Genomic DNA, 57,165 nt, shown 5'->3' with positions numbered 1-57,165 from the left:
TGCAGCTGCACGGCGGCTACGGCTTCATGTGGGAGTACCCCATCACGCGTGCGTACGCCGATGCGCGGGTGCAGCGCATCTATGGCGGCACGAACGAGATCATGAAGGAAGTGATCACGCGCTCGATGGGGCTCGGCGGGCGCTGAAACAGGACCACTGGCGTCTGACTTGAGGCTGCGGGAGAATGGCCGCATGCCCATCCTCAACGCCTTCTACGCCCAGTCTGGCGGCGTCACCTCGGTCATCAACGCGTCGGCCTGCGGCGTGATCGAGACGGCACGAAAACACCCGGACCGCATCGGCCAGCTCTATGCCGGGCGCAACGGCATCATCGGCGCGCTGACCGAAGACCTGATCGACACCGGCGCCGAGCCGGCCGAGGCCATTGCGGCACTGCGGACCACGCCCGCGGGCGCCTTCGGCTCATGCCGCTACAAGCTCAAGTCGCTCGAAAAGAACCGGCGCGAATATGAGCGGCTCATCGAGGTGTTCAAGGCGCACGGCATCGGCTACTTCTTCTACAACGGCGGCGGCGATTCGGCCGATACCTGCTTCAAGGTGAGCCAGCTGTCACAGTCGCTCGGCTATCCGCTGCAAGCCATCCACGTGCCCAAGACCATCGACAACGACCTGCCGCTGACCGACTGCTGCCCCGGCTTCGGCTCGGTGGCCAAGTACGTGGCGGTGTCCACGCTCGAAGCCTCGTTCGACGTGCGCTCGATGGCGGCCACCTCCACCAAGGTGTTCGTGCTCGAGGTGATGGGGCGGCATGCGGGCTGGATCGCCGCGGCGGGCGGTCTGGCGGCGGACCACGGCATTCCGGTGGTGGTGCTGTTCCCCGAGATCGAATTCGACAAGGCGCGCTTTCTGGCGCGCGTGGATGAGCTGGTGAAGCAGCACGGCTACTGCTCGGTGGTGGTGTCCGAAGGCTGCCATTACCCCGATGGCACCTTCCTGGCCGAGCAGGGCACGCGCGACGCGTTCGGCCATGCGCAGCTTGGCGGCGCCGCGCCGGTGGTGGCGCAGATGGTCAAGGACGCGCTGGGCCACAAGTTCCACTGGGCCGTGGCCGACTACCTGCAGCGCGCGGCGCGGCACATTGCCTCGGCCACCGATGTGAAGCAGGCCTACGAGCTGGGCCAGCGCGCGGTCGAGCTCGCGCTGGAAGGCCGCAACGCCGTGATGCCGACCATCGAACGCACCTCCGATGTGCCATATGCCTACCGAATCGGCAGCGCGCCGCTCGATGCGGTCGCCAACGTCGAGAAGCCGATGCCGCGCGACTTCATCTCGGAGGACGGCTGGGGCATCACCGACAAGTGCAGGCTCTACCTGCTGCCGCTGATCGAGGGCGAGGACTACCCTGCCTACCGAAACGGGCTGCCGGTGTACGCCACCTTGCGCAATGTGGCGGTGGCAAAGAAGCTGCCGGCTTTCGAGCTCGCCTGATGGCTACTGCATCCGCCTTGGACACGATCGACGCCACGCGCTGTCCGCTGTGCGGCGAAGAGAACCGCTGCGCAATGGAGGTGGCGCGCGAAACCGGCGAGGCGCAACCGCCCTGCTGGTGCATGGCAACGGACTTTCGCAAAGCGCCGCTCGCGTCGCTGCCGGAGGCATCGCGCGGCAAGGCCTGCATCTGCAACCGCTGCGCCGCGGGAACGCCTGCAGCAGCGGCCGCGCCTCAGGACTGAGGACTGCTCTGCTGCTGGCACTGCGCCTGTGACTGCGCAGGCGCCGGTGCAGGTGCCGGCGCAGGAGCAGCCACGGAGGCCGGACCAGGCGCGGATGCGGCAGGTCCGGTTTGCGGCGGCAGCGGCACGTCCGGCGCAGCCGCGGCCGACAACGTGGTGTCGCGCTGCTGCGTGACCACGCAATGAATGAACTGGAGCTTGCCCACGGCCGCGCGCGGCAGCACGAAGGGGTAATAGTCGGGCTGCCCCATGCTGCGCGAGAGTTCGTTGAGCACGTTGGTGAGCAGCACCCAGCCGTTGAGAAAATCCAGGAACTTGGTCGCGCCCGGGTGCTCAGGCTGCCACAGGTCTTCGGTGGTGAACAAGTCGCTCGCAAGCTCCACGTTCGTAGCGTCCACGCCAAAGCTCATGGCCGTGTCGGTGGTGTCGGCCATGTGCAGGTAGTGGGCCCAGGTCTCGGCCCAGTCTTCCCACGGGTGCATGCTCGCGTAGCTGCTCACGAAACGGTTGGGCCAATCGGGCGGAGGGCCCTGTTCGTAGTGCCTCTGCAGCGCGGCGGTGTAATCGGCGCGCTCGTCGCCGAAGAGCGCGCGGAACTCATCGAGCCAGGGCGTGGGCTGCACCAGCAGATCCCAGTAGTAGTGGCCGATCTCGTGGCGAAAATGGCCGAGCAGTGTGCGGTAGGGCTCGCGCATTTCGGCCCGGATGCGTTCACGCACCGCATCCTCGGCCTCCTCGGCATTGAGGGTGATCACGCCGTGTTCATGTCCCGTCATCACGTGCGGGGCGCCCGGCATGTTGCCGAGAAAGTCGAAAGCCAGGCCATTTTCCGGATCGGCGCGGCGGCCGACGACGGGCAGCCCGAGCGCCAGCAGCTGGGAAATCAACCTGCGCTTGGCATGCTCGAGCTTGCGCCAGAGTTCGCCGTTCCTTTCCAACGACAGGTCCGGAATGGTGCGCGTGACGCTGCAGGACAGGCAGTAGCCGGGCACCAGGCCGTCGGTGTTGAACGACGGGTCGTCGCCTTCGCGCGGCGCCGGCACCATCCAGTTGCAGCTGGCGGCGGTCAGGAGGTTGGCACAGCGCCGGTACCGTTTGCCATCCGGGTTGCCGAACACGGTGAAGGTGTCAGGCTCCGCGTCTTGGCTCTCGCCCTCGCACTCGCCCTCGCTTGCGCCTGCGCCTTCTCCGTCGATCTTCGCTTCGGCGTCTCCTTCGCCTTCACCCTTGGATTCGGCCTCGCCGCGAACCGGCGCCAGCGGCACCACGCCAAGGCGGTCGATCACGTACCCGAGCGGCGTGCCGCAAGCCAGGCACTGGCTGTTGCGCAGAAACACCGGACGACCGCACTGGCAGCGGTAGGCGCGGCTGACGGTCGGCGCAGCGAGCTCGGACGCAAGATTGGGCGCCGCGACCGGACCGGCAGCGTCGGCTGGAGCGCCGGATTGAATGTTCATGTCGTTGTTCCGAGGGGCAGGGCGTGACAGCGCATGCATTGTGAGGCGCCCGGGCGCATGCCTCGCCGCGCAAAGACCGATATGCTTGTAGGACGACGGACCCGCATCCAGGCCGGGCCGCCGCTTCATGACCCCCAATCCCCCGCCCGAAGCCGCACCGCCGGCCCTGCCTACCCTTGGAACGATGCGCGAGCGCTACGGCCCGCGCTACCGCTGGTACCTGCTGCTCTCGGTGATGGTGGGGGTGATGGCGTCGATCATGTCCTCGACCATCGTCAACGTGGCGATCCCGGGCATGAGCCATCACTTTTCGCTGGGTCAGGAGCGCGCGCAATGGGTGAGCTCAGGCTTCATGGTGGCGATGACCGTCTCCATGCTGACCACGCCGTGGCTGCTGTCGCGCTACGGCTACCGGCGCACCTACGCGGGCACCATGGCGCTGCTGCTCGTGGGCGGCATTGCGGGTGGCGTGGCGAACGACTTCTCGCTGGTGCTGCTGGCGCGCGTGGCCGAAGGGCTGGCGGCCGGCGTGGTGCAGCCCATTCCGGCCATCATCATCCTGCGCGCCTTCGAGCCGCATGAGCAAGGGCGTGCCAGCGGCATCTTCGGCATGGGCGTAGTGCTGGCGCCGGCCCTCGGCCCGAGCATCGGCGGCGTGCTGGTCGACCTGTTCGGCTGGCGCTCGATCTTCTTCATGGTGGTGCCGTTCTGCCTGGCCTCGCTCTGGCTGGCCTACAAGTTCGTGCCCACCACGGCGCCCGGCGGCGTGGCCGCCACGCGGGGCAGCGGGCTGGACTGGCGCGGCCTGGCGCTGGGCACCGTTGGCACCCTTTGCCTGCTGAACGGCCTCGTGGAGCTGCGGGGCGATTCGCCGCTGCAGGCCGGACTGCTGCTTGCGGGCGCGGTGCTGGCGTTTGCCGGCTTCATCTGGTGGCAGCGCCGGATCGCGGCCGGCGGCGGCGAACCGCTGATGAACCTGGGGCTCTTCCAGTACCGCCAATTCGCCATGGGGAGCGTGGTCGCCTTCATCTACGGAACGGCGCTGTTCGGCTCGACCTACCTCTTGCCCGTGTACATGCAGGTCGGGCTGAAGCTGTCGGCCTCGCACGTGGGCACCATCCTGCTGCCGGCGGGCATTGTGCTGGCCGTGACCATCGCTGGCGTGGGCCGGCTGGCCGACCGGCAGCCGACCTGGGTGCTGGTGAGCATCGGCCTGGCGCTGCTGGCGGCCTCCTTCGCGCTGATGATGGTGCTCAGGCTCGACAGCGCGCTGTGGCTGCTGGTGGCATTTGCCATCATCGGCCGCATCGGACTGGGCTTCATCCTGCCTTCGCTCAACCTCGGCTCGATGCGGCCGCTGGCCAAGCCGCTGATTCCGCAGGGCGCCAGCGCGATCAACTTCCTGCGCATGCTGGGCGGCGCGGCCGGCGTGAGCCTGTGCGCCATCGTGCTCGAGTGGCGCCTGGCAGCGCATGGCGATTCCCTCGCGAATGCCGCGAGCAGCCCGGCGCGCCTGGCGGCTTTCGACGAGGTGTTCCTGATGCTGGCCGCGCTGTGCGCGCTCGCCATATGCGCGGCGTGGCAGTTGCGCCGACCAAACAGCTAGGGTAACTCCCAATGTAGTACCTAAGCATCCATCGTTTCTAATTGTTAATATTGTTAGTTAATGATGGGATGGGCTAGTCATGCAACGCAGAAGTTTCGTCGCCTCCACGGCGGTTTTCGCCGCGGGCCTGGCTCGTCTGTCATCCGCGCAGGCCGCCGAAGCGGGCGTGAGCGACAGCGAGATCCTGCTCGGTAGCTCGGCCGTCCTGAGCGGCCCGCTCGGCTCGCAGATCAAGGTGGTGCACAACGGCGCGGCGCTGGCTTTCGACGCCATCAACGAACAAGGCGGCGTGGGCGGACGCAAGATCAAGCTGATCGCGCTGGACGATGAGCTGAAGCCCGACAAGGCGCTGGAGAACTACGGCAAGCTGCTGAACGACCACAAGGTGTTCGCTTTCTTCGGCTGCGTGGGCTCGGGTACCACGGCCGCCGCATCCAAGCTGCTGCAGCAAAGCGGCGCGCCCAGCGTCGGCGGCTACGGCGTGGGCGACAGCGCACGTGCCAGCGTGAACGGCTCGGCCTACTTCGTGCGCGCAAGCAACGCACGCGAAGCGCAGGCGCTGGTCGAGCACCTGGTCACCATCGGCGTGACCAAGATCGCGATTGCCCATCTGGACAATCCCGGCGGCATCGAGGCGGTGAAGCTGATCGAGGCGGCCATGTCCACCCACAAGCTCGTGCCCACGGCCACAGTCTCGGTCAAGGGCGATGGCTCGACCTCCGCCGCCGGAGGCAAGGCCCTGGCGGAAGGCCGTCCGCAGGCCGTGCTGATGTACCTGGCCGGCACGGTGGCCGGCGAGGTGATCAAGGCCACCTACGAGGCCGGCAGCAAGCCGATGTTCTATGGCATGTCGGTCGTGCCGGGCGAGGTCACGGCCAAGGTGGTGCAACTGCAGGCCAGCGGGCTGGCCATCTCGCAGGTCATGCCCTATCCGTGGGGAGAAGTCGAAATGGTGACCCGCGACTACCGTCGCCTGGCCGAGCGCGCGCAGGTGCCGGTGGGCTACGGCAGCTTCGAGGGCTACCTGAACGGCCTGGTGATGATCGAGGCGCTCAAGCGCACCGGGCGCGACCTGACGCGCGCGCGCCTGCACGCAACGCTGCGTGCACTCAAGCTGCGCCTGGCCGGCATGGACATCGACTTTTCGACCGGCGCCTCCACCGGCTCACGCTTCATCGAAATGGTCCGCGTCACGCCCGAAGGCCGATTCGTGCGCTGAACGGGCGGGCGGGTTCGCCGGGCAGCTGGCACACGCGCTTTAATAGCGCCATGTGCCAACTGCTTGGAATGAACTGCAACACGCCCACGGACGTGACCTTCAGCTTTACGGGCTTCGCCCAGCGTGGGGGCCGCACCGACCACCACGCCGACGGCTGGGGCATCGCGTTCTTCGAGGACAGGGGGCTGCGCCACTTCGTGGACCACATGCCGGCGAGCGAGTCGCCGGTGGCCGAGCTGATCCGGCGCTACCCGATCCAGAGCCGCAACGTCATTGCGCACATCCGCAAGGCAACGCAGGGCGCCATCAACCTGCAGAACTGCCACCCTTTCGTGCGCGAGCTGTGGGGCCGCTACTGGGTGTTTGCCCACAATGGCGACCTGAAGGACTTCAGGCCACGACTGCACGGCAACTTCCACCCGGTGGGCAACACCGACAGCGAACACGCCTTCTGCTGGCTGATGCAGGAACTGGCCAAGTCGCACGCGGGCGTTCCGAGCATCGAGGAACTCACGCTCACGCTGCGTGAACTCGCGCCGCAGCTTGCGGGCCACGGCACCTTCAACTTCATGCTGTCGAACGGCCAGGCGCTCTGGGCCCACGCCTCGACGAACCTCTGGTACGTGGAGCGCCGCCACCCCTTCGTCACCGCGCAGCTGTCGGACGAAGACCTGGAGATCGACTTTGCCAAGCACACCACGCCCAACGACCGGGTGGCGGTGGTGGTGACCGCGCCGCTCACCACCAACGAGCACTGGACCGCGTTCGCGCCCGGCGAACTGCACGTGTTCGTGGACGGACAGCTGGCGCCGTTCTGAGCCGGGGCCCCCGGCCGGCCTCAGGCGCCGGCCAGCTGCGCCTCCAGCGCGTCGATGAACATCGCCGGTACGTCGAAGCCGGTCTGCTCGGTGATCTCCTGGAAGCAGGTCGGGCTGGTCACGTTGATCTCGGTCACCGAGTCGCCGATCACATCGAGGCCGATCAGGAGCAGGCCGCGGGGCGCGAGGGTCCGTCCCACGATTTCGGCAATTTCGCGGTTGCGCGGCGTGAGCGGCTGCGCCACGCCCTTGCCGCCGGCCGCCAGGTTGCCGCGCACCTCCGAGCCCTGCGGAATGCGCGCCAGAACGAAGGGCGCCGGCTCGCCCGCGATGATGAGAATGCGCTTGTCGCCCTGAACGATGTCCGGCACGAAGCGCTGCACCATGATGGTTTCGGCGCCGTTCTTGTTGAGCGTTTCGACGATGGAGCCGAGGTTCAGCCCGTCCTGCCGGACGCGGAAGATGCCCATGCCGCCCATGCCGTCGAGCGGCTTCAGAATGATGTCGCCGTGTTCGGCATGGAAGTCGCGCACGGCCTGCGCGCTGCGCGTGACCAGCGTGGGCGTGGTGAACTGCGGAAACTCCATGATCGCGAGCTTCTCGGGGTGGTCGCGCAATGCGCGCGGCTTGTTGATCACGCGCGCGCCTTCGCGCTCGGCCTGCTCGAGCAGGTGGGTGGCGTAGATGTACTCGGCGTCGAACGGTGGGTCCTTGCGCATCAGCACCGCGTCAAAGTCTTTCAGCGCCTTCGATTCGCGGATGTCCTCGCGATACCAGACCTTGCTGTCTCCGGTGAGCGTGATCTGCTGCACGTTGGCCGTCACCATGCCGCCCGACACCCACTGCAGGTCTTCCGGCAGGCAGGCCGCGATGCGGTGGCCGCGGCGCTGCGCCTCGCGCATCATCGAGAACGTGGTGTCCTTGTAGATCTTGAAGTGGTCGAGCGGATCGGCGACGAAGAGAATGTTTTTCATCTGGGAGTCTTTCCGGCGCCGGGTGTGGCCGCCATGTTGCTGTCTGGCGCGATGTTGCCGGAAGCGGCGATGCCCTTGCCGGCGGAGGCCTTTGCGCGCCATCGGCCATTGTGCCGGGGACGCCGGGACCGGACCGCCGAAGCGATTCGGCGCAAGATTTGCTTTGGCACCCTCATCCTTTTGCCATGCGCTGCGTGGCCATCTCCGGAGAACCCATGGACACGCCCGCTTCGCCTGATGCGCCCGCATCGCCCCTCCCTGCCACGCCGGCCGAGGTGGTCGACGAATTCCTTCGCCTGGTGATGATTCCGGATCCCCAGTCGGCCTCGCGATTTACCGCGCCCGGCATCCGCATCCGCTTCACGGGCAACCGCGAAATGCATGCACCGGGCGACACCTCGGCCTTCAACGCGAAGCGCTACGCCTGGGTGAAGAAGAAGATCGAGCGCACCGAGGTGGTGGCGGGCGGCACGCCCGACGAAACGGTGGTCTACAGCCTTGGCACGCTGTACGGCGCGTGGCCCGACGGCACCGCCTTCGAGGGCAACCGCTATGTAGACCGCTACGTGGTGCGGCACGGACTCATCGTGCAGATGGACGTATGGAACGACAGCGCCGAATGGCTGCTGGTGCGCGCCGGACTCGCTGTCCTGTGAGGCGCGGCGCATGACGGAACTCTGGCCCGACCTGCTTCCCACGCACGGCCGCTTCGGCTACAGCGCCATCACGCGGCGGCCCGACTACGCGTGGCCCAATGGCGCACGGCTGGCCGTGTACCTGGGCTTCAACATCGAGCATTTCGCGTTCGGCGACGGGCTGGGCGCCCGCATCGGTCCGTCCTCGCCGGAGCCCGACGTACTGAACCACGCCTGGCGCGAATATGGCAACCGCGTCGGCGCGTGGCGCTGCCTCGAGTTGTTCGATGCGCTGGCACTGCCTACCGGCGCTCTCGTCAACACCGCGCTGTACGACCACTGCCCGGAGCTGGTGCAAGCTTGCGTGGCTCGCGGCGACGAACTGATCGGCCATGGGCACAGCAACGCCGAACGCCAGGGCACGTTGGATGAGGAGCACGAACGCGCGCTGCTGCTGCGCTGCCGCGAGCGCATGCAGCGGGAGAGCGGCCAGGCACCCGCCGGATGGCTGTCGCCGTGGATCTCCGAAAGCGCGGTCACGCCCGACCTGCTGGCCGAGACCGGCTACGGCTACACGCTCAACTGGTGCCACGACGATCAGCCGGTGCGCATGCGCACGCGGGGCGGCGGCTCGATATGGTCGGTGCCGTATCCGCAGGAGCTCAACGACATTCCGATGATCGTGGGCCGCCTGATGGATGCAAAGGATTTCAGCGCGATGATCGTCGACAACTTCGACGAGATGCGGGAGCAGTCGCGCGCGCAGCCGCTGGTGATGGGGCTTGCGCTGCATCCCTACATCGTGGGCCAGCCCTATCGGCTGCGCCATTTGCGCACGGCGCTCGCGCACATCGCACGTGCCCGCGACCGGGGCGAGATCTGGGTCACCACGCCGGGCGCGATTGCATTGCACATGCAGCAGCTGGCGGCGGATCGGCCCGCGGACTTCGGCTGAGCGGACGCGGCGCGGCCGTCAGATCTCGATCTTCGACCCGAGCTCGACCACCGCGTTGTTCGGCAGCCCGAGGAAGGCCGCGGCGCCGCTCGCGTTGTGGTGCATCTGGGCGAACAGCTTTTCGCGCCACGGCGCCATGCCGCTGCCCAGCGTGGGAATGACGACGTCGCGCGAGAGAAAGTAGCTGGTCGTCATCGGCTCCAGCTGGCAGCCGCGCATTCGCGCGTTGTCCAGCGCTCGCGGCAGGTCGATGTCGTTCTTGAAACCGTAGTGCACGATGACCTGCCAGCAATGGTGGCCGAGGGCGTCGATCTCGATGCGCTTGTTCATCGGGATCCAGGGCACTTCGTGGTTGCGCACCGTGACGAACAGGTTCTGCTCGTGCAGCACCTTGTTGTGCTTCAGGTTGTGCAGCAGCGCGTTGGGCACCACGCCGGGCTCTGCGGTGAGGAACACCGCGGTGCCGTCCACGCGCGCGGGCGGGTTCTCGAACACCGAATCGAGAAAGGCCTGCAGCTCGATGGCATCGGCGCGCTGCACCTCGCCCATCAGGCGCCGGCCTTCCTTCCAGGTGATCATGAGCGTGAACACCGCGCCGCCGATCACCAGCGGGAACCAGCCGCCTTCGAACAGCTTGAGCAGGTTCGATGCGAAGAACAGGAAGTCGACCACGAAGAAAGCCGCGGTCGATGCAATGCACAGCGCCAGCGGCAGCTTCCACGCGTAGCGGATCACGAAGAAGGTCAGCACCGTGGTGATGAGCATGTCGGTGGTCACCGCAATGCCGTAGGCCGCGGCCAGGCTGCTCGACGAACGGAACATGACCACCGCCAGCACGATGGCCACGAACAGGCCCCAGTTGACCAGCGGAATGTAGATCTGCCCCGCCGTGCGCACGCTCGTGTGCTCGATGTTCAGGCGCGGCAGGTAGCCCAGCTGGATGACCTGGCGCGTGACGCTGAAGGCGCCGGTAATGAGCGCTTGAGACGCGATGACCGTGGCCGCCGTGGCCAGCAGCACTAGCGGAACGAGCGCCCATTCAGGCGCCATCATGAAGAACGGGTTCTTCACGGCTTCGGGGTTCTCCAGCAGCAGTGCACCCTGGCCGAAGTAGTTGAGCGTGAGCGCGGGCATCACGACCGTGAACCAGGCCACGCGGATCGGCCGCTTGCCGAAGTGGCCCAAGTCGGCATAAAGCGCTTCGGCCCCCGTCACGCACAGCACCGTGGCGCCCAGCAGGATGAAGGCGGTGCCTGGGTTGTCCCACATGAACTTCAGCGCGAACCACGGGTTCAGCGACTTGAGGATCTCGGGGTGGTGGACGATCTGCGACACGCCGAGCACGGCAATGGCCAGAAACCATGCCAGGGTGATCGGGCCGAAGAACTTGCCGATGCCCGCGGTGCCGCGCTTTTGCACCACGAAAAGGCCGAACAGCACCACCAAGGTGACCGGCAGCACGTAGTGCGTGAATTGGGGCGATATCACTTCGAGGCCTTCCACAGCGGAAAGCACCGAGATCGCCGGCGTGATGACGCCGTCGCCATAGAAAAGCGAGGTGCCGAAGATGCCCACCAGCAGCAGCACGTGGCGCAGCCTGGGTTTGTCGGACACCGCGCGCGAGGCCAGCGCCAGCATCGCGACCAGGCCGCCCTCGCCTTCGTTGTCGGCCCGCAGCACCAGCACCACGTACTTGATCGACACGATGACGGTGAGCGTCCAGAAGAACATCGACAAGATGCCGTAGACGTTTTCGACGGTGAAAGGCAGGTGGCCGTGGCCGAACACTTCCTTGACTGCATACAGCACGCTGGTGCCGATGTCGCCATAGACGACACCGATGGCGCCGATGATCAAGGCGGCGGCGGAAGTTGATTTGGGAGGTGACACGAAGTCGATGGGAAAAAGGGCAGGCTGCAAGCGCGTAACAGGAAGTCACACGCATCGAGACGCGGCAGCGGTGGAATCAATGTCCAGTCGCTGCGCACTTCCCTTCCGCCCTTTTCTTTCCTTTGCTGTGGGGCCGCTATTTTGCCGCCGACCGCCGCCGCCGCAAGCCGCCCCCGAAAATCATTCGTAGATTTCGGCGTCCGGATCGGTGGCTTCCATCTCGTAGCTGGCTGCCACCATGGCCAAACGCCCCACCACGCCATACATGTAGAAGCGGTTCGGTGCGCTCGCACCAGGCTTGGCGCCAGGCTGCGGCAGATGCGCACTTTCTGAAAAAGCCAGCGGCACGAAGCTCGCGCCCGGCGATTTCAGGTTCTCGTCCGGATTGCGCTCGGCATGCACGCGGTAGAAGCCGCCCACCACGTAGCGATCCATCATGTAGACCACCGGCTCGGCCACGCCGTTGTGCACCCGCTCGTTGGTCAGCACGCCTTCCTGCACGATCACCTCGCCTGGCTCGCGCAGTTCCCTGGCCGCACCGGCAGCCTTGCCCAACGAAGCGCCGCGCGGCTTGCCGACCAGGGCCTCGACCTCCTTGGCATCGTGGATCGTGATCACGCCCGGACCTTCGGCGCCGGTATCGCCCTTCACGACGACGAATGGCTTTTCGTTGATGCCGTATTCCTTGTACTTGCGACGGACCTTGGTCAGCACCGCATCTACGTGGCTGGTCAGCACGTCGATGCCACGGCCTTCGGCGAAATCGACGCTATCGCCCCGCGCATAAATGGGGTTGATCAACCAGGGATCGATGCCCAGCAGTTTGCCAAAGCGCTTGGACAGCTCTTCGTAGCTGTGCAGGTGGTTGCTCTTGCGCCGCACCGACCAGCCCGCGTGCAGCGGCGGCAGCAAATATTGCTCGTGCAAGTCTTCGAGGATGCCCGGCGTGCCGGCCGACAGCTCGTTGTTGAGCAGGATGGTGCAGGGGTCGAAATTCTTCAGGCCCAGGCGGCGCTTGCTGCGCACCACGGGCTCCAGGCACACCGTGTCGCCGTTGGGCAGTTCGATCTTCTTGGGCGACTTGATCGCCGGATCGATGGAGCCCACGCGCACGTTGAGTCCCGCCATGTGGAAGATGCGCACCAGCTGCGCGACGTTGGCGAGATAGAAGGTGTTCTTCGAGTGGTTCTCCGGAATGACGAGCAGGTTGCGCGCTTCCGGACAGATCTTTTCGATGGCGGCCTGCGCGGCCTGCACCGCGAGAGGCAGCATCTCTTTGGTGAGATTGTTCCAGCCGCCGGGGAACAGGTTGGTGTCGACCGGCGCCAGCTTGAAGCCGGCGTTGCGGATGTCGACCGCGCTGTAGAACGGCGGCGTGTGCTCCATCCATTCGAGCCGGAACCAGCGCTCGATCGCGGGCGTCGAGTCGAGTACCCGCTGCTCCAGTTCGTTGATCGGGCCGGTCAGGGCGGTGACGAGATGCGGAACCATGCGGCGGCCTTGTTGGTTTTGTACTTGAAAGGTAGAGCGGAATTGTAGGATTTGGGGGTGGCCGCCCCAATGACAAGACTACGTACGGCGGACTTGGTTCAGTCCGCCTGCTCTCCAGGCATCAACTGCGCACTTCGCCCTGCCCCAGCACCACGTACTTGAGCGAGGTGAGCCCTTCGATGCCGACCGGTCCGCGCGCGTGGAATTTGTCGGTGCTGATGCCGATCTCGGCCCCCAGGCCGAACTCGAAACCGTCCGCGAAGCGGGTGCTCGCATTGACCATGACGCTGGCCGAATCGACCTCGCGCAGGAAACGCTGCGCATGCACGTGGTCGCGCGTGACGATGGCATCAGTGTGATGGCTCGAGTAGCGGTTGATGTGCGCAATGGCCTCGTCGACCCCTTCGACCACCTTGATGCTGATCACGGCGGCAAGGTATTCCTCGGACCAGTCGGACTCGACCGCATCGACGATTCTTGCGCCCGAGCCGAGGGTGTCGTCCGCGCGCAGGATGCGGGCCGCGACCGGGTCGCAGCGCATCTCGACGCCCTTGGCCGCGAAGATGGCGGCGATGCGGGGCAGGAAATCTTCCGCCACCGCGGCTGACACCAAAAGGCCTTCGGCCGCGTTGCAGGGGCTGTATTTCTGTGTCTTGGCGTTGTCGACGATGCGCAGCGCCATTTCGAACTCGGCCGTGTCGTCCACATACACATGGCAGTTGCCATCGAGGTGCTTGATGACCGGCACCTTGGCATCGCGGCTGATGCGCTCGATGAGGCCCTTGCCGCCACGCGGAATGATCACGTCCACGAATTCGGGCATGGCGATCAGCCGGCCCACGGCCTCGCGGTCGGTGGTCTGCACCAGCTGCACCGCATCGATCGGCAGACCGGCTTCGGACAGCGCTCCGGACACCAGAAGCGCCAGTGCCTTGTTCGACTCGATGGCTTCGGAGCCGCCGCGCAGGATGGCCGCGTTGCCGCTCTTGATGGCGAGGCTCGCGGCCTCGATGGTTACGTTGGGGCGGCTCTCGTAGATCATGCCGAAGACGCCGATCGGCACGCGCATCTGGCCCACGCGAATGCCGCTGGGCTGCTGCTTCATGCCGATGATCTCGCCGATCACGTCGGCCATGCCGGCCAGCTGCTCGCAGCCCAGGGCCACGGTCTCGATGACCTTGGGCGTGAGCTTGAGCCGGTCGACCATCGGCGCCGAAAGGCCGGCTGCCGTGGCGCGCGAGAGGTCTTTCTCGTTGGCTTCGGCCAAGGCCGGGCCGGCTTCGCGCAGGCGCCGGGCCAGCGCCTTCAATGCTCTGTTTTTGGTAGCTGCATCCGCACGGGCCATGAGGAATGCAGCGGCTTTTGCCTGCAGGCCCAGGGCCTGCATGTGCTCGCTGACGTTGAACGCATTCATCGCGGCATTTTCCTGCATTTGGATCAACCCTTGGCTTTGCCCCCTTCGGGAGTTGTCCCCTCTCCCTCCGGGAGAGGGCTAGGGTGAGGGCCGCGGCAATCGAAAACGCGCGATGTGATGAAGGCCGCCGGCCCTCACCCCAACCCTCTCCCGGAGGGAGAGGGAGCAAGAGCCGCGCTGCTGCAAGCGCGGCACAGCATCAGTGCCAGGCGCTGCAGCGCCTGCCAGCCGCTCGCAGGCCAATCCGGCTGCTTCAGCCCCTTGCAGATCCCGTCCACCACATGTGCGGCGCGCAGCAGCCTCGCCAGCATGCGGTCGTCCAGCCGCGGCAGCACGCGTTCGAAGGCGCGCTCGCGCGGACCCCAAATGCGGTTTTCGCGCAGCGCCATGGGCAGCGGTCGGCCCGAGGCCATGGCGTCCTTCACACGCTTGAGCGCGCGGATGTCCTCGGCCAGCGTGTAGTGCACCAGCACCTCGGCCTCGCCCTCGGCCTGCAGGCCGTCGAGCATGCGCGCCACGCGCTGCGGGTTGCCCGCCAGCACGGCCTCGGACAACTTGAACACGTCATAGCGCGCCACGTTGTTGACCGCGCCTTCGACCTGCTCCCAACTCAGCTCGCCCGCGGGGTGCAGCAAGGCGAGCTTCTGGATTTCCTGATGCGCGGCCAGCAGGTTGCCTTCGACGCGATCGGCAAAGAACTGCAGCGTGCGCTGCCCTTCGTCGCCCGGCATGACGCGCTGGCCCTGCAGACCCAGGCGCTGCGCGATCCATTGCGGCAGCGCGGCGCGTTCGATCGGGTCCACCTGCAGGGTGACGCCATTGTTCTCGAGCGCCGAAAACCAGGCGCCGGTGCGCGTGGCCTTGTCCAGCCGCGGCAGCATCACCAAGGTGAGCGTGCTGTCGTTGCCTTGTGCCGCTTCGGCCAGCTGCTGCAGCGCGGTGCTGCCGTCCTTGCCGGGCTTGCCCGAGGGAATGCGGATCTCGACGATCTGCTTGTCGGCAAAGAGCGAGAGCGAGCCGCCGGCCGCCAGCACCGCACTCCAGTCGAAGTGCGCGCCGGCCGCGGTGTAGGAGCTGCGCTCGGTATAGCCCTGCATGCGCGCCGCGGCACGAATGGCGTCCGCCGCCTCTTGCGCGAGCAGCGGCTCGTCGCCGTGGATCGTGTAGAGGGACTTCAGCCCCTTCTGCAGATGGGAGCCCAGTTGGGCGCTGGCAAGTTGCATCGCAGGGCAGGGGCCTCGGCTTAGAGTTCCTTGACGGCCGCCAGGCGGCGCATCAGCTGCTGCGCGATGTCGGCCTGCATGTCGCGGTACAACAGCTCGGCCTCGCCTTCCTTGGCGAGCGCGTTGGTTTCGTTGAAGCTCAGGTCGCGCGTCTGCGAAACCTCAGTGGGCGCCAGCAGCACCTTGCCGCCCGGCGTGCGCAGGCTGAAGCGGACGCGCAATTGCAGCTGCAGCTCGCGCAGCAGGCCCGAGGAATTGGTCGAGATCACGAAGCGGTCGCGGTTCTCGCCCAGGATCTCGAGGATCGCGTCGGCGGTCTGCGCCTCGGCGGCCGGCACCAGCGTGACGGTACCCGCGGCGCGCATTTCGCGCCGCAGCCGGTTGATCAGTTCCGAATTGCCCGATACCGACAGCGTCTTGAACGCAAACACAGGCGCCTTGCGCAGTTCGAAGCCGCAGCCGGCCAGGCCGAGACTGGCGCCCGCCGCGGCGACACCCATGAGAAAGCTGCGGCGCGGCAGCAGCGAGGCGTTGCGATTGTTCATGCTTCTGTCGTTTTTCAAATGACCACGTTGACCAGGCGCCCGGGAACCACGATGACGCGCTTGGGCGGCGCACCTTCGGCGAACTTGACGAAGTCGTCGCACGACAGCGCGAGTTCCTCGATCTCGGCCTTGGAGGCGCCTGCCGGCACGCGCAGCGCGCCGCGCAGCCTGCCATTGACCTGGAGCATGAGTTCGATCTCGTCCTGCTCGAGCGCGCCGACGTCGACCACCGGCCAGGGTGCATCGAGCAGATTGCCCAACTCCTTGTCGTAGCCGAGCTGCTGCCAGAGCTGGTAGGCGATGTGCGGCGTGGCGGGATAGAGGCAGCGCAGCAGGATGCCCAAGCCTTCGCGCAGCGCGGCGGCGTCGGAAGAACTGCCGTCAGGCTTGAAGCCTTCGAGTGCGTTGAGCAGCTTCATCGCGCCCGACACCACCGTGTTGTATTGCATGCGCTGGTAGTCGTAATCCACCTGGCGCAGCACGGTATGCACTTCACGGCGCAGCGCCTGGGCGGCCTTGCCGAAGGACTGACCCTTGATTGCCGCGGGCTGCACGTCGGATTGAGCGACGCCGAAGTTCCAGACCCGGCGCAGGAAGCGATAGCTGCCTTCGACGGCCGCGTCGTTCCACTCGAGCGTGGCTTCGGGCGGCGCGGTGAACATGGTGTACAGGCGCGCGGTGTCGGCGCCGTACTTTTCGATCAGGTCCTGCGGGTCGACGCCGTTGCGCTCGCTCTTGCCCATCTTGCCGACGCCGCCGTACTCGACCTTGATGCCATCGGCAGTGGTGCCGCCTGTGATGCGGCCTTGCGCATCGAGCGCGGGTGTCACTTCCGAGGGCGGGAAGTAGTCTTTGCCGCCCTTCTCGTTGCGCTTGTAGAAGATGTGGTTGAGCACCATGCCCTGCGTGAGCAGCTTGCTGAACGGCTCGTCGGCTTTCACGAGGCCCAGGTCGCGCATCACCTTGGTCCAGAAGCGCGCATACAGCAGGTGAAGAATCGCGTGCTCGATGCCGCCGATGTACTGGTCCATCGGCATCCAGTAGTCGGCGCCCTCGGCGACCATGGCCTGGTCGTTCTTCGGATCGCAGTAGCGCATGAAGTACCAGGACGAATCGACAAAGGTGTCCATCGTGTCGGTCTCGCGCCGCGCGGCCTTGCCGCACACGGGGCACACCACGCCGGCGTGAAAGCCTTCGTGCTTGGCGAGCGGATTGCCCGAGCCGTCGGGCACGCAGTCGGTCGGGAGCACCACGGGCAGGTCCTTCTCGGGGACCGGCACCGCGCCGTGTTCGTCGCAATGGATGATCGGGATCGGCGTGCCCCAGTAGCGCTGGCGGCTCACGCCCCAGTCGCGCAGGCGCCAGGTGGTCTGCATCTCGCCCAAACCCCTCTGGCTCAGTGCATGCGCCACGGCGGCCACGGCCTCCCTGTAGGTCATGCCGCTGAAGTTGTCGGAGTTGATGGTCACCCCGCGCTGCTTGTCGCCGTACCAGTCCTGCCACTTGTGATAGTCGAAGTGCGGCTCGTCGTCGACCAGCACCACCTGGATGATCTCGATGCCGTACTTGTTGGCAAAGGCGAAGTCGCGCTCGTCGTGCGCGGGCACGCCCATCACGGCGCCGTCGCCATAGTTGATGAGCACGTAGTTGCCCACCCACACCGGCACCTGTTCGTCGGTGATCGGATGCGTCACGGTCAGGCCCGTGGGCACGCCCTTCTTCTCCTGCGTGGCGAGCTCGGCCTCGGTGGTGCCGCCGGCCTTGCACTCCTCGATGAAGGCCGCGACCTTCGGATCGAGCGTGGCGGCATGTGCGGCCAGCGGATGCTCGGGCGCCACGGCGCAGAAGGTGACGCCCATGATGGTGTCGGCGCGCGTGGTGAACACGTACATGCGGCCGTCCTGGATCAGCTTGCCGCTCGCGTCCTTGATCTCATGCGTGAAGGCGAAGCGCACGCCTTCGCTCTTGCCAATCCAGTTCTCCTGCATCAGCTTGACGCGCTCGGGCCACCCCGGCAGCTTGTGCTGGGTGTGCTCGAGCAGCTCTTCGGCGTAGTCGCTGATCTTCAGGTAGTAGCCGGGGATCTCGCGGCGCTCGACCGTGGCGCCGGTGCGCCAGCCCTTGCCGTCGATCACCTGCTCGTTGGCCAGCACGGTCTGGTCGACCGGGTCCCAGTTCACCACCTGGGTCTTGCGGTAGGCAATGCCCTTTTCGAGCATCTTCAGGAACAGCCACTGGTTCCACTTGTAGTACGAGGGATCGCAGGTGGCGATCTCGCGGCTCCAGTCGATCGCCAGGCCCATGGCCTGGAGCTGACCGCGCATGTAGTCGATGTTCTCGTAGGTCCACTTGGCCGGAGGAACGCCGTTCTTGAGCGCCGCGTTCTCTGCCGGCAGGCCGAAGGCGTCCCAGCCCATGGGCATGAGCACGTTGTAGCCACTCATGCGCAGGTAGCGCGTGAGCATGTCGTTGATGGTGTAGTTGCGCACATGTCCCATGTGCAGCTTGCCGCTGGGGTACGGCAGCATCGAGCAGGCGTAGTACTTCTTGCGGCTCGCGTCCTCGGTGACGCGGTAGGCATCGGCGGCGCTCCATTGCGCCTGGGCAGCGGACTCGACGTCGCTGGGTTTGTAGCTGGGGTTCATGACGGTTCGGCAGAGCCCGGCTCGGAGCGGCCGGGGAAGGCGGATTATCGCGCCGGACTAGACTTGCCCCCAGTCTTCGCGCAGTTCGTGTCGCCTGCCGAGTGACGCCGATGGAAAAACGCCATGAAATTGCTCTGGAAACACCTTGCCCTGGGCCTCGCGGCCTGTCTTGCCACTGCCACGCCCCTTAGGGCGCAGCAGGCGAACGACAAACCGTTGCGTATCGTCGTGCCCTTTGCCGCCGGCGGGGCGCAGGACGTGATCGCCCGCTACCTGGGCGCGAAGCTCACCGAGAAACTCGGCGGCACGGTGATCGTGGACAACAAGGCGGGCGCAGGCGGCATCGTGGCGGCCGATGCCGTGGCCAAGGCGACCGACGGCGCCACCGTGCTGCTGGCCACGGGTGGCGCCATCACCATCGCGCCCCATCTGCAAGCCAAGCTGCCCTACGACCCCGCACACGACTTGGCGCCGGTGGCCCTGGTCGGCGACACGCCCATGACGATCGCCGTGCGCACCGAAAGTCCCTACAAGACCCTGGCCGACGTGCTGCGCGACGCCAAGGCCAAGCCCGGGCAGGTGACCTATGCCTCCACGGGAAACGGCACGGTGTCGCATCTCACGGGCGCGCTGCTGGCCCAGGCGGCCGGCGTGGACCTGCTGCACGTGCCCTACCGCGGGGCGGCACCTGCCCTGACCGACCTGCTGGGCGGCCAGGTGGCCCTGATCGTTACCAGCGCCGCCTCCATCGAGCCGATGGTCGCGAGCGGCAAGGCCCGGGTGCTCGGCACCTTCTCGCGCGCCGCCCTGCCCAGCCTCGGCACGCCGCCCACGGTCGCCGATGCGGCCGGCCTCAAGGGTATGGACGTGCCGGTGTGGGTCGGCGTGATGGCGCCCGCACGCATGCCGGCAGCCATCGTGGAGAAGCTTTCCGCGGCGCTGGTCGAGGTGTGCAACCTGCCCGAAACCAAACAGCGCTTTGCGCAGCTTGGGGCGGTGAACACCTGTGGCGGCGGCGCGGCGCTGGGCAAGGTGATCACGGAAGACAGCCAGCGCTGGGCCAAGGTGATCAAGCAGGGCGGGATCAAAGTTGATTGACGTGGCTCTCCCCCAGGCTTCGCGCACTTTGTGTCGCTTCTCCCTCCCCCTCACCGGGGGCAACACCGGCGGCCCGGCAGAGCCGGTTCCGCGGTGTTCGCGAAGGGGGCCCGCAGGATGACGGTGGCGGGCGGCCTGTATCGGGTCGGCATCGCGGGTACCGGGGCCATTGCCCTGGGCAGCGCGGCGTGGCTGCGGCAAATGGACCATAGCGTCACGCTCTGGTCGCCCGGCGGCCAGGGTGCCGAGGCGTTGCGCACGCAGCCGCTTGAAGCGAGCGGCGTGCTGCCACGCAGCGTCACGGTCGAAGTGGCCGACGACGCGGCGCAGCTTTGCCATGCCTCGGACGTGCTGCTGCTCGCGCTGCCCGTCAACGGCCACCGGCGCGTGATGGATGCACTTTTGCCCTGTCTGCGTGATGGGCAGGCGGTGATCGTCAGCTCGATGGCTTCGCTGTCGTCGCTCTATCTTTACGAAAACGCACGGCACGCAGGCCTGCGGATCGCGGTTGCGAGCTTTGGCACGACGGTGCTGACCGCGCGCCGCGAGTCGGCCACGCAGGTGCGGGTGATGACACGGCGCAAGGCGGTCGGCGTATCCGCCCTGCCGAGCGCCGACATTGCGAAAGTGCTCGATCTGTGCACCGCGCTGTTCGGCGGCAGTTTCTTCGCGCAGGACAACACGCTCGCCAGTGCCTTGGCCAACGTCAACCCGCAGTCCCACGGCCCGCTGGCGGTCTTCAACTGGACCCGCATCGAACGCGCCGAAAACTGGCCGCAGTACCACTGCATGACGCCCGGGGTATCCCGCGCAATCGAGGCGCTGGACCTGGAACGGCGCGCCGTGGCTCAAGCCTTTGGCATTGAACTCGGGCCGATCGAGGAGCACTTTGCGCGCTCCTTTGGCACCACGTCGACGCGGCTCGAAGACATTGCGGCCGAACTGCATGCGAAGCGCGGCGGCCCACCCGGTCCGGTGAGCACCGACACCCGCTTTGTGTCCGAGGACATGCCCTACGGTCTCGCCTTCGTGGAAGCGCTGGGGTTGATCGCCGGCGTGCCGACGCCCGCGACGCGCACCATCGTGGATGCCGCCTCGCTGGTCAACGGCATCGACTACCGGGAGCAGAACGACCTGCTGGCGCCGCTCGGCCTGGCGAATGAAACAATCGCCGGGCTGCTCGCCCGCCTGTGACGTCGAGGCTCAGGCGGCTGCCGGAAAGACCGGCTCGCCCAGGTTGAGCATCAGGCGGTTGGCCCAGGCAAAGAGTGCCACCGAATGGATCAGGTCGAGGATCTCGAGCTCGGCCAGGCCCACTTCCTTCAGCATGCGGACGTCATCGGCCGACACCTTGCCGGGCTCGGCGCCGAGGCGAATCGAAAATTCGACGATCACTTTCTCGCGCGCCGTGGTGCCCGCGGAAGCCGGCTCCTCGAACACCTGGGAGATCACGTCGTTGCGCTTCGCAAGCTGCTCGAAGCGTTGCGCATGCACCGAGGCGCAGTACACGCAGCCATTGACGCGCGACTCCACCGTGGCGCCCAGCTCGCGTTCGGCCCGCGGCATGCCGCCCGGCGCGAACATGATCGCGTTGAAGGCGATCGAGCGCTGCAGCAGCATTTCGGGCTGGTGCGCCAGCACCAGGAAATAGGGCGAGGTGCGCGCCTGCGGGCTCATTTCGTCGAGCGCAGCCAGCTGGGCCGGCGTGGCCGTGCCGACGTCGACTGGGTCGAGCCAGGGCTTCCAGCTCAGCACCTCGTTGGTGAAGCCCTTGATGCGGATTGGCGTGGTCATGGCGATACCTCCGCGGCGGCCAGCGCCTGCAGACCCGCGACCACTCGGATCTGGTAGGACAAGAAGGCGATCAGCTGACCCAGCGCGACGATGGCGGGCGTCGAAAGCCCCGCCTCGGCCAGCGCGTCGACCGAGGCCTTGTCGCCCTCGATGGGACGCTCGATCAGACTGGCAGTGAATGCCAGCACCGTGCGCAGCCGCGCATCCGCCACCGGGGCGCCGCTTCCCACGGCCGCGACCAGCTCGCGGTCCGCGCCCTCGGCCAGCAAGCGCTCGCGGTAATGCGCGGCAAGCGTCGCGGCTTTGGAGACGCTGCAGGCGTGCAGCGCGACCAGCAGGCGTTCGGCGACGGACAGGCCCTCGACCGAGGGCGAAAACATCGCGTCGTAGCTGCCCTGCGTGGCCGCCACGACCTTGTCGCGCTGCAGCCGCAGCGTGCGGGTGGCCTGGCTCGGCGCCAGGGGCACCGTGGCGTCGATCACGTCGAGCGGAGGAGATGGGTTGTAGGAAGTTGTCATGCGCTTCGAAAAATGAGGGTCTGCAATTCAGGTCCGTTCGTCTGGCGGCGGTGCGGGCACCCATTCGTCGCCGAACAGTTCGGGCTCGCTGTAGGCCTCGAGGTTGGCAAAGTGATGCTCGAAGTCTTCGCGGTAGAACAGGCTGGCCATGCCGCCTGCGAGCCGCCTGGCGCCTTCGCTGATGGCGGGAATGTCGCCCGACACCGTGCCGTGCGACAGCGCCGCGGGGTAGCAGAAGCAATGGATGCGGTCGAGCCCCGGGCATTTGCCCGCCGCGCGCGGCTGGAATTCGAACGCCGGCCCGAGATCGGGCGAATCGGCCAGCTCCTGGTCTTCGTCACCGGGCGCCGGCACGAAGCGGTCCTTCCACGTGCGCACGTGCGGTGCGATGACGTCGAACTCGGGACGGCTGTTCCAGTCGACCTTGAAACCAGTCGAAACAATGAGGAAGTCGAACACGAACTCGCCCTTGGGTGTGGCCACGCGCATCGACGTGCCCTGCGGCTCGATTGAGAGCACGGGGCAGCCGAAGTTGAAGAACGCGTTCGGGAACCGCGAGACGCGAAGCGTGCTGCCATGCGGCGGCGGCACGTTGGCCACGTTGATGTAGTGGCGGATGCGCCATTTGAACGCATCGGGCAGGTCGTAATGGCCCTGCGTCAGGCCCGGCACGCCGGCACCCTTGCCCTTGTTGACGCGCGGCAGGTCGGGCCGGCGGATCAGCAGCTCGACACTGTGCGCACCGCATTCGAGTGCGGTGGCTGCGCTGTCCATGGCCGACGACCCCGCGCCGATCACGCCCACGCGCAGCCCGGCGAGCTTGCCGTAGTCCATGGCGTCAGACGAGTGCGCCCATTGCGAACGCGGCAGCGCGTTGACGAAGGCGGGAACGGCGGGGCCGCCAAGCCCGTCGCGGCCTGTGGCCAGAACGACGCGGCGCGCCAGTACGCGCTGCGTTCCGGTGGGCGTGCGCAGATCCAGCCGCACCAGCGCCGCATCGGGCAGCGGACGAATCGCGGTGACGGCGGTGTCGTTGCGCACGTCCACGTTCATCACGCGCCGGTACCAGGACAGATAGTCCATCCACTGCAGGCGCGGAATCTTGTCCATCGCCTCCCAGGCTTCGGCGCCGAACTGGGCCTCGAACCATGCGCGGAAGGTCAGCGCGGGCAGGCCCAGCGCAGGCCCGGTCAATTCCTTGGGGGAACGCAGGGTTTCCATGCGCGCCGTGGTCGCCCACGGGCCTTCGTTGCCCGCCGGCGAGCGGTCGAAAACCACGGCCCGGATGCCTTGCTGCGCCAGGGCCGCGGCAGCCGCCAGGCCCGCCTGCCCGCCGCCGATGATGGCCACGTCCAGCACCGGCTGGCCCGCGTGCTCGCAAACGGGCAGCCAGGCGCGCGCGGGCCAGCCGAGGCACTCCAGATCCTTGGCAAGCCGCTGTTCGAGCACGGCAAGGCCTTCTGGCGATGGAGAAAGTGCGGGGGAAGCGGAGTCGGTTGTCATCTTGCGAAAGCGGAACTGAAAGCCAGGGTTCACATTTTTGAAAACCCGCGCCCAGTGTAGAAAGCTTTTTTGGGGAACGCCGGCCGGGCCTTGCATGGATCAGGCCCGGATCTCGCATGCCACAATGATTTTCAGACCACAGGGACAGCATGCGCAGCAATCACGGCAGCAACAGCGAATGGTGGCGCGGCGCGGTGATCTACCAGATCTACCCGCGCAGCTTCATGGACAGCAACGGCGATGGGATCGGCGACCTTCCCGGCATCACCTCACGGCTCGAGCACGTCGCCGGCCTGGGGGTCGATGCGATCTGGGTGTCGCCCTTCTTTCGCTCGCCGATGAAGGACTTCGGCTACGACGTGTCCGACTACCGCGACGTCGACCCGATCTTCGGCACCTTGTCCGATTTCGACGAGATGCTGGCGCGCGCCCATGCGCTGGACCTGAAGATCATCATCGACCAGGTGCTCTCGCACACCTCCGACGAGCACGCCTGGTTCGCCGAAAGCCGCTCGAGCCGCGACAACCCCAAGGCCGACTGGTACGTGTGGGCCGATGCGCGACCCGACGGCACGCCGCCCACCAACTGGCTCTCGGTGTTCGGCGGCTCGGCCTGGCAATGGGATTCGCGCCGCCGGCAGTACTACCTGCACAGCTTCCTCAAGGAACAGCCAGACCTCAACTTTCATTGCGCCGAGGTGCAGGAAGCATTGCTCGGCGAAGTGCGCTTCTGGTGCGAACGCGGCGTGGACGGCTTCCGCTTCGATGCTTGCAACCACCAGTTTCACGATGCGCTCTTGCGCGACAACCCGCCGGCCACTGCCGCGCTAGTCGATGAAGTGAGCACCGTGCGGGCCGACAACCCCTACGCGATGCAGCAGCACCTGTACGACAAGAGCCAGACGGAGAACTTGCTCTTTCTCGAAAGCCTGCGCCAGCTCCTAGACGGCTACGGCGCCGTCGCGCTCGGCGAAGTGGGCGACGAGAATGCGCCGCCCGTCATGGCGCAGTACACCGAGCTGGGCAAACGCCTGCACCTGGCCTACAGCTTCAGCCTGCTGACGGCCGAGCACAGCGCCAGCCATCTGCGCCACCAGGTCGAGACGCTCGACCATGCCCTCGCGCCCACGGGCGGCTGGGGCTGCTGGGCCGTATCCAACCACGACGTGCCGCGCGTGGCCACGCGCTGGAGCGGCGGTGCGCCCGAAGACACCCGGCGCGACCGGCTCTGGCTCACGCTGCTGCTCACGCTGCGCGGCAGCGCCAGCATCTACCAGGGCGAGGAACTGGGCCTGCCCGAGGCCGAGGTGCCGTTCGAACTGCTGCAAGACCCGTATGGCCGCGCGTTCTGGCCCGAGTTCAAGGGCCGCGACGGCTGCCGCACGCCCATGCCCTGGAAGGCAGACGAGCTGCACGCCGGCTTCACGACCGGCGGGCCGTGGCTGCCGGTCCACGGCCGCCACTTGCCGCTGGCCGTCGATCGCCAGACCAGCGACCCCGACTCGATGCTCGCATTCAGCCGTGCGCTGCTGCGCTGGCGCCGCAGCCAGCCGCTGCTGCGCACGGGCAGCATCGCTTTCTTCGATGCGCCCGAGCCGGTACTGTGGTTCGAGCGGCGCGACGGGAACCGGTCGCTGCAGGCGATCTTCAACCTTGGGGGCGAGTCCGTGTCCGTCGCGCTGCGCGAGCCGCTCGAACCGCTGCCGGGCCATCCGCATCCGCCGTCGGCCGACGCGCGCGTGCAGGCCGATGGCGAAAAAAGGCGCATGCTGAGGCTCGCGCCCTATGGCGTCTTTTTCGGCCGACCCACTGGCGAACAAGAATAGATTTGAAGGACATGCCCCCGATGGAACTGCCCGAACGCGAAGTCCACGCGCTGATGCGCGCCGAGCATGGCGACCCGTTCGCGGTGCTGGGTCCTCACGAGACACGCGACGGGTTGGAGGTGCGCGCGCTCTTGCCGGGCGCGCAGAGCGTGGCCGTGATGCACACGCGCACGGGCTGGCCGCTGTCCGTGCTGTCGCGGCATGAAGGCTCCGACCTGTTCACGGGTCTTGTGCCGGCGGCCGAGGCGCTTCTGGGCTATTCGTTTCAGGTCGACTGGGGCACGCACACCTCGCGGCTCGACGACCCCTACCGCTTTCCTTTCGTGCTCGGCGAAACGGACGTGTGGCTGCTGGCGGAGGGCACGCACCTGCGGCCCTGGGAGCGGCTGGGCGCGCATCTGCGCGAGATCGACGGCGTGAAGGGAGTGGCCTTTGCGGTCTGGGCGCCCAATGCGCGGCGCGTGTCGGTGGTCGGAGACTTCAACAACTGGGACGGCCGGCGCCACATGATGCGGCTGCGCCGTGAATGCGGCGTGTGGGAAATCTTTGCGCCGCAGGTGGCCACAGGCGACAGCTACGAATTCGAGATTCTCTCGGCGGAGGGCGAGGTGCTGCGCAAGGCCGACCCCTTCGCCTTCTCCGCGCGCCTGCGGCCCGAAACCGCCTGCGTGGTGGCGCCGCTGCCAGCGCCGGTGGCCATGCCGCCCGGGCGCGCCGCCGCCAACGGCCGCCATGCGCCGATGAGCATCTACGAAGTGCACCTTGGCTCGTGGCGGCGCAAGAACGGCCATGAATGGCTGGACTACCGCGAGCTGGCCGACCAGCTCGTGCCCTATGCGCGCGACATGGGCTTCACGCACATCGAGCTGCTGCCGGTGAGCGAACATCCGTTCGACGGCTCGTGGGGCTACCAGCCCATCGGCCTGTATGCCCCGACCTCGCGCTTCGGAACGCCGGGCGACTTTCGCCATTTCGTCGAAACCGCGCATGCCGCGGGGCTGGGCGTGATCCTGGACTGGGTGCCCGCGCACTTTCCCACCGATGCGCACGGCCTCGGCCGCTTCGACGGCACCGCGCTCTACGAATACGCCGACCCTCGCGAAGGCTTCCACAACGACTGGAAGACGCTCATCTTCAACTACGGCCGCACGGAGGTGCGCAACTACCTGGTCGGCAATGCGCTGTACTGGCTCGAACGCTATGGCGTGGATGGCCTGCGCGTCGATGCGGTGGCTTCCATGCTCTACCGCGACTACAGCCGCAAGCCCGGCGAATGGGTGCCCAACGCCTATGGCGGGCGCGAGAACCTCGAGGCCATCGACTTCTTGCGGCGCATGAACCGCGTGGTGGGCGTGGAGCGCCCGGGCGCCGTCACGCTGGCCGAGGAGTCGACCAGTTTCCCCGGCGTGACACGGCCGCCCGAAGACGGCGGCCTTGGCTTTCACTACAAGTGGAACATGGGCTGGATGAACGACACGCTGGCCTATGCCGGCACCGACCCGGTCCACCGCAAGCACCATCACCAGCAGATCACCTTCGGGCTCATGTATGCGCACAGCGAGAACTTCGTGCTGCCGCTTTCGCACGACGAGGTCGTGCACGGCAAGGGTTCGATGCTGGGGCGGATGCCTGGCGACGAGTGGCAAAAGTACGCGGGGCTGCGCAACCTCTACGGCTACCTCTGGGCCTACCCCGGAAAGAAACTGCTGTTCATGGGGAGCGAATTCGCCCAGGGCGCGGAATGGAACGCCGACCGCAGCCTCGACTGGCACCTGCTGGAGCACGCGTCGCACCAGGGCGTGCGGCGGCTGGTGCGCGACCTGAACAACGTGTACCGGCACTTCCCCGCGCTGTACGAGCTGGACACCGAAAGGGCTGGCTTCGAATGGATCGTGCACGACGACTGGCAGCAGTCGGTGTTCGCCTTCGTGCGAAAGGCGCGCGACGGCTCCTTCGTGGTGGCGGTGTGCAATTTCACGCCCCTGCCGCGGCACGCCTACAAGCTCGGCGTGCCTGCCGCCGGCGCGTACCGCGAGGCCATCAACACCGATGGCGCGGTGTATGGCGGCAGCGGCGTGGGCAATGGCGTGGTCCAGAGCTCGCCGGGCCCGTGGCACGGCAAGGACCATTCGATTTCCATCAGCGTGCCACCGCTGGCGACCGTGATGTGGGTGCTGGCTTGACGCGATGCTGAACACGGGTTCTCCCTTTCCGCTTGGCGCGACGCTCTCGCCGAATGGCGTGAACTTCGCGCTCGTTGCGCCGAACGCCGAGGCTGTCGAGCTCTGCCTGTTCGACGGCACGGGCCAGCACGAGCAGCAACGCATCCGGCTGCCCGCTTGTACAGACGGCGTCTGTCACGGCCTGTTGCCGAGCGGACGCGCCGGGCTGGTCTATGGCTTTCGGGTGCACGGCCCGTGGGCGCCGCACGCGGGGCAGCGCTTCAACTCCGCCCGCGTGCTGCTCGACCCCTATGCGCGCGAGATCGTAGGCACGTATGACGGCAGCGACCTGTTCCTGGGGCACGACGCTGCCGATCCGTACCAGCGGAACACGCGCGACAACGGCGCCGTGGCGCTCAAGGCCCGCGTGGCGGCGGCCGGCAACGGTCCAGCCGCACCGGGCCATGCCCGCATCGCGGCCGGAGACCGCGTGCTCTACGAACTGCACGTGCGCGGGCAGACCCGGCTGCACCCCGGGGTGCCCGCCGCGCTGCGCGGTACCTACGCAGGCCTCGCCGAGCCCGTGGTGCTCGACCATCTGCAGCACCTTGGCGTCACCACGCTGAGCCTCATGCCGGTGCAGCACCGTGCCGACGAACAGCGGCTGCTCGCCATGGGCCTGAGCAACTACTGGGGCTACAACACCATCGGGTGGTTCGCGCCCGAGGCGCGCTACTGGAGCGGCCGCGCCGGCACCACGCCGGCGAGCGAGTTCCGCGCCATGGCCGACGCGGTGCATGCGCGCGGCATGGAGCTGGTGATCGACGTGGTCTACAACCACAGCGCCGAGACGGACGAGTTCGGCCCCACGCTTTCGCTGCGCGGCATCGACAACGCGCTGTACTACCACCTGCGCGCCGACGACCGCGCCCTGTATGCCAACTGGGCCGGCTGCGGCAATTGCCTCAACCTGGCCGAGCCGCGCGTGCTGCAACTGGTGATGGACAGCCTGCGCCACTGGACCTTGGAGCTTGGCGTCGACGGTTTCCGATTCGATCTTGCACCGGTGCTGGGGCGCGGCGCGAGCGGCGACTTCGATCCGCGCGCGCCCTTCTTCGCGGCCGTTGCGCAAGATCCGGTGCTGTCGCGCACGCTGCTGATCGCGGAACCCTGGGACATCGGGCCGGGTGGCTACCGGCTCGGTGAATTCCCGCCGGGCTGGCTCGAATGGAACGACCGCTACCGCGACACGCAGCGCGGCTTCTGGCTTCGGCAAGGGCGCGACGGCGCCACCGGGCTGGGCGATTTCGCGCACCGCTTCACCGCGTCGAGCGCGCAATTTGCCCACCATGGCCGCGCGCCCACGGCCAGCGTCAACTTCATCACCGCGCATGACGGCTTTACGCTGCGCGACCTGCTGAGCTATGAACAGAAGCACAACCTGGCCAACGGCGAAAACAACCGCGACGGCCATGCCCACAACTTGGGCAACAACTGCGGCATCGAAGGCCCGAGCGACGACCCCGCCGTGCAGGCCGAGCGCAGCCGGCTGCAGCGCGCGCTGCTCGCCGTGCTGCTGCTCTCGCAGGGCACGCCCATGCTGCTGGCGGGCGACGAGCTCGGCCATAGCCAGCAGGGCAACAACAATGCCTATTGCCAGGACAACGAAACCACCTGGCTCGCTTGGATCGGCGCCCACGACCCCGCCAGCGAAGCCGCGCGCCTGAGCGCCTTCGTGGCCCGGCTCATTGCTCTGCGACGGGAAGCGCCCGCCCTGCGCAGCACGCGCTGGTGGCCGGCCGAAACAGCGCACGGGGCGCCGGGCATCCGCTGGCTGCGGCCCGTCGGCGGACCGATGCAAGAGGCCGACTGGAACGGCGGCACGGCACTTGCGATCCATTTCGAATCCGCAGCAAAGGGCGAGGGCGACTGGCTGGTGCTGGTGAACGCGGGACCGGAGGCCGTTTCCTTCGCGCTGCCCGCGGGCTCCTGGCACTGCCGGGTCGCGACGGATCCCGCGCTGGACCCCGGTGCCGCTTTGCAGGCGCCCCAGGCCGGCACGGTAAAAGTACCTCGGTCAAGCCTCTGGATTGCAAGAAGGTAGGAGCCAGCCGCGCGAGGCGGTGCTAGGCTGATCGCGAAACCCTGACAACGAACCCGAACGAACCGAAGAACGAACGGAGACACAAGATGGACAACAACAGCAGCAGCACGCCGCAGGCCCCCCTGCAGGCGCATCAACTGGTCCGCCGCACCATTGCCCTGGTGCTGGCCGGCGGACGCGGCTCCCGGCTCAAGCAGCTGACCGACCGGCGCGCCAAGCCGGCGGTGTACTTCGGCGGCAAGTTCCGCATCATCGACTTCGCGCTTTCCAACTGCCTCAACTCGGGCATCCGGCGCATGGCCGTGGTCACGCAGTACAAGTCGCACTCGCTCATGCGCCACCTGCAGCGCGGCTGGAGCTTTTTGCGCGCAGAGCTCAACGAAATGGTCGACGTGCTGCCCGCGCAGCAGCGCACGGGCGACGAGCACTGGTACCGCGGCACGGCCGATGCGGTGTTCCAGAACCTGGACATCATCCAGACCCGCTCGACCAAGCACGACTACGTGGTCGTGCTGGCCGGCGACCACATCTACAAGATGGACTACTCGATCATGGTCAAGGACCATGCCGAGCGCGGCCTGGGCTGCACGGTCGGCTGCATCGAGGTGCCACGCATGGAAGCGACCGCCTTTGGCGTGATGGCCATCGACGATGGTCGCCAGATCACCGCCTTTCTCGAAAAGCCGGCCGATCCGCCCGCCATGCCGGGCCACCCCGACGTGGCGCTGGCCAGCATGGGCATCTACGTGTTCGATTCCGAGTACCTCTACCAGCTGCTCGAAGAGGACGCCGCCAATCCGAATTCGAGCCACGATTTCGGCAAGGACATCATTCCGCGCGCGGTGGCGCAGGGCCGCGCGCTGGCCCATCCCTTTGGCATGTCGTGCGTCACGCGGGCTTCGCGCGGGCCGGGCGCCAAGGCCTACTGGCGCGACGTGGGCACGATTGATGCATTCTGGGCAGCCAACCTCGATCTGGCCTCGATCACCCCCGAACTCGACATCTATGACACAGACTGGCCCATCTGGACGTACCAGCGGCAGCTGCCGCCGGCCAAGTTCGTGCTCGATCGCGACGGCAAGCACGGCATGACCGTCAACACCATCGTTTCGGGCGGCTGCATCGTCTCGGGCTCCAAGGTCAGCAGCTCGGTGCTGTTCTCGGGCGTGCGCATCCATTCGTTCTGTGAAATCAACGAGGCCGTGCTGCTGCCCGACGTGGAAGTCGGCCGCGGCTGCAAGCTCAACCGGGTGGTGATCGACCGCGGCTGCGTCATTCCGGACGACATGGTGATCGGCGAGGACGCCGAAGCCGATGCCGCGCACTTCGAGCGCACCGAAACCGGCGTGGTGCTGGTCACGCGCGAAATGCTCAAGCGACTGGCTGCCTGAGGCCGCACCGCCCCACGATGCGAATACTCCAGGTCAGCGCCGAACTTTTCCCCCTCCTCAAGACCGGCGGCCTTGCCGACGTGGCCGGCGCATTGCCGATCGCCCTCATGGCGGCAGGCCAGGACGCGCGGGTGCTGCTGCCGGGCTTCCCGGCCATCCTGGCCGGTCTGCGCGAGCCGGCAGAGGTGGCCGAGTTTGATGCCCCCTGGGGCGAGCGCTTCGCGCTGCGCGAGGGCCGCATCGTGATTGACGGCAACCCGCCGATCCCCGCCTACGTGATCGACGCGCCGGCGCTGTACGACCGGCCCGGCAATCCCTACGAAGACACCACGCGCCAGCCTTATGGCGACAACCACCGGCGCTTCGCGCTACTGGGCTGGGCGGCGGCTCAGCTGGCACAAGGGCTCGATCCGTCGTGGCGGCCCGAGGTCGTGCATGCGCACGACTGGCATGCGGGCCTCGCGCCGGCCTACCTGCACTTTGCGCGCGAGGCCGGCGCGCCCCATGTCGGCAGCGTGTTCACCGTGCACAACCTGGCCTACCAGGGCATTTCCGCGCCCTGGAACTTCGTCGACCTTGGACTGCCCGCGCCGGCCTTCCACATGGACGGGCTCGAATACCACGGCCAGCTGTCGTTCATGAAGGGCGGCCTCTACTATGCAGACCGCCTCACCACCGTGAGCCCGACCTACGCGCGCGAAATCCAGACGCCCGAGCAGGGCTTCGGCCTCGACGGCCTGCTGCGCCTGCGCGGCGATGCGTTGACGGGCATCCTCAATGCGGTCGACGACAAGGTGTGGAATCCGGCCACCGATGCGGCGCTGGTGCAGGGCTTCCACACGCCCGAAGGCCGCCACATGGCCGGCAAGGCGCGCTGCAAGGCGGTGCTGCAGCACCAGCTGGGCCTGGCCGAACGCGCCGATGCGCCGCTCTTCATCCTCGTGAGTCGGCTCACCGAACAAAAGGGCCTGCACCTGGTGCTCGGCGGCCTCGACGCGCTGATAGCCCAGGGCGGCCAACTGGCCCTGCTGGGCAGCGGCGACGCCCGGCTGGAGCATGCTTTTCGCGAGCGAGCGGCGGCGGCGCCGCAGTCGGTCAGCGTCACCATCGGCTACAACGAAAAGCTGGCGCACCAGCTCTTCGGCGGCGGCGACGTGACGCTGGTGCCATCGCTCTTCGAACCCTGTGGCCTCACGCAGATGTATGGCCTGAAATACGGTTGCCTGCCGCTGGTGCGCCGCGTCGGCGGCCTGGCCGACACGGTGGTCGACTGCACGCTCGAAGACATCGCCAGCGGCGACGCCACCGGCTTCGTCTTCGACCGCTTCGACGACGCGGACTACGGCCGTGCGCTGCGGCGTGCCTTCGCGCTTTACCAGCACGCGCCGGACTGGCGCCGCGTGCGCGGCACTGCCATGCGCCGCCCGGCCGACTGGGGCACCGCGGCGGCCCAGTACATCGAGGTCTACCGGCAGGCGCTAACGCCGGCCGGCACCTGATTTGCGCCAAGGCGCACAACCCACAACCTTTCACCGAAGCCCATGACCATCAAAGACTTCGCCTACGACCATCCCGACCGCGACGTGGCCGCGTTCAAGCGCGCAGTCGCCAACAAGCTCATCTATGCCGTCGGCAAAGACCCCGTCGCCGCCAGCCAGGACGACTGGCTGCACGCCACTGCGCTTGCTGTGCGCGACCAGTTGGTCGAGCGCTGGATGGCGACCACGCGCGCCAACTATGCGCAGGACCTGAAGCGCGTCTACTACCTCTCGATGGAGTTCCTGATCGGGCGCACCTTCACCAACGCAATGCTGGCGGTCGACCTGTACGACACGGTGCGCGATGCACTGGCCGACTTCGGTGTCGACATGGCGGCGCTGGCCGAGCGCGAGCCCGATGCGGCGCTCGGCAACGGAGGCCTGGGCCGGCTCGCGGCCTGCTTTCTCGATTCGATGGCGACGCTGGGCGTGCCGGGCATGGGCTACGGCATCCGTTATGAATACGGCATGTTCCGCCAGCGCATCGTCGACGGGCAGCAGGTGGAAACGCCCGACTACTGGCTCACGCGCGGCAACCCGTGGGAATTCCAGCGGCCCGAGGTGAACTATCGCGTGCGCTTCGGCGGCCACGTGCAAAAGCGCGAGGGAAAGAATGCGCCTTACGGCGCGGCCGACTGGGTCGACACGCACGACGTGCTGGCCGTGGCCTACGACACCATCATTCCGGGCTATGGCACGCAGGCCACCAACACACTGCGGCTGTGGTCGGCGCGCGCCACCGAGGAAATCGACCTCTCGGCATTCAACCGCGGCAACTACATGGCGGCGGTGGAAAGCAAGAACCACTCGGAGAACGTCTCACGCGTGCTCTACCCCGACGACTCCACGCCCTCGGGCCGCGAGCTGCGGCTGCACCAGGAGTATTTTTTCTGCAGTGCGAGCGTGCAAGACCTGCTGCGCCGCTACCTGCGCAACCACAAGACCTTCGACCAGCTGGCCGAGAAGGTCAGCATCCACCTGAACGACACGCACCCGGTGCTCGCAGTGCCCGAGCTCATGCGCCTTCTGCTCGACGAGCACGGCCTGGCATGGGACGTGGCCTGGGCCCACACGCAGAAGGTGTTCAGCTACACCAACCACACGTTGATGCACGAGGCGCTGGAGACCTGGCCGGTGGAGATGCTCGGGCGCATCCTGCCGCGTCACCTTCAGATCATCTACGACATGAACGCGAAGTTTCTCGCGGCCGTGACGCAGAAGGCGGGCAACGACGTCGAGCTGCTGCGCCGGTTGTCGCTGGTGGACGAAGCTGGCGAACGCCGCGTGCGCATGGCCTATGTGGCGGTACTTGCAAGCCATTCGATCAACGGCGTGTCGGGCCTGCATTCGGAGCTCATGAAGCAATCGATCTTTGCGGACTTCGCGAAGATCTTTCCCGAGCGCTTCAACAACAAGACCAACGGCGTCACGCCGCGGCGCTGGCTCGCGCAGGCCAACCCGCCGCTCGCCGGCCTGCTCGACCAGCGGCTGGGCAAAGGTTGGCGGCGCGACCTTTCGCAGCTCGAGGCGCTGCGGCCGATGGCGGCGCAGCCCGCCTTCGCGCGCGCCTTCAGGCATGCCAAGCGCGAGAACAAACTGCGGCTGGCCAACTGGGTGGAGCAGCACATGGACATCGTGCTGGACACCGACGCGATGTTCGACGTGCAGGTGAAGCGCATCCACGAGTACAAGCGGCAGCTGCTCAACGTGCTGCACGTGATCACGCGCTACCACCGCATCCTGGATGCGCAAGCGGCGGGCGGCCCCATCGACATCGTGCCGCGCGTGGTGGTGTTCGCGGGCAAGGCGGCGTCGGCGTACCACATGGCAAAGCTCGTGATCCGGCTGATCAACGACGTGGCAAAAACCATCAATAATGACGCGCGCGTCGGCAAGCTGCTGAAGGTGGTGTTCCTGCCCAACTACAGCGTGAGCCTGGCCGAAGTGATCATGCCCGCGGCCGACCTGTCGGAGCAGATCTCGACGGCCGGCACCGAAGCATCGGGCACCGGCAACATGAAGTTCGCACTCAATGGCGCGCTCACCATCGGCACGCTCGACGGCGCCAACGTGGAAATGCGCGACAACGTGGGCGCGGAGAACATCTTCATCTTCGGCAACACCACGCCCGAAGTGGCGGACATCCGCGCGCACGGCTACCAGCCGCGCGACATCTACGAAGAAAACGCCGAACTCAAGCGCGTGCTCGATGCGATTCGCGACGGCGCGTTTTCCGCCGGCGAGCCCGCGCGCTACCAGGGCATCTACGACGCGCTGGTGAACTGGGGCGACCACTACCTGCTGCTGGCCGACTATGCGAGCTACGTCGCAACGCAGGCCGAAGTCGATGCGCTCTACCGCGACGCGGATGCATGGACGCACATGGCGATATTGAACGTGGCGGGCATGGGCGCGTTCTCGTCCGACCGCACGATTGCGCAATACGCGCACGAGATCTGGCGCACCAAGCCGGTGGTGCTGGGCTGAGACTTTGTCTTTCCCCCTCCCCTTCCGGGGGAGGGCTGGGGTGGGGGCAGACGGCGCTCAATGAACCGCGGCCGTGAATCGAAAGCCGCTATGCCCCCATCCCAACCTTCCCCCAAAGGGGGAAGGAGCAAGGCCGTCAGCGCGGCTTTTGTGGTGCCGCGTCGGCCTCCGTCACGAACCCGATCCGGCTCAAGCCTGCCTTGTTGGCAATGCCCATCAGCGCCACCACCTTGCCATAGGGCACGGTCTGGTCGGCGCGCAGCTGCACTTCGGTGTCCTTGCTGTCGGCGGCGGCTTTCTGCAGCCGGGTGGCCAGCTCTTCGTCGGTGACCGCCTGGTCGTTGAAGAAGATCTTGCCCGAGGCATCGACCGACACGCTCACGAACTTGGGCGTGTCGTTGGGCTGGCCGGCGTCGGTCTGCGGCAGGTCGAGCTTGATCGAGCTGGCCATCAGCGGCGCGGTGATGATGAAGATCACCAGCAGCACCAGCATCACGTCGACCAGCGGCGTGACGTTGATGTCGGACAGCGGCCGCTGCCCGCCGGCTCCTGTCGCGCGTCCACCGCCAGCGGCGCTGCTGCCAAGCGAGGTGCGACCGAAGGCCATGGCGCTTGTCCTCCGTTCGGCTAGGCCGAGACCGGCATGGGCCGCGCGGGCGGCGGCGCGGCGGGTGCCGGCGCGCTGCCGAAGCTACCGAGCAGGTCGTGCGCAAAGCCCTCGAGCTCGGCTTCGATACGGCCGATGACGCGGCCGAACACGTTGTAGGCCAGCACGGCCGGGATGGCCACCGCCAGGCCGAACGCCGTCATCACCAGGGCTTCGCCCACGGGGCCGGCCACCTTGTCGATGGTGAAGCCGCCTGTCTGGCCGGCAATGCCCGAGAGCGCGCCGTAGATGCCCCACACGGTGCCGAGCAAGCCCACGAAGGGCGCGGTGGCACCGACGGTGGCAAGAAGGATCTGGCCGGACTGCAGGCGCCGCAGCGCGCCATGCAAGGCGCCGCGCAGGGCCCGCGTGAGCCTCTGGTTGCGGTCGCCGGTGGTGGCACCGAGCGTAGCACTGCCGGCATCGGCAGTTGCGGCGTGCTTGATGGCGCTGACCGCCGGCCCCACAAGCGTGGCGCTGTCGAAGGCCTTGAGCCGCTGTTCCGCATCAGTGAGCGTGGCCGATTGCCAAAACGCGGCGATGCTGCGCAGCACGTCGCGCGTGCCGCCGCGCAGCAGCCATGCCTTCCAGAGAATCACCACCCAGCTGGAGATCGACATCGCCAGCAAGAGCGCAGCCACCGAACGGCTGACGCCGTCGCCCTGGGTCAGCAGTTCGAGCACGCTCATCGTTTGTTTTTAGCGGAGACCCAGCACGTCGAACATGTCGAACAGGCCGGCCTTCTGTTCGGCCAGGAAGCGCACCGCACGCAGCGCGCCCTCAGCGTAGGTGACGCGGCTGGCCGACTTGTGGGTGATTTCGATGCGCTCGCCGGTGCCCGCGAACAGCACGGTGTGGTCGCCCACGATGTCGCCGCCGCGGATGGCCGAGAAGCCGATGGTGGAAGGGTCGCGCGCGCCGGTGATGCCTTCACGCGCATACACAGCGCATTCCTTCAGGTCGCGGCCCAGCGCCTCGGCGATGACCTCGCCCATCTTGAGTGCAGTGCCCGAGGGCGCATCGACCTTGTGGCGGTGATGCGCCTCGATGATCTCGATGTCGTAGCCGGTCGACAGTGCCTTGGCGGCCATTTCGAGCAGCTTGAAGGTGACGTTGACGCCCACGCTCATGTTGGGGGCGAACATGATCGCGATGTCCTTCGCGATGTCTGCGATCTCGGCCTTCTGCGCATCGCTGAAGCCGGTGGTGCCGATGACCGCCTGCACGCCCAGTTCGCGGCAGATGGCGAGGTGCGCGAGCGTGCCTTCGGGACGGGTGAAATCTATCAGCACCTGCGCGTCCTGCAGGCCGGTGCGCAGGTCGGACACGATGGGCACGCCGCTCGTGAAGCCGAGGAACGCGGCCGCATCGGCGCCGATGGCATTGCTCCCCGCCACGTCGAGCGCGCCGGCAAGGCGGCAATCGGGCGCCTCGCGGACCGCCTCGATCAGCATGCGTCCCATGCGGCCCGAAGCCCCCGCGATCGCGATGCGCCGGAGCGCTGGCGTGGAAGCTCCGGAAATGGAAGAAGAGGAAGAAGTGGTTTCAGTCACGCGGATTCAGCCTTCGAAATGGGGCATGGAGACCGGCATGCGCCCGCCCGGCCCGTCGGTCGGGTACGCCGCCCGTGTCGTTCGCTGTCTGGCGCGTGTGCTCAGCGCGCCGATTCGAGCGGGGGGTACGCCGCTGGCAGCGGCGGCAGGTTGGCGGCCGTCGCGGTGTCGTCGTCGGCCTTCTTGCTGTCCTGCTTGGGGGTGAATTTCTTGAGCTCTTCTTCCGACGCCTCGAGCTGGGGAACCTTGCCGCTCTTCTTGCGGGTGTCGAGCGTGGCGACGAATTCTTCTTCGCTGGGCATGGAGTCGCCCTCGAAGCGGTCGAGCAGCTCGCCCTTGAAGAAGACGGTCAGGCGGCGTTCCTGCGGCTCGACGCCCTGGCGCTTGATCGTGAAGACGTAGTCCCAGCGATCCTTGTGGAAGACATCGGTCAAGAGCGAGGTGCCGAGGATTTCACGCACCTGCTGGCGCGACATGCCAGGCTTGAGCGCCTCGACCTGTTCCTTGGACACGAAATTGCCCTGGACCACTTCGACCTTGTAGGGCGTGATGGCCGACAGCGCGCCACGCGTGCGTTCGCTGAAACCGCTGCAGGCGCCGAGGCAGAACGTCACGGCGACGGCAGCAGCCAGCAGCCAGGGACGGCGTTTGAGAATGGCAGGCATGGGAGAAATGGGGGTAGCGATATGATCGGCCATTGTAGCGGCTGGCCCTTTGAGGCCCATCCGCAGCCCAGGGCGCAGGAACCATCATGGCCAACATCGACGAACTCAAGAATACCGGCCTCAAGGCCACTTTGCCGCGCCTGAAGATCCTCGAGATCTTCCAGACCGGCAGCCAGCGCCACATGACGGCCGAAGACGTGTTTCGCGTGCTTTTGAACGAGCACTCCGACATCGGCCTGGCCACGGTCTACCGCGTGCTGACGCAGTTTGAGCAAGCCGGCATCCTCGAGCGCAGCCATTTCGAAAGCGGCAAGGCGGTGTACGAGCTCAACGAGGGCACGCACCACGACCACCTGATCTGCACGTCGTGCGGCAAGGTCGAGGAGTTCTACGACGCCGAGATCGAGCGGCGCCAGCAGATGATCTCGAAAGACAAGGGCTGGATCCTGCAGGACCATGCCATGTCCCTCTACGGCCTCTGCGGCGACTGCGCCAGCAAGCGCTAGCCCCCGCCGCCTCCGGCGGCGTGGCGGCGCCCCTCAGTCGCCATCGCGGCCGTTTTCCATGGCCTTGTGGTGGCGCGCCACGAAATCGGCATAGGTGTCGATGCCGCGCAGCTGCAGGATCGAGTTGCGCACCGCGGCTTCCACCAGCACGGCGATGTTTCGGCCGGCCACCACCTGGATGATGACCTTGCGCACCGGAATGCCCAGCACGTCCTGCGTGAGCGGCGCCGAGGGCATGCGCTCGTAGTCGCGCTCGAAGCTGTCGCGCCGCACCAGGTGCACGATGAGCTTGAGCCGCATCTTCCGGCGCACGGCCGTCTCGCCGAAGATGGCGCGGATGTCGAGCAGGCCGATGCCGCGCACTTCGAGAAGGTTGAGCAGCAGGTCGGGGCAACGCCCTTCAATGGTGTTCTGGTTGATGCGGTAAAGATCGACCGCGTCGTCGGCCACCAGACCGTTGCCGCGCGAAATCAGCTCCAGCCCGAGCTCGCTTTTGCCCAGCCCCGATTCGCCCGTGATCATCACCCCCATGCCCAGGATGTCCATGAACACCCCGTGCATGGAGGTGCGTTCCGCGAAATGCTTGGACAGATAGGCCCGCAGCAGGTCGATCACGAAGGCCGACGATTCGCGCGTGGCAAAAAGCGGCAGCTGCGCGCGCTCGCAAATCGATAGCAACTCGTCCGGCGCGGCCTGGCCGTCGGCCAAAACCAGCATGGGCGGCTCTAGCGTGACGATGCGCGCGATGCGTCGGGCACAGTCTTCCGGGCTGCCGCGCGTCAGGTAAGTGACCTCGCGGGCACCCAGGATCTGAACGCGATAGGGGTGGATGTAATTGAGGTAACCGACCAGATCGGCCGCCGACTGGGCGCGGCTGATGACCTCAGGGTCGAATTGGCGTTCGGAGGCGCCGAGGCCGGCGAGCCATTCCCAGCGGAGCGACCCGCGGAATTCCTCGAACATGGCGTCGGCACTGATGACGGTCGGCTTCATGCGTAGGGGAGATGGCGCTCAGCGCCTGGTTTTGGAGCAGCCCAGAATACCGCGAAGCGGCTCTGCCGGGGCGACCACCTCTACGCGACCTGCGTCGATTGCCAGTTGGCAATGAGTCCGTGCAGCGCGGCCGCGTCGGTGCTCGACTTGATCTGCTCGCGCAGACCCGCGTCGCTCAGCAATTCGGCAATTTCAGAGAGGATTTCGAGGTGTTTCTGCGTGGCCGCTTCGGGCACCAGCAGGAAGATCAGCAGTCCGACGGGCTGCTCGTCCGGCGCGTCGAACCCGATGGGGTTTGCAAGCTGGAAAACCGCAGCCATCGGCGCCTTCAGGCCCTTGATGCGGCCATGCGGAATGGCAACCCCATGCCCGAGCCCGGTGGAACCGAGGCGCTCGCGCGCAAACAGGCTGTCGGTGATCAGGGCGCGGCCGAGGCCATGAAGGCTTTCGAACAGCAGGCCTGCTTCTTCGAAAGCACGCTTCTTGCTGGTGGCGTCAACGCTCACAAGCACTTGAGCGGGCGGCAGGATGGACGCGAGGCGATTCATGGTGGGAGAGTGCGGGGGCGATTATGCACCTGCTCGGTAAAAACCCCAATCCTGTTACCTACTTTTTGGCTACATGTTGCCCAGAGGCCTCGCGGCCCCAAAGGCGCAAGAACAAAAACCGGGCGACAAAAAGCCGCCCGGAGGCGGCTTACCGAGAGGGGCCGAAGCCCATGCCGTGGCTACCTACATCACGCGCTTGGGTGCCGCGTGATGGTGGTCCTGCAGGCGGTCCTTGTGGCGGACCACCTGGCGGTCGAGCTTGTCGACCAGTTCATCGACCGCAGCGTAAAGATCAGCGTGGCTCGACTCCGCGAACATGTCATTGCCCTTGACGTGAATGTTGCACTCCGCCCTTTGGCGGCGTTCCTTTTCCTTCTGCTTTTCCACCGTAAGGAGCACCTTCACATCGACCACCTGGTCGAAGTGCCGTGTGATCCGGTCCAGCTTGCTCGTAACGTAAGTCCGCAAGGCAGGTGTGACGTCGAGGTGATGACCGCTGATCGTCAAATTCATGAATGACCTCCTGAGAATTGACGGTTGGGAAAATGACCCCGCTCCGGAATGAAGCGTGGCCGGCGAGAACAGATGTGGGTCGGAGGGGGAAGAGAAAAGAGGGGAAATGAGGGAAGGTCGATTCACTATGCCCAAGCTGTCACGGTATTGCAATAGTCGGGTATTCAGGAGCAGCGTGCGCATGCGGCCCCACGGCCGCTTCGCTACAGCTTCCATAGCTGCCCGTGCACGGTGGCCCGCCGCTGCGGCGCTTTGACAGCAAGTGTTTCAGTGCGTCACCAGCGGTGACCCTGCGGGGCAAAGGGCCTGCCGTTTTCAGCTCCAGGCAGCGCGCATGCGGTTGCGCAGGTCGATCACGGCAGCCGGCGGCGGCACGGCCGGTGGACGCGCAGGCGGCTCGGGCCAGGTCAGCTGCTCGAAGCCCGCGAGATCCGACTCGGTGATGAAACGCGTGCGGTTGGCGTACAGATGCCGGTCGCCCCGCACGGCCTGCTGCGTCACGTAGAAGCGCTGCGGCACCAGCAGGTGCAGATGGTCGCGCGCACGGGTCATTGCCACATAGAGAAGGCGCCGCTCCTCTTCGAGTTCTTGTGCGCCTTGCGCCACGTCGGCTGGCAGGCAGCCGTCGACAACGTTGAGCACATGCACCGAATTCCATTCCTGCCCCTTGGCCGAGTGGATGGTGGAGAGGATGAGGTAGTCCTCGTCGAGCAAGGGCGGACCCGGCCGGTCGCTCGTCGCCTCGGGCGGATCGAGCGTGAGCTCGGTCAGGAAGCGCTCGCGCGAGGCGTAGCCCGACGCCAGCCGCGCCAGCTGCTCGACGTCGCCGCGCCGCACGCCGGAAGGGTCGTCGTAAAGCCGCTCGAGATGCGGCAGGTACCAGCGCACGGCCAGCTCCAGGTCGGCGGGCCATGCCAATGCAGGTGCGCGCAGTGCCGCATAGGCCTCGGCGAACACCGCCCATTCGGCTCGCGCGGCCGAGGGCGGCACGAACTCGCGCACCGCCGCCACCGGGTCGGCCGCCCGGTCCATGGCATCGAGCAGCCGCGTGCCTGTGGCGGGCCCGATGCCCGGGATGAGCTGCGTGACGCGAAAGCCCGCCATGCGCCCGCGCGGGTTTTCTGCGAAGCGCAGCACCGCGAGCAGGTCCTTCACATGCGAGGCCTCCAGGAATTTGAGGCCGCCGTATTTCACAAATGGGATGTTGCGGCGGGCCAATTCGAGTTCGAGCGGCGCACTGTGCGTGGAAGCGCGAAACAGCACCGCCTGCGACTTGAGCGCGAGGCCGCCCTCGCGGTGCGCCAGCACCTTGTCGGCCACCCAGACCGCCTGCTGCGCCTCGTCGGGCACCAGCACCAGCTGCGGCCTGCCCGCCGAGGGCTTGTCGGTCCAGAGGGTCTTGGCATGCCGCTCGGCCGCCTGCGCAATGACCCGGTTCGACACGTCGAGAATCGGCTGTGTGGAGCGGTAATTGCGCTCCAGCGTGACGACCCGCGCGGCCTGCGAAAACTGCAACGGGAAGTCGAGGATGTTACGCACCGTTGCGCCGCGAAACGAGTAAATCGACTGCGCGTCGTCGCCCATCACCGTCACGCCGCGGCCATCGGGCTTGAGCGCGAGAAGAATCGAGGCCTGGAGCAGGTTGGTGTCCTGGTACTCGTCGACCAGCACGTGGTCGAAACGCTCCCCCACCAGTCCGGCGAGCGCCGGCTCGGCCACCATGCCGGCCCAATAGAGCAGCAGGTCGTCGTAGTCGAGCACGTTCTGCTGCTGCTTGGCCTCCACGTAGGCGCCGAACAGGCGCTTGAGCTCGGCCTCCCACTCGGCGCACCACGGAAAAGCTTCTGCGAGCACATCGGCCAACGGCGCTCGCGTGTTGACGCAGCGCGAGTAGATCGACAAGCAGGTGCCCTTGCGCGGAAAACGGTTCACGCTCGACGACAGGCCGATCTCGTGCCGTACCAGCCCCATCAGGTCCTCGGCGTCGCCGCGGTCGTGGATCGTGAAGTGGTCGTCGAGGCCGATGTGCGCCGCGTACTCACGCAGCAGGCGCGCCCCGATGCCGTGGAAGGTGCCGGCCCACGGGAGCGCGGGCGGTTTTTCCGACTTGAGCCCGAGGACGCGCGCCAGCACCTGGCCCGCGCGGCGCTCCATTTCAAGCGCCGCGCGCCGCGAAAAGGTCAGGAGCAGCAAGCGCTGCGGGTCGACGCCGCCGGCAATCAGGTGCGCGACGCGGTGCGCCAGTGTGCTGGTCTTGCCGGAGCCTGCACCGGCAATCACCAGCAGCGGCCGCTCGTCACGCCCGACCACCGTGCCGACGCCGTGCTCGACGGCGGTACGCTGCTCGTCATTGAGCGTAGAGAGCGCCGCGGCCAGGCGCTCGGCCTGGGTGGCGCCGGGGGCGGAGAAAACAGGGAGCGCAGCGGTCTGCATGGCCGCAACTTTACTGTATGTCCATCCAGATCGGCAGGCTCCCGTCACATGGCCGATGACATAATCGCGCCTCGCTGCAACTGGAGACCGCACCTTGGAAACCGCCCCGTCTCGGCAGCTTTCAACTCCCCTCTGACGCTTGCTTGCGCCGGGCCCGGGAATTGAAAGCGCCCCTTCCCTCGCCCCATCGCCTCAGCCATTTCACGGGAGTGAGCCCATGCTCAACATCTTTACGCTCGCCAACGGCCGCCTCGTCCAGGAAGAGATCGAAGCGCTCGAGGAGCTTTCCAAGTTCCAGCCCATCTGGGTCGACCTCGAATCTCCCACCCTCGAAGAGAAGCGCTGGATCAAGCAGTACTACGGCCTCTCGATCCCCGAAGACGCGATGGACGAGGACATCGAGGAGTCGGCCCGCTTCTATGAAGAAGACAACGGCGAGCTGCACATCCGCTCCGACTTCTTGATTGACGACGACGAAGACCCGCGTTCGGTGCGTGTGGCCTTCATCCTGAACCAGCACAACACCGAGCTTCGCAGCCGCGGCGTGCTGTTCTCGATCCACGACGAAGACGTGCCCGTGTTCCGCCTGCTGCGCATGCGCGCGCGCCGAGCCCCGGGGCTCATCGAGGACGCGAAGGAAGTTCTGCTCAAGCTGTTCGACGCCGACGCCGAATACTCGGCCGACACGCTCGAGAACATCTACGACGAACTCGAGGTGGCCGGCAAGAAGGTGCTCGAAGGCAACGTGAGCGACGAGCTGGCCGGCGAAGTGCTGGCGGCCATCGCGCGCCAGGAAGACTTGAACGGCCGCATCCGCCGCAACGTGATGGACACGCGCCGCGCGGTGAGCTTCATGATGCGCAGCCGCATGCTCAACGCCGAGCAGTTCGAGGAGGCGCGGCAGATCCTGCGCGACATCGAATCGCTGGACAACCACACGGCCTTCCTGTTCGACAAGATCAACTTCCTGATGGATGCGACCGTCGGTTTCATCAACATCAACCAGAACAAGACCATCAAGATCTTCTCGGTGGCCAGCGTGGCGCTCTTGCCGCCCACGCTGATCGCGAGCATCTACGGCATGAACTTCAAGCTCATGCCCGAGCTCGACTGGTCGCTGGGCTATCCGTATGCGCTGGCATTGATGGCGGCCAGTGCGCTGGTGCCGATGTGGTACTTCCGCCGGCGCGGCTGGCTCAAGTAGCAGCGGGCGTTTCAGGCAAGGAAGGCAGCGTGGCCAGCCACGCATCGACGAGCGCGAGGCTGTAGCGGCTCGCCACCTCGGCGACGAAGCGCGCGAAGTCGCCATGCGCGGCGTCGTCGGCCCGGTCCGAAATCGTCCGTATCGCCGCAAACGGCACGCCATAGTCGTGGCAGACCTGCGCCATAGCCGCGCCTTCCATTTCGACTGCGAGCGCGTCGGGCAGATCGCGCCTGAGCGCCTCGCTCTCGGCGCTGGTCGACACGAAACGGTCGCCGCTCACCAGAAGGCCGCGGTGCACCTTCGGTGCTCGAATGCCGAACTCCTCGACGGCCTGCTGCCCGATCAGTGCGACCGGATCGCGCAGCACATGGGTGGCAACGCCCGAGAGCGCGTCGGCAATCGCGGCATCGGCCGCGAAGCGCGCAAGGCCCATGAGCGGGACCTCGTACTTCGGAAAGATCGGCGAGGCGTCGAGGTCATGTTGCAGCAGTTCCGACGCGACCACCACGTCGCCCACGTTCACACCCGGCGCGAGTCCGCCGGCGACGCCGGTGAACACGATGGCCCGCACGCCGAAGCGCTCGAGCAGCACCGTGGCCGTGACCGCAGCGGCGACCTTGCCGATGCGCGACAGCACCGCGACGACCGGCTGGCCGTGCAGATGGCCGACCCAGAAGTCGCGGCCCGCGGCACGCACGCGCTGCTCGTCGGGCATCTGCGCGAGGAGCGCGCTGAGCTCCTCATGCATTGCGGCCACGATGGCAACGGGCGCGCTCATCGGCTACTTGATGTCCGCGCCATAGAAAGTGTGGCGCCCGAAGGGGCTGAGCTTGAAATCGACGACTTCCTTGCGCACCGGCTTCAGCTGCACCGCGTGCGCGATGGTGAACCACGGCGCCTGTTCCTTGAAGATGACTTGCGCCTTCTTGTAGAGCGCATCGCGGTCGGCCTGCTTGGTGGTGCTCTTGGCCTTCAGTACGAGATCTTCATAAGGTTGATAGCAAAACTTGGAGATGTTGCTGCCGCTCGCCGACTTGGCCGAGGCGCAGCCCAGCAGCGTGTAGAGGAAGTTGTCCGGGTCGCCGTTGTCGCCGGTCCAGCCCAGCATGCCCATCTGGTGCTCGCCGGCCTGCAGGCGCTTGCGGTACTCGCCCCACTCGAAGCTCTTGATCTCGGCCTTGACGTTGATCTTGGCGAGGTCGGCCTGCATCAGCTCTGCGATGCGCTTGGCGTTCGGGTTGTAAGGCCGCTGCACCGGCATGGCCCACAGGTCGGTCGAGAAACCATCGGGAAAGCCGGCCTGCGCCAGCAGCTTCTTGGCGGCTTCGGGGTCGTAGGGATCGTCCTTCACGGCATCGTTGTAGGACCACATGGTCGGCGGGATCGGGTTCTTCGCGGCCACGCCCGTCGAAAGGTACACGCCGTCGATGATCGCCTTCTTGTTGATCGCCATGTTGATGGCCTTGCGCACGCGCACGTCGTCGAAGGGCTTCTTGGTGGTGTTGTACGAGAGGTAGCCCACATTGAGGCCGGGCTGCTCGAGCACCTGCACGTTCGGGTCCTTGCGGATCGCGTCGAGGTCGGCCGGGTTCGGATAGGGCATGACGTGGCATTCGCCCTTCTGCAGCTTGGCCCAGCGCACCGAGGCGTCGGGCGTGATCGCGAACACGAGGTCGTCGATCTTCGCCTTGCCGCCCCAGTACTGCGGAAAGGCCTTGAAGCGGATGACCGCATCCTTCTGATACTGCACGAGGTAGAACGGGCCGGTGCCGATCGGGTCCTGGTCGACCTTCTCCGGCGTGCCGGCCTTCAACATGGCGATGGCGTATTCCTTCGACTGGATGCCGGCGTATTGCATCGCAAGGTTGGCAAGGAACGGCGCCTCGGCCTGGTTGAGCACGATCTTCACCGTGAACTCGTCGATGCGGTCGACCGACTTCAAGAGCTTGGGCATGCCCATGTCATTGAAGTAGGAGTGGTTCTGGCTCGTGACCTTGAAGAAGGGGTCGCTCTCCTTCCACTGCCGCTCGAGCATGAAGATGAAGTCGTCGGCGTTGAAGTCGCGCGTGGGCTTGAAGGTCTTGCTGGTGCTGTGCCACTTGACGCCCTTGCGCAGGTGGAAGGTGTACTGCGTGCCGTCGGCCGAGATGTCCCATTTTTCCGCCAGGCCGGGCACGACCTTGGTACCGCCGCGCTCGAACTCGACGATCGTGTTGTAGACCTGCGTGGTCACGTCGAAGGAGGTGCCGGTGGTGTTCACGCCGGGATAGAAGTTCTCGGGGCTGCCCTCCGAGCAGTAGACCAGCGTCTTGGCGGACACGGCGCCGGATGCCAGTGCGAGCACGGCAAGCGCCGCCGGCGCTACGAATGCAACGAGCTTTCGCGAGGGGCGCGAAACGGATGGCTGGATCTTCATGGCAACTCCTTGGGACACGGGTTGAAGAACTAGGGGTTCGTCGCCAGGGGCGCGACGAACGGCGGAGACAACGGCATGTCGGCGCTCACCGGCGCCGCGCCTTCGAGAAACTTCTCGGCGTAGTGGCAGGCCACCAGCCGCTCGTCGAGCGCGCGAAGCAAGGGCCGCTCTTCGCGGCAGCGCTCTGTCACATGCGGGCAGCGCGTGCTGAAGACGCAGCCGGTCGGCGGATTCAGCGGCGATGGCAGCTCGCCCTTGAGCACGATGCGCTGGCTGCTGAGTCCGGGTGTGGACGCCAGCAGCGCCTGCGTGTAGGGATGCAGCGGCCTCGCGAAGATGCGCGCCTTCGGGCCCTGCTCCACCGCATGGCCGAGATACATCACCAGCACGTCGTGCGCGATGTGCCGCACCACGCCCAGGTCGTGCGATATGAAGAGGTACGCCAGGCCGAGTTCGGCCTGCAGGTCGGCCAGCAGGTTCAGCACCTGCGCCTGGATCGACACGTCGAGCGCCGACACCGGCTCGTCGGCCACCAAGAGGCGCGGCTCCAGCATGAGCGCGCGCGCAATGGCAATGCGCTGGCGCTGGCCGCCGGAGAACATGTGCGGATAGCGGTTTGCGTACTCCGGCCGCAAGCCCACGCGCGCGAGCATCTCGCGCGCCTTGGCAGCGCGCGCTGTCTTGCCGAGCGTGGTGTTGATGGCCAGCGGATCTTCGAGCACGGTGGAGATCTTCTTGCGCGGATTGAGCGAGCCATAGGGGTTCTGGAACACCAGCTGCACGGCCTGTCGCAACTCGCGCCGGTGCTCCGAAGGCGTGTCCACTGCATCGTGGCCAACCAGCGTGAGCTGCCCGGCCGTCGGCTTCTCGATCAGCGCGACCATGCGCGCGAGCGTGGACTTGCCGCAACCCGATTCGCCGACCACCGCCAGCGTGCGGCCGCGTTCGATGCGAAATGAAATATCGCCGACCGCACGCAGCTGCGCGGGCGCGCGGAACATGCCGCGCCGTACGGCGTAGGTGCGCTGCAGGTTGCGCGCATCGACCACGACATCGCCGGGCAATGCGCTCATTGGGGCATCTCCGCAACTCGCGGCCGGTCGGCCTCGATGGCGGCCAGCCGCCCGGGTTCGCCGAGCGGAAAATGGCAGCGCACTTCGGTGCCCGGTTGCGACGCGACCGCGCGCAGCGCCGGCCGCACGTTGCAGGCCTTCGTCGTCACGTAGCTGCAGCGCGGCGCGAACAGGCAACCTGCGGGCCGGTCATGCACGCCGGGCACCACGCCCGCAATGGTGGCAAGCCGCCCCTCGGGCGCCGCGCGCTCGGGCAACGCGGCCAGCAGGGCCTCCGTATAGGGATGCTGCGGATTCGCGAAGAGCCGGTCGACGCGCTGCTGCTCCATCACTTGGCCCGCATACATGACGGCAATGCGCTGCGCCATCTCGCTCACCACGCCCATGTTGTGCGTGATGAGCACCAGCGCCATGCCGCGCTCTTTCTGCAGTTCGCGCAGCAGGTCCAGGATCTGCGCCTGGATCGTGACGTCGAGCGCTGTGGTCGGCTCGTCGGCAATCAGGAGGCGCGGGTTGCAGGCAATGGCCATCGCGATCATCACGCGCTGGTTCATGCCGCCGGAAAGCTGGTGTGGATAGCTGCCGAGGCGCGACGACGCGGCGGGTATGCCGACCTGTTCGAGCAGTTCGGTTGCGCGCTTCTTTGCCGTGCGTTTGTCGAGATGCAGGTGCAGCCGCAGCGTTTCCATCAGCTGGAAGCCGATGGTGAAGCAGGGGTTGAGGCTGGTGGTCGGCTCCTGGAAGATCATCGCGACCTCCTTGCCGACCAGCGTACGGCGGGCCTTGTCCGAAATGCCGAGCAGCTCCTTGCCCGCAAAGCGCATGTGGTCCGCGCGCACACGGCCCGGAAAGCCGATGAGCCCCATCAGCGCCATCATCGTCACGCTCTTGCCGGAGCCCGATTCGCCCACGATGCCGAGTACCTCGCCCTCCTCGAGCGTGAGGCTCACGCCGTCCACGGCATGCAGCACGCCGCCTTGCGTGGGGAACTCCACATGCAGGTCCTTGATGTCCAGCAGCATGCTCATCTCTTGAGCTTCGGGTCCAGCGCGTCGCGCAGGCCGTCGCCGAGCAGGTTGAAGGCCAGCACGGCCGCAAGGATGGCGAGACCAGGGAAGGTGACGACCCACCAAGCGCGCAACACGAACTCGCGCGCATCGGCCAGCATCGTTCCCCATTCGGGCGACGGCGGCTGCGCGCCAAGGCCGAGAAAGCCGAGCGCGGCCGCGTCGAGAATGGCCGTGGAGATGCCGAGCGAGGCCTGCACGATGAGCGGCGCCGCGCAGTTGGGCAGCACCTCGCTGAACATCAGGCGCAGCGTGCCGGCGCCGCTCACGCGCGCCGCCGTGACATAGTCGCGCGACACTTCGGCGATGACGGCCGCTCGGGTGATGCGCACATAGTGCGGCAGCACCACGATCGCCACGGCGAGCATCGCGTTGACCAGCCCCGGGCCGAGGATGGCCACGATCACGATGGCGAGCAGCAGGCTCGGCAGTGTGAGCACGATGTCCATCAGCCGCATGATCGCGATCTCGAGCACGCCGCGGAAGAATCCCGCAATCAGGCCGAGCACGATGCCCGTCACCACTGACAGCGCCACCACGGCCACGCCGATCGAGAGCGAGAGCCGCGCGCCGAACATGAGCCGCGAAAGAATGTCGCGCCCGATGGCGTCGGTGCCCAGCAGGTAGCTGGCCGATCCGCCCTCCTGCCAGGCGGGCGGCCGCAGAAAGGCCGCACTGTTGGTTTCGTTTGGCGCATGCGGCGCGATCCAGGGCGCGAACAGCGCCACGAGCAGCAGCGCCGCGATCGTGGCAAGGCCGATGACCGCCCCGCGGTTGGCGGAGAACGCGGTCCAGAACTCGCGCCACGGGCCGGGCGGCGCCTTGCTCGCAATGGGCGGTGCAATGATGTCGGTCGAGGCCATGTCTAGCGCCTGATCCGCGGATTGATGATGCCGTAGGTCACATCGACCAGCAGGTTCACCAGCATCACGATGCCCCCCAGCAGCAGCATGCCGCCCTGCAGCACCGGGTAGTCGCGCCTCCCGATGGCTTCGATGAGCCACTTGCCCACCCCGGGCCACGAGAAGATGGTTTCGGTGAGGATGGCGCCCGTGAAAAGCACGCCCACCTGCAGCCCGATGACCGTGACCACGGGGATCAGTGCGTTGCGCAGCGCATGCAGCGCCACCACGCGAAAACGCGAGAGGCCCTTGGCGCGCGCGGTGCGAATGTAGTCTTCGCCCAGCACTTCGAGCATGGCCGAGCGCGTCATGCGCGCGATGACCGCGAGAGGCACTGTGCCGAGCACAATGGCTGGAAGAATCAGGTGGTGCAGGGCCGACCAGAACGCATCGACATCGCCGGCGCGCAATGCATCGATCAGCAGAAAGCCGGTCTCGGGCTCGACGAAATACTGCACCGCGATGCGTCCCGACACTGGCGTCCAGCCCAGCTGCACCGAGAATAACAGGATCAGCAGCAGCCCCCACCAGAAGATCGGCATCGAATAGCCGGTGAGCGAGGTGGCCATCACGCCATGGTCGAAGATGGAATTGCGCCGCACCGCCGCGAGAATGCCCGCCGGGAGGCCCAGCAGCAGTGCAAAGAGAATTGCACACACGCCAAGCTCGACCGTGGCGGGAAACAGCGCGAGGAATTCGTTGGCCACCGACTCCTGCGTGATGATCGACTTGCCCAGGTCGCCATGCAGCACGCGGCCGATGTAGATGCCGTACTGCACGATCACCGGCTTGTCGAAGCCGTAGGCCGTGCGCAGCTGCGCATGGCGCGCGGGGTCGATCCCACGCTCGCCGGCCATGGTCTCGATCGGGTCACCCGGCACCAGCCGGATGAGAAAGAAGGCAAGCAGCGTCATGCCGATGAAGGTCGGCACCAGCAAGCTCACCCGGGTGAGTAGGAAGCGAAGCATCGATCCGCAATATGCAAGATCGGTGCCGCGGCCCTACCCGGGCCGAACCCTTACTTCTTGGCGTCCCGCAGTTCGCGACGGAGGATCTTGCCCACCGGGGTCTTCGGCAGATCGGTACGGAACTCGATGGTTCGCGGCTGCTTGTAACCCGTAAGGTTTGCTCTGCAGTATTCGCGCACCTGAGCCTCGGTCAGCGACGGGTCCTTCTTGACGATCACGAGCTTGACGGCCTCGCCCGTCTTCTCGTCGCTCACGCCCACGGCCGCGCATTCGAGCACGCCCGGAACCTGCGCCACCACGTCTTCGACCTCGTTCGGGTACACGTTGAAGCCCGACACCAGGATCATGTCCTTCTTGCGGTCGACCACCTTGAAATAGCCGCGCTCGTCGACCACGCCAATGTCGCCGGTCTTGAAGTAGCCGTCAGGGGTCATGACCTTGGCGGTCTCGTCGGGCCGCTGCCAGTAGCCTGCCATTACCTGAGGGCCCTTGATCGCGATCTCGCCAGCCTGGCCCGGCGGCACTTCGCGGCCGTCGTCGTCGAGCAGCTTGAGCCAGGTGCTCGGCAGCGGCAGACCGATGGTGCCGGTGTAGGCCTTGCTGTCGGTCGGATTGCAGGTGGCCGAGGGCGAAGTTTCGGAAAGGCCGTAGCCCTCGCAGATCGGGCAGCCGGTTTTCTCGAGCCAGAGCTTGGCAACCGCGGCCTGCACGGCCATGCCGCCGCCGACCGACACCTTGAGGTTCTGCCAGTTGACGGTATTGAAATCAGGATGGTTCGCCAACCCGTTGAACAGCGTGTTGACCGCGGGAAAGCTGTGGATCGTGTGCTTTGAGAGTTCCTTGAGCACGCCCGCCAGGTCGCGCGGATTCGGGATCAGGATCAGCTTGCCGCCCGTGCGCATGTTCAGCATCATGCCGACCGTGAACGCGAAGATGTGATACAGCGGCAGCGCGCAGACGCTCGTTGGCTGTTCGCCCTCCGGCACCTTCGCCATGACGGGCTCGTTCCACGCCTCGGACTGCAGCACGTTCGCGATCACGTTGCGATGCAGCAGCACCGCACCCTTCGACACGCCAGTGGTGCCGCCGGTGTACTGCAGCACGGCCACGTCGTCGGGACCGATGACCGGCAGCTGGAACGTACGGCTCTTGCCCTGATCGAGCGCATCGTTGAAGCGCACCGCGCCCGGCAGGCTGTAGTGGGGCACCAGCTTCTTGACGTTGCGCACCACGTAGTTGACGAGCGCGCCTTTCAAGAGGCCGAGCCGGTCGCCCATTGCAGCGAGCACGATGTGCCTGATTGGCGTGGACCCGATGCACTGCTGCAGCGTGGTGCCGAAGTTCTCCATGATGACGATGGCCTTCGCACCCGAGTCCTTGAGCTGGTGCTCGAGCTCGCGCGGCGTGTACAGCGGGTTCACGTTCACCAGGATCAGGCCAGCCCGGAGGATGGCTGCAACCGCGATCGGGTACTGCGGACAGTTGGGCATCATCACCGCCACGCGATCGCCCTTGGATAGGCCCAGCCCTTGCAGGTACGCCGCGAAGGCCTTGCTGAGCTTGTCGGTTTCCCTGTAGCTCACATCCTTGCCCATGAAGCTGTAGGCCGTGCGGTCGGCGTACTTGGTGAAGCTCTCTTCCATGAGCGCCACCAGCGACGGATATTGGGAAGGATCGATATCGGCAGGCACGCCTTTCGGGTAGCTGCCGAGCCAGGGACGATCGGTCATGGATGTGTCTCCTCCAAATCGAGTTATCTGAAAACGAAAACGGCGCACGTGATGGCGCCGCGATGATCCGGCCCGCGGTGCGCGGGCACTGACCTTCTGCCTATTCGATGGCCTTGCCCATATCTTCCACTACTTTCTTCGCATCCCCAAAGACCATCATCGTCTTGTCCATGTAGAACAGCTCGTTGTCCAGGCCCGCATAGCCCGCCGCCATGGAGCGCTTGTTCACGATCACCGTCTTGGCCTTGTAGGCCTCCAGGATCGGCATGCCGTAGATCGGGCTGCCCTTGGTGAGCGCGGCGGGGTTCACCACGTCGTTGGCGCCCAGGATGATCGCCACGTCGGCCTGGCCGAACTCGCCGTTGATGTCTTCCATCTCGAACACCTGGTCGTAGGGCACCTCGGCCTCGGCCAGGAGCACGTTCATGTGGCCCGGCATGCGCCCGGCCACCGGGTGGATCGCGTACTTCACGGTGATGCCCTTGTGCGTGAGCTTTTCGGCGAGTTCCTTCACCGCATGCTGCGCGCGCGCCACCGCCAGGCCGTAGCCCGGCACGATGACCACCGTCTCGGCATTGCCCAGCACGAAGGCCGCGTCGTCGGCGCTGCCGCTCTTGACCGGGCGCTGCTCCTTGGCGCCGCCGGCGGCAGTGACCGCCTCGCCGCCGAAGCCGCCCAGGATCACGTTGAAGAACGAGCGGTTCATGGCCTTGCACATGATGTAGCTCAGGATCGCGCCCGAAGAACCCACCAGCGAACCGGCCACGATCAGCATCGCGTTGTTCAGGCTGAAGCCGATGCCCGCGGCCGCCCAGCCCGAGTAGCTGTTGAGCATCGACACCACCACCGGCATGTCGGCGCCGCCGATCGGGATGATGATGAGCACGCCCATCACGAAGGCCAGTGCCAGCATCGCGAAGAAGGCCGGCCAGCTTTCGGTGAACATGAACACCAGCCCGAGGCCGATCATGGCCAAGCCGAGCACCAGGTTCAGCATGTGCTGGCCCGCGAACTGCACCGGCGCGCCCTGGAACAGGCGGAACTTGTAGGTGCCCGAGAGCTTGCCGAAGGCGATCACGGAGCCGCTGAAGGTGATGGCGCCGATGGCCGCACCCAGGAACAGCTCCAGCCGGTTGCCGGCGGGAATGGGCGCGCCCTTGGCGATGCCTTCGAGCATGGCCGCGGGTTCGACCACGGCCGCCACCGCGATGAACACCGCCGCCAGGCCGATCATGCTGTGAAAGAAGGCCACCAGCTCGGGCATCTTGGTCATCTCGACCGTCTTGGCGCGGTAGGCGCCGTAGCCGCCGCCCGCCACCAGGCCCAGCAGCACCCAGGCCAGCCCCGTGAGGTGGCCGCCGGAGATGTTGTAGATCAGCGCGCCGGTGGTCACCATCGCGATGGCCATGCCGGCCATGCCGAAGAGGTTGCCGCGGATGGAGGTGGTCGGATGGGACAGACCCTTCAGGGCCTGGATGAAGCAGACGCTGGCAACCAGGTAGAGCAGCGTGACGACGTTCATGCTCATTGGGCGGCTCCCGCTTCAGCCTTGGGTGCGGCCTTTTTCTCTTTTTTCTTGAACATCTCGAGCATGCGCCGCGTGACCAGGAAGCCGCCGAAGATGTTCACCGCCGCCAGGGCGACCGCGAGCACGCCCATGGTCTTGCCCAGGGTGGTTTCGGTGAGCGCGGCCGCCAGCATGGCGCCCACGATCACGATGGCCGAGATGGCGTTGGTCACGGCCATCAGCGGCGTGTGCAGCGCCGGCGTGACGGTCCACACCACGTGGTAGCCCACGTAGATGGCCAGCACGAAGATGATGAGGTTGATGACGGTGTGGGAAACGGGATCCATGATTTCTTCTCCTCGCGTGAGTGCCAGGGGGTGGCGGCTTATTTCTTCGTGACCTGGCCGTCGTGCGCGACGCGGCAGGCAGCGACGATGTCGTCCTCGAGGTCGATCTTCAGGCCGCCCTCCTTGGTGACGATGAGCTTGAGGAAGTCGAGCACGTTGCGCGCATAGAGCGCCGACGCGTCGGCCGCCACCAGCGCCGCGAGGTTGGTCTCGCCCACGATGGTCACGCCATGCTTCACCACGGTCTTGTCGGCTTCCGACAAGGGGCAGTTGCCGCCCTTCATCTCTCCGTTCACGTCGGGCCCCTTGCCGGCCGCGATGTCGACGATCACCGAGCCAGGCTTCATGGCCTTGACCATGTCCTCGGTGATGAGCGTGGGTGCGGCACGTCCCGGGATGAGCGCGGTGCTGATGACGATGTCGGCCAGCGCCACACGCTTGGCCACCTCGACCTGCTGGCGCGCGAGCCAGCTGGCGGGCATGGGCTTGGCGTAGCCGCCGACGCCGACCGCGGCTTCTTTTTCTTCGTCGGTGTCGTAGGACACCTCGATGAACTTGCCGCCGAGCGATTCGATCTGCTCCTTGACGCTCGGGCGCACGTCGGACGCTTCGATGACGGCGCCCAGGCGCTTGGCGGTGGCAATGGCCTGCAGGCCCGCCACGCCGACGCCCAGGATGACCACGCGCGCCGCCTTCACGGTGCCGGCGGCGGTCATCAGCATCGGGAAGAAGCGCTGGTACTTGTCGGCCGCGATCATCACGGCCTTGTAGCCGGCGATGTTGGCCTGCGATGAGAGCACGTCCATGCTTTGGGCGCGGGTGGTGCGCGGCGCGGCTTCGAGCGCAAACGCCGTGAGACCGGCACCGGCCAGACGCTGCAGGCCGGAGGCATCGAAGGGGTTGAGCATGCCGATGACCACGGTGCCCGGCTTCATGAGTGCGGTTTCCCCCTCGCTGGGCGTGCGCACCTTGAGCACCATGTCGGCTCCGAAGGCGCCTGCCCCGTCGACGATCTCGGCACCGGCGGCCTGGTAGGCGGCATCGGTGACGCTGGCCGCAATCCCCGCCCCCGACTGCACGCGAACCGCGTGCCCCGTGGCGACAAGTTTTTTCACCGTCTCGGGCGTAACGGCCACACGGGTTTCGCCGGCCGTCGTCTCGGCAGGCACGCCTATCAGCATAGAGATCTCCTCAGGGCAAGGGCAATACGGAACGCGGGCAGAGCTTACAGCAAGATTACAGGCGCCACTGTCGCCTAAATCTGCATGTCGATTCGCCTCCTGATGACCGTCGTCATTGCATTTGCAGCTACATAAATGCTAGCGAGCGGCCAAATCTGGACCGCGCCTGCCGCGCGAGGCGGCGCTTTATGCGCTTGATCGCTCTGGTCTCGGCGCGCCCAAAGAATGTCAATTATTTTTCATTTGTCGCCAAGTGCGCTCAATTTCTCCGAATATCGTCGATATCGTGCATTTATTGCGTGCGCCACGGCCTTGGCATGCGGGTAGATCGATAGACTTCCTTTTATTCGGCGGCGCGCAGAAGCTGTCAACATGAAGGGGCACGGAATTGCGTATTGCGGTACTTGATCACGAGGCCGACCAGGCTCTCAGCCACGCCATGGCGGGGTTTGGACACGAATGCCACCCGTACACCGAAGGGCGAATCCTTTTGCAGGACTTGCGCCGGCAGACCTTCGATCTCCTCATCCTGGATTGGCGTTTGCCCGACATCCCGGGCATCGACGTGGTGAGGTCGGTACGCAACGAACTCAGGAGCCGCTTACCGATTCTTTTCGTCACCGATCCGCGCGGAGATGCCGATGCGGTCGATGGGCTCAACGCCGGCGCCGACGACTTCATGACCAATCCCGTTCGAGCCAACGAGCTCCAGGCCCGCGTCAATGCGCTGTTGCGCCGGTCCTATCCGTCCCAGCACGATGCGGAACTTGTGTTCGGCAATTACCACTTCTACCCGCAGGCGCGCACCCTCAAGGTCAGGGGCGTCAGGGTCGAACTGAAGAACCGCGAGTACGAACTGGCCTTGTTCCTGTTCCAGAACCTCGGCCGCATGCTCTCGCGCGAGCACTTGCACGAGGCCGTGTGGGGCGTCGGCGTCGAAGCCCTCTCGCGGTCGCTGGACACTCACGTTTCCCGCCTCCGAACCAAGCTGGGCCTGCGCCCCGAAAGCGGATTTCTGCTGCTGGCCATCTACGGGCTGGGCTACCGGCTGGAAGCCGTCGAGGCAAATATGCTGACGGAAAGCCTTTCGCGTTAAACGCGAGACAGCAAAAGGACGGCGCAGTCGCGCGTCGCCCGGCGCGGCCTGAGAGGCCGGGACCGACAGCTGGGGAATCTATCGAGCGATACTGTCTCCAATCGCTCTCTTTCCACTTGGCCGCGCGACATATGACGAAATTCCGCTGGAAACCCAACGTCACCGTGGCCGCGGTGATCGAGCAGGACGGCAAGTTCCTGCTGGTCGAAGAGCTCACGGCCCAGGGCCTCAGGCTCAACACGCCGGCGGGACACCTCGACCCCGGTGAATCGCCCATCGAAGGGTGTGCCCGCGAAACGCTCGAGGAAACCGCCCACGCCTTCACGCCCACCGCGCTGATCGGCATCTACATGGCCCGCTCGAGCCATCGGACGGGCAGGAACGAAGACGATGTGATCTACATGCGCTTTGCCTTTGCCGGCATTCTTGGTCCCCAGGAAACCGGGCGCGTCCTCGACGAAGGCATCGTGCGCACCGTCTGGATGAGCGCCGACGAAATCCGCGCCAGCGTGCCGCGGCATCGCAGTCCGCTGCTGCTGCAGTCCGTCGAAGACCATCTGGCCGGCCGGCGCTACCCGCTCGATCTGATCCACGTCCACGACTCGGTGCGCTGACGGCTGCCGCGGACCGGTTTCAGGTGGTCAGACGATGACCCCGCCGCCGAGGCAGCGCTCGCCGTCATAAAGCACGGCCGATTGTCCCGGCGTGACCGCCCATTGGGGTTCGCCGAAGCGCAGGCCGAAGATCCCCGCGGCATAGGCCTCGTCCTCCATCTCGTACATCTGGCAGGCCGCATCGGCCTGCCGGTAGCGCGCCTTGGACCCGTAGCC

General features: G+C 66.5%; 50 protein-coding genes (2 of these 50 only partly in view). 20 read left to right on the top strand and 30 right to left on the bottom strand.

Translation table 11 applies throughout. From position 1 onward, the window contains the following. The 3 genes in view from J2X92_RS11090 to J2X92_RS11080 are tightly spaced (at most 46 nt apart) and all read left to right on the top strand, a layout consistent with a single transcriptional unit that may run on beyond the window. Positions 1-146: the end of an acyl-CoA dehydrogenase family protein gene (locus J2X92_RS11090; RefSeq protein WP_307575669.1), read on the top strand. 1,018 nt of this gene lie to the left of the window's left edge; 146 of the gene's 1,164 nt are visible here — the last part of the coding sequence; its start codon lies beyond the left edge, outside the window; the stop codon is at positions 144-146. A gap of 46 nt (positions 147-192) precedes the next feature. Further along, on the top strand, positions 193-1,449 hold the full coding sequence (locus J2X92_RS11085; protein ID WP_307575668.1) for a 6-phosphofructokinase: 1,257 nt from the start codon (positions 193-195) through the stop codon (positions 1,447-1,449). Next, on the top strand, positions 1,449-1,694 hold the full coding sequence (locus J2X92_RS11080; protein WP_307575667.1) for a cysteine-rich CWC family protein: 246 nt from the start codon (positions 1,449-1,451) through the stop codon (positions 1,692-1,694). Before J2X92_RS11085 ends, J2X92_RS11080 begins: the two co-directional genes overlap by 1 nt. Here the strand turns inward: J2X92_RS11080 and J2X92_RS11075 are convergent. After that, positions 1,685-3,151 (bottom strand): zinc-binding metallopeptidase family protein, encoded by a 1,467-nt coding sequence (locus J2X92_RS11075; protein ID WP_307575664.1) that lies wholly within the window; start codon positions 3,149-3,151, stop codon positions 1,685-1,687. The two genes, J2X92_RS11080 and J2X92_RS11075, sit on opposite strands and share 10 nt — an antisense overlap. 127 nt (positions 3,152-3,278) lie before the next feature. On the opposite strand from J2X92_RS11075, the gene J2X92_RS11070 reads away from it, so the two are divergent. The 3 genes from J2X92_RS11070 to J2X92_RS11060 all read left to right on the top strand — a co-directional run bounded on the left by J2X92_RS11070 (position 3,279) and on the right by J2X92_RS11060 (position 6,794). Then, the gene (locus J2X92_RS11070; protein ID WP_307575662.1) at positions 3,279-4,757 is read left to right on the top strand and encodes an MFS transporter; all 1,479 of its coding nucleotides are present in this window, start codon (positions 3,279-3,281) and stop codon (positions 4,755-4,757) included. Positions 4,758-4,836: 79 nt separating this feature from the next. Beyond that, positions 4,837-5,976 (top strand): ABC transporter substrate-binding protein, encoded by a 1,140-nt coding sequence (locus tag J2X92_RS11065; protein ID WP_307575660.1) that lies wholly within the window; start codon positions 4,837-4,839, stop codon positions 5,974-5,976. Between the two features lie 50 nt (positions 5,977-6,026). Further along, positions 6,027-6,794, top strand: a complete 768-nt coding sequence (locus J2X92_RS11060) for a class II glutamine amidotransferase (RefSeq protein ID WP_093020739.1) — start codon at positions 6,027-6,029, stop codon at positions 6,792-6,794. A gap of 20 nt (positions 6,795-6,814) precedes the next feature. Here J2X92_RS11060 and gshB read toward each other — a convergent pair whose 3' ends face one another. Then, entirely contained in the window at positions 6,815-7,768 is a 954-nt protein-coding gene (gene gshB, locus J2X92_RS11055; RefSeq protein ID WP_307575658.1) for a glutathione synthase, read from the bottom strand. 215 nt (positions 7,769-7,983) lie between these two features. On the opposite strand from gshB, the gene J2X92_RS11050 reads away from it, so the two are divergent. Beyond that, entirely contained in the window at positions 7,984-8,424 is a 441-nt protein-coding gene (locus J2X92_RS11050; RefSeq protein WP_307575656.1) for a nuclear transport factor 2 family protein, read from the top strand. 10 nt (positions 8,425-8,434) lie between these two features. Further along, complete coding sequence (locus J2X92_RS11045; RefSeq protein WP_307575654.1) at positions 8,435-9,358, top strand: polysaccharide deacetylase family protein; 924 nt, start codon at positions 8,435-8,437, stop codon at positions 9,356-9,358. An 18-nt stretch (positions 9,359-9,376) separates the two neighbouring features. Here the strand turns inward: J2X92_RS11045 and J2X92_RS11040 are convergent, their stop codons facing one another. The 6 genes from J2X92_RS11040 to leuS form a co-directional block, all read right to left on the bottom strand. Then, positions 9,377-11,248 (bottom strand): potassium transporter Kup, encoded by a 1,872-nt coding sequence (locus tag J2X92_RS11040; protein WP_307575652.1) that lies wholly within the window; start codon positions 11,246-11,248, stop codon positions 9,377-9,379. 180 nt (positions 11,249-11,428) lie between these two features. Continuing rightward, a complete protein-coding gene (gene gshA / locus J2X92_RS11035) occupies positions 11,429-12,739 on the bottom strand; it encodes a glutamate--cysteine ligase (protein ID WP_307575650.1) in 1,311 nt (436 codons plus the stop codon). A gap of 121 nt (positions 12,740-12,860) precedes the next feature. After that, positions 12,861-14,153, bottom strand: coding sequence for a glutamate-5-semialdehyde dehydrogenase (locus J2X92_RS11030; RefSeq protein WP_307575648.1), 1,293 nt, complete (start codon positions 14,151-14,153; stop codon positions 12,861-12,863). A gap of 134 nt (positions 14,154-14,287) precedes the next feature. Continuing rightward, positions 14,288-15,376 (bottom strand): DNA polymerase III subunit delta, encoded by a 1,089-nt coding sequence (gene holA / locus J2X92_RS11025; protein WP_307575646.1) that lies wholly within the window; start codon positions 15,374-15,376, stop codon positions 14,288-14,290. Between the two features lie 20 nt (positions 15,377-15,396). Beyond that, on the bottom strand, positions 15,397-15,921 hold the full coding sequence (locus tag J2X92_RS11020) for an LPS-assembly lipoprotein LptE (RefSeq protein ID WP_307575644.1): 525 nt from the start codon (positions 15,919-15,921) through the stop codon (positions 15,397-15,399). A gap of 14 nt (positions 15,922-15,935) precedes the next feature. Beyond that, positions 15,936-18,566, bottom strand: coding sequence for a leucine--tRNA ligase (gene leuS / locus J2X92_RS11015; RefSeq protein ID WP_307575642.1), 2,631 nt, complete (start codon positions 18,564-18,566; stop codon positions 15,936-15,938). A 123-nt stretch (positions 18,567-18,689) separates the two neighbouring features. Between leuS and J2X92_RS11010 the strand changes: the two genes are divergently transcribed. Further along, positions 18,690-19,664: a Bug family tripartite tricarboxylate transporter substrate binding protein gene (locus tag J2X92_RS11010; protein WP_307575640.1), complete on the top strand. Its 975-nt coding sequence runs from the start codon at positions 18,690-18,692 to the stop codon at positions 19,662-19,664. 117 nt (positions 19,665-19,781) lie between these two features. Next, on the top strand, positions 19,782-20,858 hold the full coding sequence (locus tag J2X92_RS11005; protein ID WP_307575639.1) for an NAD/NADP octopine/nopaline dehydrogenase family protein: 1,077 nt from the start codon (positions 19,782-19,784) through the stop codon (positions 20,856-20,858). A gap of 9 nt (positions 20,859-20,867) precedes the next feature. Here the strand turns inward: J2X92_RS11005 and J2X92_RS11000 are convergent, their stop codons facing one another. The 3 genes from J2X92_RS11000 to J2X92_RS10990 are packed head-to-tail and all read right to left on the bottom strand — an operon-like array spanning position 20,868 to position 23,479. Then, complete coding sequence (locus J2X92_RS11000) at positions 20,868-21,458, bottom strand: peroxidase-related enzyme (RefSeq protein ID WP_307575637.1); 591 nt, start codon at positions 21,456-21,458, stop codon at positions 20,868-20,870. Further along, a complete protein-coding gene (locus tag J2X92_RS10995) occupies positions 21,455-21,976 on the bottom strand; it encodes a CMD domain-containing protein (RefSeq protein ID WP_307575635.1) in 522 nt (173 codons plus the stop codon). The genes J2X92_RS11000 and J2X92_RS10995 overlap by 4 nt, the downstream gene beginning before the upstream one ends. Before the next feature lie 27 nt (positions 21,977-22,003). After that, positions 22,004-23,479 carry a flavin-containing monooxygenase gene (locus J2X92_RS10990; RefSeq protein WP_307575634.1) on the bottom strand — a complete coding sequence of 492 codons (1,476 nt, stop codon included), beginning with the start codon at positions 23,477-23,479 and terminating at the stop codon, positions 22,004-22,006. A gap of 149 nt (positions 23,480-23,628) precedes the next feature. Here J2X92_RS10990 and J2X92_RS10985 point away from each other — a divergent pair, with 149 nt between their 5' ends. The 6 genes from J2X92_RS10985 (at position 23,629) to J2X92_RS10960 (ending at position 34,987) form a co-directional block, all read left to right on the top strand. Continuing rightward, positions 23,629-25,305, top strand: coding sequence for an alpha-amylase family glycosyl hydrolase (locus J2X92_RS10985; protein ID WP_307575633.1), 1,677 nt, complete (start codon positions 23,629-23,631; stop codon positions 25,303-25,305). 11 nt (positions 25,306-25,316) lie between these two features. Continuing rightward, positions 25,317-27,488: a 1,4-alpha-glucan branching protein GlgB gene (gene glgB, locus J2X92_RS10980; protein ID WP_307575772.1), complete on the top strand. Its 2,172-nt coding sequence runs from the start codon at positions 25,317-25,319 to the stop codon at positions 27,486-27,488. A 4-nt stretch (positions 27,489-27,492) separates the two neighbouring features. Next, positions 27,493-29,571, top strand: a complete 2,079-nt coding sequence (glgX, locus tag J2X92_RS10975) for a glycogen debranching protein GlgX (protein ID WP_307575632.1) — start codon at positions 27,493-27,495, stop codon at positions 29,569-29,571. Positions 29,572-29,657: 86 nt separating this feature from the next. Then, positions 29,658-30,962 carry a glucose-1-phosphate adenylyltransferase gene (gene glgC, locus J2X92_RS10970; RefSeq protein WP_307575630.1) on the top strand — a complete coding sequence of 435 codons (1,305 nt, stop codon included), beginning with the start codon at positions 29,658-29,660 and terminating at the stop codon, positions 30,960-30,962. A gap of 17 nt (positions 30,963-30,979) precedes the next feature. Next, positions 30,980-32,461, top strand: coding sequence for a glycogen synthase GlgA (glgA, locus tag J2X92_RS10965; RefSeq protein WP_307575628.1), 1,482 nt, complete (start codon positions 30,980-30,982; stop codon positions 32,459-32,461). A 42-nt stretch (positions 32,462-32,503) separates the two neighbouring features. Beyond that, the gene (locus J2X92_RS10960; RefSeq protein WP_307575626.1) at positions 32,504-34,987 is read left to right on the top strand and encodes a glycogen/starch/alpha-glucan phosphorylase; all 2,484 of its coding nucleotides are present in this window, start codon (positions 32,504-32,506) and stop codon (positions 34,985-34,987) included. Between the two features lie 136 nt (positions 34,988-35,123). Here J2X92_RS10960 and J2X92_RS10955 read toward each other — a convergent pair whose 3' ends face one another. From J2X92_RS10955 to J2X92_RS10940, 4 genes are all read right to left on the bottom strand, one after another. Continuing rightward, the gene (locus J2X92_RS10955; RefSeq protein ID WP_307575624.1) at positions 35,124-35,594 is read right to left on the bottom strand and encodes an ExbD/TolR family protein; all 471 of its coding nucleotides are present in this window, start codon (positions 35,592-35,594) and stop codon (positions 35,124-35,126) included. Positions 35,595-35,614: 20 nt separating this feature from the next. Then, positions 35,615-36,322, bottom strand: coding sequence for a MotA/TolQ/ExbB proton channel family protein (locus tag J2X92_RS10950; protein WP_307575622.1), 708 nt, complete (start codon positions 36,320-36,322; stop codon positions 35,615-35,617). Positions 36,323-36,331: 9 nt separating this feature from the next. Beyond that, positions 36,332-37,156 (bottom strand): 4-hydroxy-tetrahydrodipicolinate reductase, encoded by an 825-nt coding sequence (gene dapB, locus J2X92_RS10945; RefSeq protein WP_370878308.1) that lies wholly within the window; start codon positions 37,154-37,156, stop codon positions 36,332-36,334. Positions 37,157-37,287: 131 nt separating this feature from the next. Then, complete coding sequence (locus tag J2X92_RS10940) at positions 37,288-37,851, bottom strand: outer membrane protein assembly factor BamE (RefSeq protein WP_307575618.1); 564 nt, start codon at positions 37,849-37,851, stop codon at positions 37,288-37,290. Positions 37,852-37,937: 86 nt separating this feature from the next. Here J2X92_RS10940 and fur point away from each other — a divergent pair, with 86 nt between their 5' ends. Then, positions 37,938-38,357, top strand: coding sequence for a ferric iron uptake transcriptional regulator (gene fur / locus J2X92_RS10935; RefSeq protein WP_055800769.1), 420 nt, complete (start codon positions 37,938-37,940; stop codon positions 38,355-38,357). 33 nt (positions 38,358-38,390) lie between these two features. On the opposite strand, the gene hprK is transcribed toward fur, so the two are convergent. The 4 genes from hprK to J2X92_RS10915 form a co-directional block, all read right to left on the bottom strand. After that, complete coding sequence (gene hprK / locus J2X92_RS10930; protein WP_307575616.1) at positions 38,391-39,350, bottom strand: HPr(Ser) kinase/phosphatase; 960 nt, start codon at positions 39,348-39,350, stop codon at positions 38,391-38,393. 80 nt (positions 39,351-39,430) lie between these two features. Then, positions 39,431-39,898, bottom strand: coding sequence for a PTS sugar transporter subunit IIA (locus J2X92_RS10925; RefSeq protein ID WP_055800763.1), 468 nt, complete (start codon positions 39,896-39,898; stop codon positions 39,431-39,433). A 183-nt stretch (positions 39,899-40,081) separates the two neighbouring features. Further along, positions 40,082-40,411: a ribosome hibernation-promoting factor, HPF/YfiA family gene (hpf, locus tag J2X92_RS10920; protein ID WP_012745566.1), complete on the bottom strand. Its 330-nt coding sequence runs from the start codon at positions 40,409-40,411 to the stop codon at positions 40,082-40,084. 315 nt (positions 40,412-40,726) lie between these two features. Further along, positions 40,727-42,844 carry an ATP-dependent helicase gene (locus J2X92_RS10915; RefSeq protein WP_307575613.1) on the bottom strand — a complete coding sequence of 706 codons (2,118 nt, stop codon included), beginning with the start codon at positions 42,842-42,844 and terminating at the stop codon, positions 40,727-40,729. A 217-nt stretch (positions 42,845-43,061) separates the two neighbouring features. On the opposite strand from J2X92_RS10915, the gene corA reads away from it, so the two are divergent. Next, on the top strand, positions 43,062-44,048 hold the full coding sequence (corA, locus tag J2X92_RS10910) for a magnesium/cobalt transporter CorA (RefSeq protein ID WP_021005171.1): 987 nt from the start codon (positions 43,062-43,064) through the stop codon (positions 44,046-44,048). On the opposite strand, the gene J2X92_RS10905 is transcribed toward corA, so the two are convergent. The 10 genes from J2X92_RS10905 to J2X92_RS10860 all read right to left on the bottom strand — a co-directional run bounded on the left by J2X92_RS10905 (position 44,041) and on the right by J2X92_RS10860 (position 55,239). Then, the gene (locus tag J2X92_RS10905; RefSeq protein WP_307575611.1) at positions 44,041-44,826 is read right to left on the bottom strand and encodes a 5'-methylthioadenosine/adenosylhomocysteine nucleosidase; all 786 of its coding nucleotides are present in this window, start codon (positions 44,824-44,826) and stop codon (positions 44,041-44,043) included. The genes corA and J2X92_RS10905 overlap by 8 nt on opposite strands. 3 nt (positions 44,827-44,829) lie before the next feature. Next, complete coding sequence (locus tag J2X92_RS10900; RefSeq protein WP_307575609.1) at positions 44,830-46,464, bottom strand: ABC transporter substrate-binding protein; 1,635 nt, start codon at positions 46,462-46,464, stop codon at positions 44,830-44,832. Between the two features lie 29 nt (positions 46,465-46,493). After that, positions 46,494-47,537, bottom strand: coding sequence for a peptide ABC transporter ATP-binding protein (locus tag J2X92_RS10895; protein ID WP_307575607.1), 1,044 nt, complete (start codon positions 47,535-47,537; stop codon positions 46,494-46,496). Beyond that, complete coding sequence (locus J2X92_RS10890) at positions 47,534-48,565, bottom strand: ABC transporter ATP-binding protein (protein ID WP_307575606.1); 1,032 nt, start codon at positions 48,563-48,565, stop codon at positions 47,534-47,536. Before J2X92_RS10890 ends, J2X92_RS10895 begins: the two co-directional genes overlap by 4 nt. Then, a complete protein-coding gene (locus tag J2X92_RS10885; protein WP_307575605.1) occupies positions 48,562-49,467 on the bottom strand; it encodes an ABC transporter permease subunit in 906 nt (301 codons plus the stop codon). Before J2X92_RS10885 ends, J2X92_RS10890 begins: the two co-directional genes overlap by 4 nt. Positions 49,468-49,469: 2 nt before the next feature. Next, positions 49,470-50,474, bottom strand: a complete 1,005-nt coding sequence (locus J2X92_RS10880) for an ABC transporter permease subunit (protein ID WP_307575604.1) — start codon at positions 50,472-50,474, stop codon at positions 49,470-49,472. 50 nt (positions 50,475-50,524) lie between these two features. Then, on the bottom strand, positions 50,525-52,204 hold the full coding sequence (locus J2X92_RS10875) for a long-chain-fatty-acid--CoA ligase (protein WP_307575603.1): 1,680 nt from the start codon (positions 52,202-52,204) through the stop codon (positions 50,525-50,527). Positions 52,205-52,304: 100 nt separating this feature from the next. Next, positions 52,305-53,732, bottom strand: a complete 1,428-nt coding sequence (locus tag J2X92_RS10870; RefSeq protein ID WP_307575602.1) for an NAD(P)(+) transhydrogenase (Re/Si-specific) subunit beta — start codon at positions 53,730-53,732, stop codon at positions 52,305-52,307. Further along, positions 53,729-54,058 (bottom strand): NAD(P) transhydrogenase subunit alpha, encoded by a 330-nt coding sequence (locus J2X92_RS10865; RefSeq protein ID WP_093024363.1) that lies wholly within the window; start codon positions 54,056-54,058, stop codon positions 53,729-53,731. Before J2X92_RS10865 ends, J2X92_RS10870 begins: the two co-directional genes overlap by 4 nt. A 38-nt stretch (positions 54,059-54,096) precedes the next feature. Next, entirely contained in the window at positions 54,097-55,239 is a 1,143-nt protein-coding gene (locus J2X92_RS10860) for a Re/Si-specific NAD(P)(+) transhydrogenase subunit alpha (protein WP_307575599.1), read from the bottom strand. 388 nt (positions 55,240-55,627) lie between these two features. On the opposite strand from J2X92_RS10860, the gene J2X92_RS10855 reads away from it, so the two are divergent. Beyond that, positions 55,628-56,335: a response regulator transcription factor gene (locus J2X92_RS10855; protein WP_307575598.1), complete on the top strand. Its 708-nt coding sequence runs from the start codon at positions 55,628-55,630 to the stop codon at positions 56,333-56,335. Positions 56,336-56,466: 131 nt separating this feature from the next. Beyond that, positions 56,467-56,949: an NUDIX hydrolase gene (locus tag J2X92_RS10850; RefSeq protein WP_307575595.1), complete on the top strand. Its 483-nt coding sequence runs from the start codon at positions 56,467-56,469 to the stop codon at positions 56,947-56,949. A 27-nt stretch (positions 56,950-56,976) separates the two neighbouring features. Here J2X92_RS10850 and mnmA read toward each other — a convergent pair whose 3' ends face one another. Next, positions 56,977-57,165 carry the 3' end of a tRNA 2-thiouridine(34) synthase MnmA gene (gene mnmA / locus J2X92_RS10845; protein ID WP_307575593.1) on the bottom strand. It continues 933 nt past the right edge of the window, so 189 of the gene's 1,122 nt are visible here — the last part of the coding sequence; the start codon falls outside the window, past its right edge; its stop codon occupies positions 56,977-56,979.

The sequence above is a fragment of the Variovorax paradoxus genome, assembly GCF_030811855.1.
GTDB lineage: Bacteria > Pseudomonadota > Gammaproteobacteria > Burkholderiales > Burkholderiaceae_C > Variovorax > Variovorax paradoxus_L.
Note: the sequence above shows the minus strand (reverse complement) of the source record. Positions and strands in the feature narration are given on the sequence as shown.

Bases quoted from the DNA above. Each gene is read 5' to 3' on its own strand.
- J2X92_RS10990 (WP_307575634.1), bottom strand. From the start codon at position 23,479: ATGACAACCGACTCCGCTTCCCCCGCACTTTCTCCATCGCCAGAAGGC.
- J2X92_RS11030 (WP_307575648.1), bottom strand. From the start codon at position 14,153: ATGAATGCGTTCAACGTCAGCGAGCACATGCAGGCCCTGGGCCTGCAG.
- J2X92_RS10870 (WP_307575602.1), bottom strand. From the start codon at position 53,732: ATGAGCATGAACGTCGTCACGCTGCTCTACCTGGTTGCCAGCGTCTGC.
- J2X92_RS10985 (WP_307575633.1), top strand. From the start codon at position 23,629: ATGCGCAGCAATCACGGCAGCAACAGCGAATGGTGGCGCGGCGCGGTG.
- J2X92_RS10995 (WP_307575635.1), bottom strand. From the start codon at position 21,976: ATGACAACTTCCTACAACCCATCTCCTCCGCTCGACGTGATCGACGCC.
- fur (WP_055800769.1), top strand. From the start codon at position 37,938: ATGGCCAACATCGACGAACTCAAGAATACCGGCCTCAAGGCCACTTTG.
- J2X92_RS10955 (WP_307575624.1), bottom strand. From the start codon at position 35,594: ATGGCCTTCGGTCGCACCTCGCTTGGCAGCAGCGCCGCTGGCGGTGGA.
- glgB (WP_307575772.1), top strand. From the start codon at position 25,317: ATGCCCCCGATGGAACTGCCCGAACGCGAAGTCCACGCGCTGATGCGC.
- J2X92_RS10865 (WP_093024363.1), bottom strand. From the start codon at position 54,058: ATGGATCCCGTTTCCCACACCGTCATCAACCTCATCATCTTCGTGCTG.
- J2X92_RS11050 (WP_307575656.1), top strand. From the start codon at position 7,984: ATGGACACGCCCGCTTCGCCTGATGCGCCCGCATCGCCCCTCCCTGCC.
- glgA (WP_307575628.1), top strand. From the start codon at position 30,980: ATGCGAATACTCCAGGTCAGCGCCGAACTTTTCCCCCTCCTCAAGACC.
- J2X92_RS10925 (WP_055800763.1), bottom strand. From the start codon at position 39,898: ATGAATCGCCTCGCGTCCATCCTGCCGCCCGCTCAAGTGCTTGTGAGC.
- J2X92_RS10880 (WP_307575604.1), bottom strand. From the start codon at position 50,474: ATGCTTCGCTTCCTACTCACCCGGGTGAGCTTGCTGGTGCCGACCTTC.
- glgC (WP_307575630.1), top strand. From the start codon at position 29,658: ATGGACAACAACAGCAGCAGCACGCCGCAGGCCCCCCTGCAGGCGCAT.
- J2X92_RS10960 (WP_307575626.1), top strand. From the start codon at position 32,504: ATGACCATCAAAGACTTCGCCTACGACCATCCCGACCGCGACGTGGCC.
- J2X92_RS11000 (WP_307575637.1), bottom strand. From the start codon at position 21,458: ATGACCACGCCAATCCGCATCAAGGGCTTCACCAACGAGGTGCTGAGC.
- J2X92_RS11075 (WP_307575664.1), bottom strand. From the start codon at position 3,151: ATGAACATTCAATCCGGCGCTCCAGCCGACGCTGCCGGTCCGGTCGCG.
- hpf (WP_012745566.1), bottom strand. From the start codon at position 40,411: ATGAATTTGACGATCAGCGGTCATCACCTCGACGTCACACCTGCCTTG.
- J2X92_RS11065 (WP_307575660.1), top strand. From the start codon at position 4,837: ATGCAACGCAGAAGTTTCGTCGCCTCCACGGCGGTTTTCGCCGCGGGC.
- J2X92_RS10890 (WP_307575606.1), bottom strand. From the start codon at position 48,565: ATGAGCATGCTGCTGGACATCAAGGACCTGCATGTGGAGTTCCCCACG.
- gshB (WP_307575658.1), bottom strand. From the start codon at position 7,768: ATGAAAAACATTCTCTTCGTCGCCGATCCGCTCGACCACTTCAAGATC.
- J2X92_RS10860 (WP_307575599.1), bottom strand. From the start codon at position 55,239: ATGCTGATAGGCGTGCCTGCCGAGACGACGGCCGGCGAAACCCGTGTG.
- J2X92_RS10895 (WP_307575607.1), bottom strand. From the start codon at position 47,537: ATGAGCGCATTGCCCGGCGATGTCGTGGTCGATGCGCGCAACCTGCAG.
- J2X92_RS11045 (WP_307575654.1), top strand. From the start codon at position 8,435: ATGACGGAACTCTGGCCCGACCTGCTTCCCACGCACGGCCGCTTCGGC.
- J2X92_RS11080 (WP_307575667.1), top strand. From the start codon at position 1,449: ATGGCTACTGCATCCGCCTTGGACACGATCGACGCCACGCGCTGTCCG.
- J2X92_RS11010 (WP_307575640.1), top strand. From the start codon at position 18,690: ATGAAATTGCTCTGGAAACACCTTGCCCTGGGCCTCGCGGCCTGTCTT.
- J2X92_RS11085 (WP_307575668.1), top strand. From the start codon at position 193: ATGCCCATCCTCAACGCCTTCTACGCCCAGTCTGGCGGCGTCACCTCG.
- J2X92_RS10875 (WP_307575603.1), bottom strand. From the start codon at position 52,204: ATGACCGATCGTCCCTGGCTCGGCAGCTACCCGAAAGGCGTGCCTGCC.
- holA (WP_307575646.1), bottom strand. From the start codon at position 15,376: ATGCAACTTGCCAGCGCCCAACTGGGCTCCCATCTGCAGAAGGGGCTG.
- J2X92_RS10915 (WP_307575613.1), bottom strand. From the start codon at position 42,844: ATGCAGACCGCTGCGCTCCCTGTTTTCTCCGCCCCCGGCGCCACCCAG.
- gshA (WP_307575650.1), bottom strand. From the start codon at position 12,739: ATGGTTCCGCATCTCGTCACCGCCCTGACCGGCCCGATCAACGAACTG.
- hprK (WP_307575616.1), bottom strand. From the start codon at position 39,350: ATGAAGCCGACCGTCATCAGTGCCGACGCCATGTTCGAGGAATTCCGC.
- glgX (WP_307575632.1), top strand. From the start codon at position 27,493: ATGCTGAACACGGGTTCTCCCTTTCCGCTTGGCGCGACGCTCTCGCCG.
- J2X92_RS10950 (WP_307575622.1), bottom strand. From the start codon at position 36,322: ATGAGCGTGCTCGAACTGCTGACCCAGGGCGACGGCGTCAGCCGTTCG.
- J2X92_RS10900 (WP_307575609.1), bottom strand. From the start codon at position 46,464: ATGAAGATCCAGCCATCCGTTTCGCGCCCCTCGCGAAAGCTCGTTGCA.
- J2X92_RS10905 (WP_307575611.1), bottom strand. From the start codon at position 44,826: ATGAGCGCGCCCGTTGCCATCGTGGCCGCAATGCATGAGGAGCTCAGC.
- J2X92_RS10850 (WP_307575595.1), top strand. From the start codon at position 56,467: ATGACGAAATTCCGCTGGAAACCCAACGTCACCGTGGCCGCGGTGATC.
- J2X92_RS11020 (WP_307575644.1), bottom strand. From the start codon at position 15,921: ATGAACAATCGCAACGCCTCGCTGCTGCCGCGCCGCAGCTTTCTCATG.
- leuS (WP_307575642.1), bottom strand. From the start codon at position 18,566: ATGAACCCCAGCTACAAACCCAGCGACGTCGAGTCCGCTGCCCAGGCG.
- J2X92_RS11070 (WP_307575662.1), top strand. From the start codon at position 3,279: ATGACCCCCAATCCCCCGCCCGAAGCCGCACCGCCGGCCCTGCCTACC.
- corA (WP_021005171.1), top strand. From the start codon at position 43,062: ATGCTCAACATCTTTACGCTCGCCAACGGCCGCCTCGTCCAGGAAGAG.
- J2X92_RS11060 (WP_093020739.1), top strand. From the start codon at position 6,027: ATGTGCCAACTGCTTGGAATGAACTGCAACACGCCCACGGACGTGACC.
- J2X92_RS10885 (WP_307575605.1), bottom strand. From the start codon at position 49,467: ATGGCCTCGACCGACATCATTGCACCGCCCATTGCGAGCAAGGCGCCG.
- J2X92_RS11005 (WP_307575639.1), top strand. From the start codon at position 19,782: ATGACGGTGGCGGGCGGCCTGTATCGGGTCGGCATCGCGGGTACCGGG.
- J2X92_RS10940 (WP_307575618.1), bottom strand. From the start codon at position 37,851: ATGCCTGCCATTCTCAAACGCCGTCCCTGGCTGCTGGCTGCTGCCGTC.